Source organism: Paraburkholderia bengalensis (assembly GCF_037126505.1).
Classification (GTDB): Bacteria; Pseudomonadota; Gammaproteobacteria; order Burkholderiales; family Burkholderiaceae; genus Paraburkholderia; species Paraburkholderia bengalensis.
Genome location: NZ_JACFYJ010000059.1, coordinates 1 through 53,112 on the forward strand (window position 1 = coordinate 1; position 53,112 = coordinate 53,112).

A 53,112-nucleotide genomic window follows, 5' to 3' on the forward strand; every position below is an offset into this window, starting at 1 on the left:
GACAAACGACCCGGCCGCGCATGCGACCGGGTCGTCAAATCCCGCCCTTCACGTTACACCGTTCGGTACCTCAGAAAAGACCTTAACTGAACGGCATTAGCCCATCGGGGCGGTTTTTTTTTATGCCGTTGCACGTGCAACGACGTGCGGGTGTGAGTCGGTCAACGCGCTCACTCGCCGACAGCCGCCATCCCGCCGACCACCGAACTGAAGCCGCTGTCCACGTGCATGATCTCGGCTGTTACGCCCGCTGCGAGGTCCGACATCAGGAACGCGGCCGCATTGCCGACCTGGTCGATCGTCACGTTGCGCTTGAGCGGCGCGTTGTCTTCGACGAAATCGAGAATCTTGCTGAAACCCTTAATGCCGCTCGCCGCGAGCGTCTTGATCGGACCCGCCGAAATGCCGTTGACGCGAATCCCCTTGCCGCCAAGCGATACCGCCAGATAGCGCACGCTCGCTTCGAGCGATGCTTTTGCGAGGCCCATCGTGTTGTAGTTCGGGATTGCTTTTTCGGCGCCGAGATACGACAGCGTCAACAGCGCCGCGTTGTCCGACAGCATCGGCAGTGCGGCTTTCGCGAGCGCGGGGAAGCTGTATGCCGAAATGTCGTGCGCAATGCGGAAGTTTTCGCGCGTCATGCCGTCGAGAAAGTCGCCCGCGATTGCTTCGCGCGGCGCGAAGCCGATCGAATGCACGAGACCGTCAAGGCCGTCCCAATGTTCTTTCAGCGAAGCGAACAACGCATCGATCTGCGCGTCGTCGGCGACGTCGCACGGGAACACCAGGTTGCTGCCGAATTCGGTGGCGAATTCGGTGATGCGGTCCTTGAAGCGATCGCCCACATAGGTGAACGCCAGTTCTGCGCCTTCGCGCTTGCAGGCCTGCGCGATACCGTACGCAATCGAACGGTTCGACAGGAGACCTGTCAACAAGATTCGTTTACCAGCGAGGAAGCCCATGAATTCTCCTAATGAGGTCTGCGCGCCGCGAGATCGAGGTGCGGGAACGCGCGGGATTTTGGGTAGAATTCTCTCACATTGCAACCGCCCAACGACCACACCGAACCAATAAGGCACCCATGACAACAAGCACGCGACGGGTTCAAGCGCCGCGCTCGACATGGCGCATTCCGATTCGTGTGCTCTCGCGTGTGCGTTGCACAGCGTCGGCGTTGTGCGTGGGGGCGCTGATCGGCGTGTCGCCCGTCACGATTCAACAGGCGAGCGCCGCGTACGCCATCGCGCAATACGGCGAGCCCAAGTATCCGGCCGGTTTCGCGCACTTCGATTACGTCAATCCCGACGCGCCGCGCGGCGGCACACTTGTCCTTGCGAATCCCGACCGCTCGACGAGCTTCGACAAGTTCAATCCGTTCACGCTGCGCGGCAACGCGGCGCCCGGTATCGGTTTGCTGTTCGAGAGCCTGACGACAGGCAGCGCCGACGAAGTCGCGTCCGCCTACGGCCTGCTCGCCGACGACATCGACGTGGCGCCAGACGGCCTGTCGACCACGTTCCACATCAATCCGCACGCGCGCTTTTCGAACGGCGACGCCGTCACGGCGGAGGACGTGAAGTTCTCGTTCGACACCTTGAAGAGCCCGCAGGCCGCGCCGCAATACGCCGCCTATTTCGCGGAGATCGCGCGCTGTGTGATCGTCGATCCCGCGACGGTGCGTTTCGAATTCAAGCAGCACGATCGCGAATTGCCGTTGCTCGCGGGCGGCATGCCCGTGTTCTCGCGCAAGTGGGGCGTGAAGCCGGACGGCAGTCGCACGCCGTTCGATCAACTCGCGTTCGAGAAACCGATCGGCAGCGGTCCGTATCTGATCGAGCGCTACGACAACGGCCGCACGATCACCTACAAACGCGATCCGCACTATTGGGGCGACAAGCTCCCCGTGCGCGTCGGCATGTACAACTTCGAGCGCATCAATTACAAGCTGTATTCGGATTCGACCGCGCGGCTCGAAGCGTTCAAGGCGGGCGAGTACGACGCACTCGTCGAGTACGTCGCGCGCAACTGGGTGCGGCGCGACGTCGGCAAGAAGTTCGACAGCGGCGAGCTGATCAAGCGCGAATTTCCGCAGCACAACGGCACGGGGATGCAGGGCTTCATTCTGAACCAGCGCCGGCCGCTGTTCGCCGACGTGCGCGTGCGCAAGGCGCTCGATCTCGCGCTCGATTTTCAATGGCTCAACCGGCAGCTGTTCTATAGCCAGTACAAACGGATCGACAGCTACTTCGTCAACACCGATTTGCAGGCGAAGGGTTCGCCGTCGGCGGGCGAACTGAAGCTGCTCGAACCGTGGCGCGCACAGATCGAACCGGGCGTGTTCGGCGTGCCGCCCAAGCAGCCCGACACGGATCCGCCGCGTTCGCTGCGCGCCAATCTGCTCGAAGCGCGCGCGCTGCTCGCGCAAGCCGGCTGGACGTATCGCGACGGCGCGCTGCGCAACGCGAAGGGTGAGCCATTCGTGTTCGAGATTCTCGACGACTCCGGCTCGTCGGCGACATTCGATCCCGTCTATGCGCCGTATATCCGCAATCTGCAGAAGCTCGGCATCGAGGCGCGCACGCGCACGGCGGACTTCGCGGTGTACCAGAAGCGGCTCGACGCGTTCGACTTCGACGTCACGACGATCCGTTTCCCCGACGTGCAGGTGCCGGGCGCGGACATGATCGATCGCTTCGGCAGCAAGGCCGCCGGTGAGCCGGGCTCGGGCAATCTGATCGGCCTCAAGTCGCCTGCTGTCGATGCGATCCTGAGCGCGCTCACGGGCGCGCAGACGCGCGAGCAGCTCGTCGACGCCGTTCATGCGCTCGATCGCGTGCTGATCAATGGCTACTACATGGTGCCGCACTGGTATAGCGCGACGCATCGCGTGGCGTTCAAGCGCGGCTTCGCCTGGCCGAAGACGCTGCCGCTGTACTATACGGCGGAAGGGTGGATCACCTCGATGTGGTGGTTCGCGAACGCCGAATCAGCCCAATCAGCGCAATGAGCGCAATGAGCGCAATAAACGCAACGAGCGCACTGACCGCGTGACCTTCATGCACTTTTGATTCCGGACGGCCGCCATGTGGAGCTATATCCTCAAACGTCTGCTGTTGATGATCCCGACGTTGATCGGCGTGCTGACGCTGACCTTCGCCGTGATCCAGTTCGTGCCGGGCGGACCCGTCGAGCAGGCGGTGCACGAACTGCGCCGCAACACGGCCGAAGGTGGCGCGCCATTCGGACTGCGCGCGCATAGCGGCGTCGATGCGCAGCAGGTCGCGCAACTGAAGGCGCTGTACGGCTTCGACAAGCCGCCGCTCGAACGCTACTGGCTGATGCTCAAGCGCTTCTCGCACTTCGATCTCGGCCAGAGCTATTTTCGCCACCAAAGCGTGTGGTCGCTGATCGTGTCGAAGCTGCCTGTGTCGATCAGCATCGGGCTGTGGACGTTCTTTCTCACCTATCTGATTTCCGTGCCGCTCGGCATCGCGAAGGCGGTGCGCAACGGCTCGCGCTTCGATGTCGCGACGAGCCTGATCGTGCTGATCGGCTACGCGATTCCTGGCTTCGTGCTCGGCGTGCTACTGCTCGTGCTGTTCGGCGGCGGCACATTTCTGCAGCTGTTTCCGCTACGCAATCTCACCTCCGACAACTGGGCGCAGTTGAGCCTGTCCGGCAAGATTCTCGATTATCTGTGGCACATCACGCTGCCCATCGTGGCCTCCGTGGTCGGCAGCTTTGCCGTCGTCACGATGCTGACTAAAAACGCGTTCCTCGATGAAATCCGCAAGCAATACGTGCTGACGGCGCGCGCGAAGGGGCTGTCCGAGCGGCGCGTGCTGTGGAAGCACGTGTTTCGCAATGCGCTATTGCCGTTGATCGTCGGCTTTCCGGCGGCGTTCATCGGCGCGTTCTTCACGGGCAGTCTGCTGATCGAGACGCTCTTCTCGCTCGATGGGCTCGGGCTGCTGTCGTACGAGTCGGTGGTTCGGCGCGACTATCCCGTCGTGCTCGGCACGCTGTATCTCTTCACGCTGATCGGGCTCGCGACCAAGCTCATCTCCGATCTCTGCTACGTGTGGGTCGATCCACGCATTCAATTCGAACAACTGGAGCGCTGATTTGAGCCGCGTTCGTACAGATGCCGAAGTGTCGTCGCGCGCGCAGCCGGTGCGCGCGTTCGTGTCGCCTTCGCCGGCGCGCCGCGTGTGGCTGCGCTTCCGGCAGCAGCGGCTCGGCTACTGGAGTCTGATCGTGTTCGTCGTCGCATTCGCGGCGAGTGTGGCCGCGCCGCTGTGGTCGAACGACAAGCCGCTCGTGGTGCGCTATGACGGCCACTTCTATTTTCCGCTGGTGAAGTCTTACCCCGAGACCACGTTCGGCGGCGACTTCCCGACGCCGGCCGACTATCTCGATCCGTACATCAAGCATCGCTTCGACGCGCCTGGCAACTTCGCAATCTACCCGTTGAACCGCTATTACTACGACACGCTGAATTACTTCTCGAAGGTGCCGAACCCCGCGCCGCCTTCGCGCGACAACTGGCTCGGCACGGACGACCGCGGCCGCGACCTGTTCGCGCGGCTCGTGTATGGCTTTGCGGTGTCGGTGGAGTTTGCGCTCGTGCTGACGCTGATCGGCACCGTGCTCGGCGTGTTGGCGGGCGCCGTGCAGGGCTTTTTCGGCGGCAAGACGGACATCATCGGGCAGCGGCTGATCGAAATCTGGAGCGCGTTGCCGGAGCTGTATTTGCTGATCATCTTCGCGTCGATCTTCGAGCCGGGCTTCATCCTGTTGATCGTGCTGCTGTCGCTGTTCGGCTGGATCGGGCTTTCCGACTACGTGCGCGCCGAGTTCCTGCGCAACCGTCAACAAGACTACGTGCGCGCCGCGCGCGCGATGGGCCTGTCGAACTGGCAGATCATCTGGCGTCACGTGCTGCCCAACAGCCTCACGCCCGTCATCACGTTCCTGCCGTTCCGCATGAGCGGCGCGATTCTCGCACTGACCAGCCTCGACTTTCTCGGCCTTGGCGTGCCGCCGCCGACACCGAGCCTCGGCGAGCTGCTCGCGCAAGGCAAGGCGAATCTCGACGCGTGGTGGATTTCGATGTCGACGTTCGGCGTGCTCGTCGTGACGCTGCTGCTGCTGACTTTCATGGGCGACGCGCTGCGCAACGCGCTCGACACGCGCATCTCCGATGCAATGAAGGCGGGAGGCAACCAGTGAGCGCGCAACCCGCCATGTACGACGGGCCGTTGCTCGATATCGACCGCTTGCGCGTGACGTTCGGTGACACGGTCGCCGTCGATGGCGTATCGCTGTCAATCGGTCGCGGCGAGCGCGTGGCGCTGGTCGGCGAGTCGGGCTCCGGCAAGAGCGTGACGGCGCTATCCATTCTACGGCTCTTGAGCGACGCGCAGACGAGCGGCTCGATCCGCTTCAACGGCGAAGACCTGCTCGCCAAAAGCGAGCGCGAGATGCGCGGGCTGCGCGGCTCCGACATCGCGATGATCTTTCAGGAGCCGATGACGGCGCTCAACCCGCTGTACACGGTCGGCGAACAGATCGCCGAAACCATCGTGCTGCACGACGGCGTCGGCGCAAGCGAGGCGCGCAAGCGCGCCGTCGCGCTGCTCGATCGCACGGGCATCGCGGAGCCGGGCAAGCGCGTGAACAGCTATCCGCATCAGTTGTCGGGCGGCCAGCGGCAGCGCGCCATGATCGCGATGGCGCTCGCGTGCCGCCCGCGGCTGCTCCTCGCCGACGAGCCGACCACCGCGCTCGACGTGACGATCCGGGCGCAGATCGTCGAACTGCTGCTCGAACTGCAGCGCGACGAAGCCGAAAAGCGCGGCATGGCCGTGCTGCTGATCACGCACGATCTGAATCTCGTGCGGCACTTCGCGCAGCGCGTGGCCGTGATGGAGAAGGGCGTGCTCGTCGAGAGCGGTCCCGTCGAGACGCTGTTCGCGTCGCCGCAGCATCCGTACACGCAACGGCTGCTGCAAAGCCGGCCTGAGCGCACCGTGGTGCCCGTGCTGCCCATTTCGCCTGTGCTGCTGGACGCGCGTGATGTGAGCGTCGATTTTCGGACGAAGCTGCCGGGTTTCGCCGGCTGGTTTCGCTCGGGCCGTTTTCGCGCGGTGGCGGACGCGACGGTGTCGGTGCGTCAGGGCGAGACGCTTGGCATCGTCGGCGAATCGGGTTCCGGCAAATCGACGCTGGCGATGGCGCTGCTCGGCCTTCAGCGCGTCTCGCACGGCGAGATCGAATTTCAGGGCCGGGCGCTTGGCAGCTATCGGGGGCGCGATCAGACGGCGTTGCGCTCCAGCATGCAGGTCGTCTTCCAGGATCCTTTTAGTTCACTTTCGCCGCGGCAAACCATCGAGCGGATTGTCGGCGAGGGACTTGCGCTTCATCGGCCGCAACTCGGGAGCGACGCACGTCGCGACAAGGTCGTTTCCGTGCTGCGGGAAGTGGGGATCGACCGCACGGCGCTGCACCGTTATCCGCACGAGTTCTCCGGCGGGCAGCGGCAGCGCATTGCGATTGCGCGCGCGCTCGTCCTCGAGCCGCGCATCCTGATACTCGACGAGCCGACCAGTGCGCTCGACGTCTCGATCCAGCAACAGGTCTTGAAACTGTTAACGGGGTTGCAGCAGAAATACAACCTCGGGTTTGTGTTCATCAGCCACGATCTCGCCGTGATTGGCGCGATGGCGCACCGGGTGGCGGTGATGCAAAACGGTGCAATCGTGGAGACCGGGGAGGTCGGGAACGTGTTCGCCGAACCCGCGCATCCTTACACTCGAAAGCTATTGAAAGCCGCCTTCGCGACTTGACATTCACCAATTGGGTGCGGCGCGCCATTGAATTTTTCTATTTGTTTTGACAATGGAATACTTACTGGCTAGTATCGACCAAACTTTTCGTAGCCTGTTGATTTACAGGCAAAAACTACCGCAGCTACTGCGATAACCAAGACCAACCACCAGACCAATGCAGCACCGAAATCTCACCCAGGCTTGCACGCGCGTCGTCGCCGGGATGTTCATTGGCGTACTGATGGCCGCAGCTCCCGGCGCTTTCGCCGATGAAGTAAGCAGCTTTAACCAGAATGCCTCATTTTCGACCTCCTCGGGGTCGAACTCTGTCTCCTCCACCACACAAGCCAGCACAAGCGCTGCGTCGAATTCCGAGAGCGGCGCCCGTTCGTTTTTGTCGGGCATGGCCGGCAAGGCGGGCGACGTCGTCGTCGGCGCGCTGAACATGATCGGCGTGCGGTACCGTTGGGGCGGTGATACGCCGGATTCCGGCCTCGATTGCAGCGGTTTCGTCCGCTACGTGTTCCAGGACACGCTCGGTATGGCGCTGCCGCGCCGCGCGGAAGAAATGAGCCGTGTCGGCGAGAAGGTTCGCGTTTCGGATCTGAAGCCGGGCGATCTCGTCTTCTTCAATACCATGCGCCGCACGTTCTCGCACGTTGGCATCTATATCGGCGACAACAAGTTCGTGCATTCGCCGTCAACGGGCAGCACGATCCGTGTCGACGACATGGACGACGGTTATTGGGAAAAGCGGTTCACGGGCGCGCGCCGTATCGAGTCGACGGTGCCGCAGCAACAGGAGCTGCGTCAGCGCGTCAGCGCGACGATCGGTGGCAGCAACTAGGACGATCGACAGTCGAACGGTTTGAAATCAAAGGCCCGCTTCTGCCGAAGCGGGCCTTTTGCTTTGTCACATCACGTTGCCGCGCTTGATTTTCGCGCGTACGACAGTTTTGCTGCGAGAGCGAACATCAACAATCAGACGGTGGCGCGCGCGGCGGCGAGCTTGCGCAGCAGTTCCGGCGCGATGCGCGCTGCCGCTTCTTCGCCCGCCAGGATCGCCGCGTTGCGCTGTCCGAAGTCGGTACCGCTCATTGCATTCAGATTCGGACGAATCACAACGTCAGCGTATTTGTCGAGTTCATACGCCTTGATCGTCTGACCCATGATCGTGAAAGTTTGCATCAGCACGTCGAATGAGCTTTCGGTCACGGCGGTCTCGGGGCGTGCGGAAATATCGACGGCGATCACGAAGTCCGCGCCCATCTTGCGCGCGAACGAGGCGGGCACCGGGCTGACGAGGCCGCCGTCGACATACTCGTGTCCGCCGATCTTCACCGGTTCGAACACGGAAGGCACGCTCGACGACGCGCGCACTGCGATGCCCGTGTTGCCGCGCTGGAACAGAATCGGCTGGCCTGTTTTCAGATCCGTTGCGACGACGCCGAGCGGCCTTGTCATCTTTTCGATCGGCCGATTGTCGAGCGTCTTGTTCAGAAAATTCTGCAATGCGACGCCTTGCAGAAGGCCGCGCGTGCGAAACGGCATGGCCCAGTCGCTGATCGATGCTTCGTCCATCGTCAGCGCGAGCTTGTTGAGCGCGAATCCGTTCAATCCCGACGCATACAGCGCGCCGACCACTGAGCCGGCGCTCGTGCCGCATACCAGGTCCACCTGGATGTTGCGTGCCTCGAGCGCCTTGATCACGCCGATATGGGCAAAGCCGCGCGCGGCGCCGCCGCCCAGCGCAAGCCCGACGCGCAGCGGGCGCTGCGGCTTGATGGCGAGCGGTGCGGGCGGGATCGACGCGGTGCTGGGTGTCGGCGCGACGTTCTCGGGCTTGCCGCCCGTCGACGCGCAAGCGGAAAGGACGGCGGAAGCCGCCGCGATCGAAAATGTACGGCGGGACAGGTGTGGCGATGACGGTTTCAACGAACTCTCCAGCGACGGCGCCGACGTTCATCCGGAAGCGTCGCGCCGCGTGTCTTGCAAAGGCGATCGCCGGCGGCGATCGACGCGCGCTGCACAGAGCCGGTTGGCAGCGCGCGCACATCTTAATGCAAACGGGGCCCACGGCGACGCGGGTCGAGGAAATCCTCCACGGGCGCCATCGAAGGCGCTGGACCGGACAGGCGCGCCTCGCCGCGGCCGCGGCGTGACGACGCCGCGATCCCATGCGCCCGGGCTTCGACGGGTATAATTCGTGTCTCTTTTTCATCGCGTTCGCGCCGTTGCATGCTGTTGTCGTCGGCGTGGTACGCGAACCGTTTTCGTAGCCGCGCCCGCATTCGATGTTCGGCGGCGCAGGCGTCCGCCTTCGAGTTATCGCACATGACCACTCCCGTTCGCACCCGCTTCGCTCCGAGCCCAACTGGCTTCATCCACCTCGGCAACATCCGCTCTGCGCTGTATCCGTGGGCGTTCGCGCGCAAATCGAAGGGCGTGTTCGTGCTGCGTATCGAGGACACGGATGTCGAGCGCTCGACCGAGCAATCCGTCGATGCGATTCTCGAGGGCATGCAGTGGCTCGGGCTCGACTACGACGAAGGTCCGTTCTATCAGATGCAGCGCATGGACCGTTATCGCGAAGTGCTCGCGCAGATGCAGGAACAGGGGCTCGTCTACCCGTGCTACATGTCGACGGAAGAGCTCGACGCGTTGCGCGAGCGTCAGCGCGCCGCAGGCGAGAAGCCTCGCTACGACGGCACGTGGCGCCCGGAGCCCGGCAAAGTGCTGCCGACGCCGCCCGAAGGCGTGAAGCCGGTGCTGCGCTTTCGCAATCCGCTGACGGGCGTCGTCGCGTGGGACGATGCCGTGAAGGGCCGCGTCGAAATCTCGAACGAAGAACTCGACGACCTGGTGATCGCGCGTCCGGACGGCACGCCGACCTATAACTTCTGCGTCGTGGTCGACGATCTCGACATGAAGATCACGCACGTGATTCGCGGCGACGACCACGTGAACAACACGCCGCGCCAGATCAACATTCTGCGTGCGCTCGGCGCCGAGCCGCCCGTGTACGCGCACTTGCCGACCGTGCTGAACGAGCAGGGCGAAAAGATGAGCAAGCGTCACGGCGCCATGAGCGTGATGGGCTACCGCGACGCCGGCTACCTGCCGGAAGCCGTGCTGAACTATCTGGCGCGTTTGGGCTGGTCGCACGGCGACGCCGAAATTTTCTCGCGCGAACAGCTGATCGAATGGTTCGATCTCGAGCACCTGGGCAAGTCGCCGGCGCAGTACGACCACAACAAACTCAACTGGCTGAACAACCACTACATCAAGGAAGCGGATAACGCGCGTCTCGCCGATCTGAGCAAGCCGTTTTTCGCGGCGCTCGGCATCGACGACGCAGCGATCGCGAGGGGCCCGGATCTGGCGGGCGCGATCGGTCTGATGAAGGATCGCGCGTCGACGGTGAAGGAAATCGTCGATAACGCCGCGATGTTCTATCGCGAGCCCACTCCCGATGCCGATGCGCTTGCGCAGCATGTGACGGATGCGGTGCGTCCGGCGCTTGCCGATCTTGCCGCGGCACTAAAGAACTGCGAATGGACCAAGGAGGGCATCGCCGCGGCGCTGAAAGCGACGCTCGGCGCGCACAAGCTCAAGATGCCGCAACTCGCGATGCCTGTGCGTCTTTTGGTGGCGGGCACCACGCACACTCCTTCGATCGACAGCGTGCTGATGTTGTTCGGTCGCGATGTGGTCGTGAGCCGGATCGAAAAGGCGTTGGGCTGAGCTTCGACGGGGTGCATCTGGCCCGCGCCACGAGGCTGCGAAACGAACGGCGCGACGCAAACGCAGCCTCGCAAAAAAATTGCACGAAGCGACTCAAAAGGTATTTACAAAGCAAAAATTGCTATCTACAATCTCGCTTCTGTTCTGCAAGGGGGTATAGCTCAGCTGGGAGAGCGCTTGCATGGCATGCAAGAGGTCAGCGGTTCGATCCCGCTTACCTCCACCATCAGAACAAAGTGAAGTCGCTCCGGTTAGCCGGAAGTTGTAGCAAAAAAGACTTCACAAGCGGTTGTAAAGCAGTTAAAATGGCGGTCTTCGCTGCTGATGAATGAAGTTAGCGGCAAGAACGAGACAGATCTGCAAAGATTATGTCCCCTTCGTCTAGAGGCCTAGGACATCACCCTTTCACGGTGAGTACAGGGGTTCGAATCCCCTAGGGGACGCCAGATTACTGGCGTTGCTTGAAGTTGAAGCAATGCGCTTGCGAGACCTAACCGACGCTCGCAAGTCAGGTAGCAAGACTGGAGTGGTAGTTCAGTCGGTTAGAATACCGGCCTGTCACGCCGGGGGTCGCGGGTTCGAGTCCCGTCCACTCCGCCAGATTAAGCCCGTTCGGTGAGCGGGCTTTTTCATTAAAGGTGTAAGCAGTAAAGTGTGAAGTACGTTGTCCCCTTCGTCTAGAGGCCTAGGACATCACCCTTTCACGGTGAGTACAGGGGTTCGAATCCCCTAGGGGACGCCAGAATACTGGCGTTGCTTGAAGTTGAAGCAATGCGCTTGCGAGATCTAACCGACGCTCGCAAGTCAGGTAGCAAGACTGGAGCGGTAGTTCAGTCGGTTAGAATACCGGCCTGTCACGCCGGGGGTCGCGGGTTCGAGTCCCGTCCGCTCCGCCAAGACAAGAAGCCCGCTGAATTGTCAGCGGGCTTTTTTGTTTTTTCGCCCCGAATCTGCGCATCGCTGAGATTCGCCGACACCGCCGGCAACGGCACAAGAAACGCCGGCAAATATCGTTGTGGGGCAAACAGCCATTGCCACCGCGATCGACGTGACTTAACGTTGAGCGGATCGACTCTTCCGTCCCCGTGCGATGCTCGACCCGACCGACGCTCCATCTCCCTTCCATTTGCGCAAGGCCAGCATGGACGACTTCCAGTTCGCCGAGGCGCTGACGCGCAACAACATGGGCGGATACTATCGCCGGCATCACCTCGTGTGGCGCAGCGATCTGTTTCTTGCGAGCTGGCGCGAGTCTGAAAATTTCATCCTCGAGGTGGATCGCGAACGGATCGGCGTGCTGCGCATCACGGAAGAGGGCGACTCGCTGCATATCCGCGACGTGCAGATTGCGGAGGGGCATCGGCGGCGCGGCGCGGGCACGTATCTACTGAATATTTCTCACCGCTGGGCGCGGGCGCGCGGGCTGGCGGAATTGCAGTTGCGCGTATTCGTCGATAATCCCGCCGCACGGCTCTATCAACGGATGGGTTATCGGCTCGCAGGCCCGCGGCTCGCGCAGCTGGGTTCGATCCGCCATATGGCGCGGCGCGTTTGAGCACGTTGCGGGCGACCGCACCGATCTTCGGCGCGGTTCATGTGGAGAGCCGCTGCAGCCGCGCTCCCGTCACATCGAACTGTCCTCTTCCTCATCGCGCTCCCGCTCGCCACGCCGGTGCTCCGCGCCACGCACCATGAATGCCCGCGGACTTTCTCCGAACGCGCGCCGGAACATCGCCGAAAATGCGCTCTGGCTCTTGTAGCCCAACTCACGCGCCACGTGCGATAGCGGCCGCCCCTGGCTAAGCAGCGGGATTGCCCGAGCGAGCAGCGCTTGCTGACGCCATTGCGAGAAGCTGACACCGAGTTCTTGCCGGAAGAGTCGCGCGATGGTGCGCGTGCTGGCGCCGATCGTCGAGGCCGATTGCTCCAGTGAGTCGGCGTTGGCGGGATCGGCCAGCACGGCTTCGCACAACGCGCGCAGGCGCTTTTCCGTCGGCATCGGCACGGATAGCGGCAGGGGCTGCGAGCGCGTGATTTCGTCGAGCGCCAGCGCGCCCAAGAGCCGCTCGCGCTCGGTTGGCAGATCTGACGTGTCGAGGGCTGCAATGACTTCTCGCAACAGCCCCGACACCTCGACGACCCTGCACGCGTCCAGTCCTGCCGGCACGGCCGCCTCATTGATGTAGAGCGTGCGCAGGAAAGCTTCTTCGACGATCACGACTTCGTGCAGCACATACGGCGGCACCCATATCGCGCGCGACGGCGGCACCATCCACGTGGTGCCGAACGTGCCGACGCGCAGCACGCCACGCGACGCGTACGCCACCTGCGCCCACGCGTGCGTGTGCCGCGCGATTCGAACGCCAGCGGGCATGGGCCGGGAGCGCACGCGGATGGGGTGCGTCGGCGTGGGCGCGAACTCCGGTGGAATGTCGGCGAAATCGACGCGCGTGGACAATTCGGCCGGCGCTGGTGGCGCGAGCGGCGTGGAGCGGGCAGCTTCGGTCATGTCGGAACGAAAGTAAGCAGCCGACAATCGGCCGCGTGACGTTTGTCATTGTAGGGTTGTGCACTTCGTCCGCCCATTGGCCGATCGGACGATGCGACATCGCGAAAATGGCGCGGCATAATGCACCGGATTCGTTTCACCGGGAGACGTCGATGAATTTTGCAACCGCAGACCTGTGCGACGCCCACGAAGACCAGTTGGCAGCGGGCACGTTGCGCGTGCTCGAGCCCGTGTTCAGCCGCTTTGGCCGCGCTTCGTGCTTTGGCGGCGAAGCCGTCACGCTCAAGGTGTTCGAAGACAACACGCTAGTGCGCGCCACGCTCGAAGAAAAAGGCGCGGGCCGCGTGCTGGTGATCGACGGCGGCGGCAGTCTGCGCTGCGCGCTGGTCGGCGGCAATCTCGGCAAGCTCGGTGAAAAGAACGGCTGGGCTGGGATCGTCGTGTTCGGCTGCGTGCGCGACACGCTGGAATTGAACGAGTGCAATCTCGGCATCGCCGCGCTTGCGACGCATCCGCAGCGCAGCCAGAAGCGCGGCGGCGGAGAGCGCGACGTCCCGGTGCATTTGCCCGGTACGATCGTGCGTCCGGGCGAATGGCTGTATGCGGATGTCGACGGAATCCTGGTGGCGAGCGCGTCGCTTCTGTGAAGCCTCGCGCGGCGATTGAGATGTGTGCGAACGGAGGGTAGTGGACTGATGCAGAACGTGTTTGTGTACGGCACTTTGCGTGCGGGCGAAATCAACGACATCGGCGCCGCGGCGGCGCGCAACGACATCGCGGCACCGACGCTGATCGGCGCAGCCACCTTGCGCGGCCGGCTGTTCGATTTCGGCGCCTATCCGGGCTTCGTGCCAGACGAAGCGGGCGTTCACGTGCGAGGCGACGTCTACGAAATCGACGACGAACTCGTTGCTGTACTCGACGAGATCGAACAGGTCTATCCGGGCGTCGAAGGATTGTTCATGCCGCGCGAAGTGATCGTCGAAGTCGAAGGTACGCCCGTGACGTGCCGTTATTATCCCGTGCAGTCCGACGCCGTCACCGGCTTGCCGGAGATTCGCGGCGGCGATTGGGTCGCGCATCGGCGCACGAACGGACGCTGACGGCTCGCTTGAGACACGACATGCGGCGCTATATTCAGCGCCACATTCCTCCGTCGGCACCTGTAAAGAACGCGCGCAGCAAGGAAAAAGAATGGCCCAGCGGGCATGACGCCCGCCAGGCCACCCCGGTCGGTCAACCATTACGCTACCGCGACAGATCGAGCGCGAATCCCGCAGATCCAGCCACGCCGCACGCGGTCGCGTCGCGGCTTAGGCATCCAGGCTGGCGCGCCTGTCCTCGCACTGTCCAGCGTCAAAGTTCTTCGTAAAGCGGCAGCGTCAGGAATTCGGTGAAATTCTGCGCCGTCGACATGTCGCTGAAGATCTGCGCGGCGCGATCGTATGGCTTCGTGTCGCCCGTGATCGCGGCCTTCACCTTGTCGAGCTCCTGCGCCGACAGTTCGCGCACGAGTTCGGCCGTCACCTTGCGGCCGTCGTCGAGCTTGCCCTTCGGCGAGCGAATCCACTGCCAGACTTGCGAGCGTGAAATTTCCGCCGTCGCCGCGTCTTCCATCAGATTGTGGATCGGCACACAGCCATTTCCCGCCAGCCACGAGCCAAGGTAGTGAATGCCGACGTTGATGTTGTTGCGCAAGCCCGCTTCCGTAATGGGCGCTTCCGGCCGGAAGTCGAGCAGATCCTTGCTCGTCACCTGCACGTCGTCGCGTTGCTTGCCGATCTGGTTCGGTTTGTCCCCGAGCACCTTGACGAATTCTTCCATTGCGATGGGCACGAGGCCCGGATGCGCGACCCAGCCGCCGTCGTAGCCGTCCGTCGCGTCGCGCGCCTTGTCCGAGCGCACGCCCGCCATCGCCTTGTCGTTTGCGGCCACATCGTTCTTGATCGGGATCAGCGCGCTCATGCCGCCGATGGCAGGCGCGTGGCGCCGGTGGCACGTCTTCAGCAGTTGCAGCGCGTACGCGCGCATGAACGGCACCGTCATCGTGATCTGCGAGCGATCCGCGAGGCAGAAGTCCTTGTCGTTCTTGAACTTCTTGATGGCGGAGAAGATGTAGTCCCAACGTCCGGCGTTCAGTCCTGAGCTGTGCTCACGAAGTTCGTACAGAATCTCATCCATTTCGAACGCGGCCAGGATCGTTTCGATCAGCACCGTCGCGCGAATCGTACCGCGTGGCACGCCGACTGCTTCCTGCGCCGCGATGAAGATGTCGTTCCACAGCCGCGCTTCCAGATGGCTTTCCATCTTTGGCAGATAGAAGTACGGCCCCGTGTTGCGCGACAGCTGTTCCTTCGCGTTGTGATGCAGGAACAGCGCAAAGTCGAAGATGCCGCCCGACACGCGTTGTCCGTCCACCGTCACGTGCTTCTCGTCCAGATGCCAACCGCGCGGACGCACGATCAGCGTCGCGATCTTGTCGTTGAGCCGGTACGACTTGCCGTTCTGCTCCAGCGAGATCGTGCGGCGCACGGCTTCCTTCAGATTGACGTGGCCGGTGATCTGGTTCGCCCAACTCGGCGCATTCGAATCCTCGAAGTCCGTCATGTACGCGTCCGCGCCCGAGTTCAGCGCGTTGATGACCATCTTGCGCTCGACGGGGCCCGTGATTTCGACGCGTCGGCATTGAAGATCTAGCGGCAGCGGCGCGATCGTCCAGTCGCCTTCCCGGATGCTCTTCGTTTCTTCGAGAAAATCGGGGCGCTCGCCGGCATCCAGACGCCTGGCGCGCTCGGCGCGCGCCTTGAGCAGTGCCTGGCGACGCGGCTCGAACGTGCGATGCAGGCTCGCGACGAGTTCCAGCGCCTGCGGCGTCAGAATGGCCTCGAAGCCGGGCCGGCTCTCGCCGGTGATGGTCATGCCCTGTGGAAGCGACAACGTATTCGCCATGATTTCTCCTTGGTCGGTCAGTTTCAAAGTTGCGTGTTGATGCAGTTGCAAGGCGCCGTCCTGATCCATTGCGCATCGGGCGCCAGGTCCGCACGCACCAGGGCTGTGGCGCTGCGGGGTTAATCGGTATCGCGTGCGCTATCGGTGTTCGTGTTTGCCCGCTTTCCTTGCGGTCTTTGCGGGCGAAGTGTGGTTGTCGATGTGGTTGGCGATAAAGGCGATCAGGTCGCTCATGCTGCGACCTGTGCCGTGCGCCGTAACGCCCAGCTCCTCGGCGGGTACGCCTTGACGGTTGAGCCAGAACACGGTGTAGCCGAACCAGTTCGCACCGCACGCGTCCCAGCCGTTGGACGACACGAAAACGATCTCGCGGGGCGCCGCGCCGAACGCCCCGGTGCCGAGCGCGTAGCTGGCGGGCGCGGGCTTGAACGCGCGCACGGCATCGACGGACAGCACGTGATCGAACATCCCCGACATCCCTGCGCTCTTGACAGCAATGTCGAGCATTTGCGGATTGCCGTTCGAGAGAATCGCGAGACCGATGCGCGCATCGCCTGACGTACCGCCCGATCCACCGCGAATAGTGCGCAACTGGCGCAATGCAGGCAGCACATCGGGGAATGCGGACAGGCACGCGTATTCGTCCATCAGGCGCTTTTCGCCGGCCGCGTTCAGCGGGAGGCCGAGCTTGCGTGCGGCGAAGCGCAGCGCGTCGAGCGTGATGTTCCAGAACGGCTGATAGCGCGCGCCGGCGGGATCGGAGGCCGTGCGCAACTGCGCGTATTCGATCTGTTTTTGCCGCCACAACTGCGAAAGGGCATCGCCGTGGCCGGGGAACATCTGCTCCGCGGCAGCGACGACGGAATGGACGTCGAACAACGTGCCATACGCGTCGAAGATCACTGCTTTGGGGGAGAGTGTCGTTGTGGCCGACATTGCCTTGCGCTCCTTCAGAGGTCGGGATGGATTCTATTCGTGACGGTTGGTGCTAAAAAAGAGTCTAACGATCACTTGATCTTTTACTTTCATCACCCTAATCTGACGCGAATCGTCTAATTCGTGCGCGATCATTGCGCGCCACCCTTCGCAGATGGACCGCTTCAAGCAGATCGAGACTTTCGTGACTGTCGCCGCGCGCGGCAGCCTGTCGGCGGCAGCCCAGGCCGAGGGCGTCGCGCCCGCAATCATCGGACGCCGCATCGACGCGCTCGAGGAGCGCCTTGGCGTCAAGCTGCTGGTGCGCACCACGCGCCGCATCACGCTGACCTACGAAGGCTCGGCGTTTCTCGAGGACTGTCAGCGCATCATTCACGACATGCAGAACGCCGAGGCCAGCGTCTCCGCGGGCGGCGTGAAGGCGAGCGGCCACCTGCGCGTGTCCGCGCCCGCCGGCTTTGGACGCAGGCACGTCGCGCCGCTCGTGCCCGTGTTCGCGCTCGCACATCCGGACGTGTCGATCTCGCTCGATCTGTCCGATCGCATGGTGGATCTCGTCAATGAAGGATTCGACTGCGCCGTTCGGCTTGGAGAATTGCCTGATTCGTCGCTTGTCTCGCTGAAACTGGGTGAGAACAAACGCGTGTGCGTGGCATCGCCGGCTTACCTTGCGCGTCGCGCGGCGCCGCAGACGCTCGCCGATCTCGCGCACCACAATTGCCTCGCGCTCGGCGGGAGCGCGAACCAGCAGCGCGGCTGGGTGTTCCAGCAGGGCGACAAGGTCGTCACGATCAAGGTGTCGGGCACGATGGAGTGCTCGGACGGCGCGGTGCTGCACGAGTGGTGCCTCGAAGGGCACGGGCTCGCGTGGCGTTCGTGGTGGGAAGTCGGCACGGACATCGCGGCGGGGCGCCTCGTGAGCGTGCTGGATGCGTACGCCGCGCCCCCCATCGGAATTCACGCGGTGTTTCCGCAGCGGCGTCATTTGCCGTTGCGCGTGCGTCTGTTCCTCGACTTTCTGAAGCATACATATGGCAATCCGGCCTACTGGGTCTGACGGCAGCGGCTGCCTGGCCGCACGCTGCGTGTTGGACTGCGCGCGGGTTTCCGATATGCGGACATGCCCGCACGCGCCGCTTGCACGACATTTCGGCGCACTACAATCGTTCTGACAGCCCGCCGCGCGGCTTCTCGACCGCTGCGGCGCAGGCGGTTGCGCGCGCAGAGGCTCAGGCGTCGTCCCGCCTGGAAAGGCATGGGGCACAGGACGGCAGGCACGCGCATTCCACACCTGCAGTCGACGACGGAGGGCATCATGTTCAAGCACATCCTCGTTCCGACCGATGGTTCGGACCTGTCGAAGAAGGCCATCGACGGCGCGATCGACCTTGCTCAGGCCGTCGGCGCGCGCGTCACCGCGTATGCGTGCCTGCCGCAGTATCCGTACTCGCCTTTTTCGGAAGTCGTGATCGAGCCGCCCGTCGACTTTCAGGACCGCAGCGAGCGCGAGGCGCGCCAGCATCTGCAGGAAGTGGAGGAGGCAGCGCGCGGCGCGGGTGTCCAGTGCACGAGTCAGACGAGCGTGCATCCGTCGCCGTATCTCGGCATTATCGAAGCCGCCGAGCAGGGCGGCTGCGACGTGATCTTCATGGCGTCGCATGGGCGGCGCGGACTCGGCAGTCTGCTGATCGGCAGCGAGACGCAGCGCGTGCTCACACATACCAAGATTCCGGTGATCGTCTATCGATAAGGGCGTTGCGTCCGCCGGACGTTGACGCTACGCCGGTTCCGAACGCAAGCGACGCGTGTCCACGCGTGCAGATAAAAGCGCACGCCAGCGTCTGGCCGGCACGCGGATTCGCAGCGGCAGATACGCGACGTAGCTGACTGTCTCGATCCGGTTCGGAGACTTCGCGCGCAATCGCCCTAAGCACGCCGGGCGGCATGGGGCTGCCGCCCGGACTTCGTCCGTGGAAGATGTGAAGAACGGCCCTCTACGGGGCCGTTTTTCACGCTGCTGCGTGCAGGAAGCAATGCGAGAAGCTATGCGAAGACGCGGTGAGAAGCGGCGCGCATCTTCCAGCCGTTGAATCCGCCGATGACGTCAGACGGTTCAGGCGACCTTCTTGTTATCGAAGAACTGCTCGTCTTCCGTGGAGCCGTGCAGTGCCGTCGTCGACGCTTCGCGCTCGACCGTCTGCGTGACGGCGTCGAAGTAGCCCGTGCCGACTTCGCGCTGATGCTTCACGGCCGTGAAACCCCGCTCGGCGGCGGCGAATTCGGCCTGCTGCAGTTCGACGAACGCGCTCATCTGCTGGCGCGCGTAGCCGTGCGCGAGGTTGAACATCGAGTAGTTCAGCGCGTGGAAGCCCGCGAGCGTGATGAACTGGAATTTGTAGCCCATCGCGCCGAGTTCCTTCTGGAATTTCGCGATCGTCGCGTCGTCGAGGTTCTTTTTCCAGTTGAACGACGGCGAGCAGTTGTACGACAGCATCTTGCCCGGGAATTCCTTGTGAATCGCCTCGGCGAATTTCTTCGCGTACTCGAGGTCCGGCTTGCCCGTCTCGCACCAGATCAGATCGGCATACGGCGCGTACGCGAGACCGCGCGACACAGCCTGTTCGAGGCCCGGCTTCGTGCGGAAGAAGCCTTCGACCGTACGCTCGCCCGTCAGGAACGGCTTGTCGTTGTCATCGACATCCGACGTGATCAGGTCGGCGGCTTCTGCGTCGGTACGCGCGATCAGCACAGTCGGCACGCCGCAGACGTCGGCGGCGAGACGCGCGGCCGTCAGCTTCGCGACGTTTTCGCGCGTCGGCACGAGCACCTTGCCGCCCATGTGGCCGCACTTCTTCACGGAAGCCAGCTGGTCCTCGAAGTGCACGCCTGCCGCGCCCGCTTCGATCATCGCCTTCATCAGTTCGAACGCGTTCAGCACGCCGCCGAAACCGGCTTCCGCGTCGGCCACGATCGGCGCGAAGTAGTCGATGTAGCCTTCGTCGCCCGGATTCTTGCCTTCCGACCACTGGATCTGGTCGGCGCGCGTCAGCGTGTTGTTGATGCGCTTGACGACGAGCGGCACCGAGTTGGCGGGATACAGCGACTGGTCCGGATACATTTCGCCCGCCACGTTGGCGTCGCCCGCGACCTGCCAGCCTGATAGATAAATAGCCTTCAGGCCGGCCTTGACCTGCTGCATCGCCTGGTTGCCCGTCAGCGCGCCAAGCGCGTTGACGAACGGCTCGTCGTGCATGGCTTGCCACAGCCTTTCAGCGCCGCGGCGGGCGAGCGTGTGCTCGGGCTGGATCGAGCCGCGCAGACGCACGACGTCTTCCGCCGTGAAGCCGCGCTTGATGCCCTTCCAGCGGCTGTCCGTTTCCCATTGTTGTTGAAGCTGCTTTGCCTGTTCGTTGCGCGACATGGTGTGCTCCTTTTGCCTTAAGAGGGTTCGTAGGTCCGGTGACTTCGCGAAGCGGGTTGCCGGAGGCGTTTCGTTTCGCGAACTCTTATATAAGAGTCTAGGCAAAAGGCCGGAGGCGGAACAGCCGCGCCCACGTCTTTTCGTGAGATTTTTATTCTTTAAGATTCAATACGTTGTGATGTTTGTTTCACAATAAGAAATGAGATTTTCCATCTCGCAACCGGTCGTGTTGTGCCACGCAGCACGGTTTTTTACGACGCAAAAAAATTTTTCGCATTGTGGAATATTCGCGGACGCGAAAAAAAAACCGGCGCCGAAGCGCCGGTTCTGCGTTGCAGACGGCCGGGGGCCGTGCATGAGCAGGTTCCGCGAGTGCGACGCAGGCGATTTAGTCGCCGCGGCGCGTGTTGCGCGGACCGTCGTTGCGACGTGCCGCGTAACCGCCTTCGCGCGAGAAGCCGCCTTCGCGGTTGCCGCGATAGCCTTCGCCGCGATAGCCGCCTCCGTCGCGCGAACCGCCGAAGCCGCCTTCACGGTTGCCGCCGGCGGGCTTGTCGCCCCAGCTACGGCCGCCGCCATTGCCGCCTTCGCGCGCGCCATAGCCGCCGCGATTGCCGTCACGCGCGCCGTAGCCGCCGCCGTTGCCGTAACCCGGCTTGCCGCCGCCGCTGCCGAAGCGTCGGCCGCCATTGCCACCGCCCGGACGGCCACGGCCGCCGAAGCTGCCGCGACCGTTCGCGGGCGGCGCCTTGCGCGGCTCGAAGCCGGCGACGACGTTGACGGGCAGCGGCGAACGCACGAAGCGCTCGATGCGCTTGAGCGCGCCCTGTTCGGCGTGGTGCACGAGGCTCACCGCGACACCCGAGCGCCCGCGCGGCCCGTGCGGCCAATGCGGTGCACGTAGTCTTCGGCGAACTTCGGCAGGTCGTAGTTGAACACGTGCGTGATGCCGGGGATGTCGATGCCGCGTGCTGCGACGTCGGTGGCCACCAGCACGCGCACGCGGCGCTCGCGCAGCGCGCGGATCGTGCGATTGCGCGCGCCTTGCGGCAGGTCGCCGTGCAGCGCGGCCGATTCGAAGCCGGCGTCGGCGAGACGGCCGGCAAGCATGTCGGCGTCGCTCTTGGTCGCCGTGAACACGATGGCCTGGTCGAGGCTCGTGTCGCGCAGCAGATGGTCGAGCAGACGATCCTTGTGATCGCGGTCATCCACGTAGTGCACGCTCTGCGCGATGTTGGCGCCCGACTCGATCTTTTGCGTGATCTCGATACGCTCGGGGTCTTTCAGCAGACGGCCCGTCAGCGAGCCGATCTTGCCGTCGAGCGTCGCCGAGAACAGCATCGTCTGGCGCGTCGCGGGCGTGGCCGCGACGATGGTTTCGATGTCGTCGATGAAGCCCATGTCGAGCATGCGGTCGGCCTCGTCGAGCACGAGCATCTGCAGTTGCGACAGGTCGATACGGCCGCGCTCCAGGTGATCGAGCAGACGGCCCGGCGTGGCGACGAGAATTTCAGGGTTTTTCGCGAGCAGCATCAACTGCTGGCCGTACGCGACGCCGCCGAGGATGCTGACCGTGCGCAGACGCTTCAGGTGTTTGCCGTATGTCGAGGCGGCCGTCGTGACCTGCATCGCGAGTTCGCGGGTCGGCGTGAGGACCAGCAGGCCCGGACGCGCGACGGGCATCGGACGGCGGCTGCGGCCACCGGCGTTGTCGGTGCGCGGCTCGCGCGGCTGGTTGGCCTGCGCCTTTTGCAACTGGGCGAAACGCTCGATGGCGGGAAGCATGAACGCTGCCGTCTTGCCCGAACCCGTCGGGCTCGACACCAGCAGGTCGCGGCCCGCGATGCCAGCCGGGATCGCGCGCTGCTGCACGGGTGTCGGCGCCTTGTAGCCGGCGGCCGTCAATGCCGAGACGATCTCCGCCGACAGACCCAGCGACGCGAACGTCGGGCCTTCGGCTTCGGGAGCTTGCACAGCCGTTTCCGGCGTGTCGAGACCGAGAGCTTGATCGGCGATGGCGTTCAACGGGCTGGAGGTATTGCTCGAAGTCATGAGAATCCTTGAATCATGGGAAAAAACACGTCGGCGCCAATCGGCATACCCAAGTCGTCGGATTCAGCGAGCAAAGAAGCAGCGAGCAAATCAAAAAACGGGGGCAACTCGCGGCAATGAAGGCGAGTTTCTCGTTAGAAGCTGTATCGGATGCGACAGGCCGGGATTGGCTTGCCGCCAGCCTGGACTTGCGGCCCGTGGGGCCATGCAGGAGGGGACAGGTTCTAAACTGGATTGGAGCAAAACGCTACGGGCGCTTTTTCTGCCAGAGCGCCGGAAGCCGGCGAAAGCGGTGAAGCGCAGCGAGCATTATATCGATTTTTGCTGCACCGCGCCACCGTTAAGAACTTTCCGAATGAACGGCTGCTTTCGGTGTGAAGAATGAATGCAGCCGAGCGGCGGCCGATCTCACGCGGCCGTGCCGTTTTTCAACGACTCGACCAGCTCCACGTACTGCTGCATGGCCGTCTGCGGCGCGGTGCCTTGCAGCGCGGCCCATGCGTCGTACTTGTACTTGCCGACGATATCGGTGAAGCCCGGCTTGTCGCCATGCACGTCGCCGTCGGTGGCCTGCTTGAAGAGTGCGTACAGGCGCAGCAGCGTGAGGTTGCCCGGACGCTCCGGCAGTTGCTTGACGTCTTCCTGGGCCTTCGCGAAGAGAGCGTCCACGTCGCTCATCAGATCCTCCATGCTTGTTTTGAGATAGGGCGTCGATCATAGCAACGGGACGTGTCGCGAAGCTGGAGCGATCCTTCCAAATGCGGGCGGGCACCTCGCCTCGTGTCGCGCGCGTTGGCATCCGGCGACGGCAGGTGGCGCATTACAATAGCGGTCATGACCCAAACCGTGCTGCTTGCCCTCGATACGTCGACCGAATTCTGCTCGGTCGCCTTGCTGTCCGCCGATTCCGCCGATCAAGCCTCATCGGCCGACGCGCGCGCGTCGGCTCCCGCGCCGCGCGTCTGGACCCGCCACGAAGCGACGGGCGCGGTCTCCAGCACGCGGCTTTTGCCGGCCATTCGCGAACTGTTCGACGAAGCAGGCCTTGCGCTCGCCGACTGCGACGCGATCGCGTTCGGTTCGGGGCCGGGTTCCTTCACCGGCTTGCGCACCGCGACGGGCGTGGCGCAGGGCCTCGCGTTCGGGCTGGATTGCCCCGTCGTGCCCATCGGCACGCTGCTCGCCTGCGCGGAGAGTGCGCGGCTGCGCGACCCGTCGGCCGCGCGCGTGCTCGCGGCGCTCGATGCGCGCATGGACGAAGTCTATTGGGCCGACTTTGCGTGGGACGAGCGCACGGGCGAGTGGCGCACGGTGCACGCTGCGTCGCTCGGTTCGCCCGATGCGCTCGCGTTGCCCGATCAGCCCTTCACGCTGGCGGGCAATGCCGCGGCGGCGTTCGGCGAACGTCTGAAGGCGGCCGCGTCCGCGCAGGCCGTCGATCACGAAGCCGTGCCGCACGCGTTGCCCGTCGCGTTTGCCGCGCTGCGCGCATTCCGCGCGGGCCGCACGCTGCCCGCCGATCAGGCCGCGCCCGAGTACATCCGCGACAAGGTTGCGCAGACCACGGAAGAGCGCATGGCGGCGAAGGCGGCGCAGCAGGCGTCGGCGGGACGCGTGGATGGAAGCGCGGATGGAAGCGCAGATGGAAGCGGCGAGGCGGCGCATGCCGCTCGCAACGAGGGCACACGATGAGCGGCGTGCTGCTGGCGGACCGCTACATGTCCCCCATGACAGAGGGCGATCTCGACGAGGTCGCCGCCGTCGAAAAGCTCGCCTACGAATTTCCCTGGAGCCGCGGCAATTTCGAGGACTCGCTGCGCAACGGTTACTTCGGCGTGTGTCTGCGGCACGTGACGGGCACGCTGATCGGCTATTGCGTGCTGATGCCCGTCGTCGACGAGATGCATCTGCTGAACCTGTGCGTCGCGCCCGTCGCGCAGCATGCGGGCGCGGGCCTTGCGCTGCTGCGCGAAGCCGTGCGCATTACGCGCAGCGAAAGGCTCGCGGGGATGCTGCTCGAAGTGCGGCCGTCGAACCATCGCGCGATCAAGCTGTACGAGCGCTTTGGCTTTGCTTCGATTGGCCGGCGCAAGAACTACTATCCGGCGCGTCATCGCAGCCGGGAGGATGCCATCGTGATGCGTTTCAGTTTTGCAAAGGAGGGCGCTGATGGCGCTGCATGAATTCGCGCTGGAAGAACTGGGCCTCGCGCCGATGTGGGTGCGTCGCGGGACGGCTCACGGCGACGATGATTCGCGAGGCTCGCTGTCGCTGGAAAGCGTCGCCGATGCCGATGAGGCTGCGCCTCGCGCAATAGCGGCCGAGGCGCCCTTTAACGTTGACCTTGACGCCGACGCTGACGCGCAACGCAATCCGGCTGTCGCACAGGCGCGAGCCACGTCGGCTGCGGAAAGGGACGAAGTGGCCGCACAGCGCGCGTCGCGAGCCGCAACATCCGCTGCGCCGAACGCGGCGTCATTTGTCGACGACAGCCTGCGCGGCGGCGACCAACCCGTCGTCAGCCGCGCCGACGCCCCGCACGAAGCACGCCAAGAGCCTCTCGAACGAGCGCCACGGCCCGCCGACGCGGACGCCTCAGCGTCATTCGCCGACGACGACTTCGCGTGGTTCGACGATCTTCCCGCCGATCCGCCATCGCCAGCCGAAGCGCGAACGGATGACCCGGCGCAGCCGGGCATCGACATGCTCGACTGGCCCGCGCTCGAAGCGCGCGTCTCCGGCTGCGAGCGCTGCCGTTTGTGCGAGAAGCGCACCAACACGGTGTTCGGCGTCGGCGATCGCGAGGCGGACTGGATGTTGATCGGCGAAGCGCCCGGCGAGAACGAGGACAGGCAGGGCGAGCCGTTCGTCGGCCAGGCGGGCAAGCTGCTCGACAACATGCTGCGCTCGCTCGATCTCGCGCGCGGCACGAATGTGTACATCGCCAACGTCATCAAGTGCCGGCCGCCTGGCAACCGCAATCCGGAGCCGGACGAAGTGGCGCGCTGCGAGCCGTTCCTGCAGCGCCAGGTCGCACTCGTGAAGCCGAAGCTGATCGTCGCGCTTGGCCGCTTCGCCGCGCAGAGCCTGCTGAAAACGGAAGCGAGCATTTCGTCGCTGCGCGGGCGCGTGCATGAATACCAAGGCGTGCCCGTGATCGTCACCTACCATCCCGCGTATCTGCTGCGCAGCCTCGGCGACAAGGCGAAGTCGTGGCAGGACCTGTGCCTTGCCCGCGACACCTGGCGCCGCGCGGACGCGCAAGGGGACACGGCGAAATGATCGACGACGCCGGGTCGACAGCTTCATTCGAGGCGCCATCGACGGCCCGGCTCGACGCGCTCAGCGATGCCGCCGTGCGCGACATCGCGTGGCTGCTGTTCAGTCCCGATCTGTTGCGCGCGCAACCGCCACTCGGCGTGCTCGCGCAGCCGTTCGAATCGCCCGACGAAGCCGCCGCGGCGCTGGACTGGCTCGAAGCACAGGACGCCGATCCTGCTCCTTTGCAACGTTATGTCGCGGCGGCGCGCGTGACACGGCTTGGCCGCTATGCCGAATGCCTGCTCGCGTGGTTTCTGAAGCAGGGGCCCGCCGCCCGGCTCATCGCTGCCAACGTCGCGCTGCGGCGCGCGGGCGTGACGCTCGGCGAGTGCGACTTTCTCGTCGAAACACTCACGGGCCGGCGGCTGCATTGGGAGCTGGCCGTCAAATGCTATCTGCACGCAGGTAACGGCCGCGATGAACGCGCGGATGCAGCGGGCAATGCAGCGGGCAATGCAGTCGGAAATGGCTTGGCGAGTTACGTCGGTCCGAATCTGCAGGACCGCTTCGATCTGAAACTCGCGCATCTGCTCGATCATCAGTTGCGGCTGAGCGCGCGCGAAGAGTTCGCGACACTTGGCCATGCCGGGCCGTGGGACGCGCAGATGTTCGTCAAAGGATGGCTTTTCTATCGCAACGGCGCGAACGAGCGTGATCCCGTCGAAATCGATCCGGCCCATGCGCGCGGCTGGTGGACGACGCGCGCCGACTGGCCGTCGTTTGCGGGCGATCATGCCGATGCGTGGATCGTGCTGCCGAGGCTCGAATGGCTCGCGCCGCGTCTGCGCGATGCGCATCACGCGGCGAGTTTCGTGTCGGCGGATGCGCTCGCGCAGCAGCTCGCGCGTCAAACGGGGCCGACGATGGTCGCGGCCTTCGCCGAGCATCGCGCGGGACAGTGGGCCGAGCGCTCGCGCGGCTTCATCGTGCCCGACGACTGGCCCGAGCGCGCGCAGGCATTCGCGCGTCAGACGACGCACCGGACGTCGCGTCAGCCTTAGGATCGGCGCAGGTCTGCGTGGTCCGTCACCACCATTGATAAAAGTGATGCACGGGGCCGACGCCATGACCGACGTCGAGCCGGCCGCTTTGTTCGAGGGCGCCCGTCAGCCACGCCTTGGCATCGGCCACGGCGCTCGCCAGGCTGTCGCGTTGCGGAATCAGCGCCGCGATCGCCGACGACAGGGAACAGCCCGTCCCATGCGTGTTCTTCACGGGCACGCGCGGCGCGGCGAGGCGCAGCGAGCCGCTGTCCTCGATCAGCCAGTCGGGGCTGTCGGCGGCGGCGAGATGGCCGCCTTTCATCAGCACCGCGCGCGCGCCCAGCTTGCGCAGCGCTTCGCCCTGATCGACCATCTGCGCTTCATCGGCGGCGCTCGACGTGCCCAGCAGCGCGGCCGCTTCGGGCAGGTTGGGCGTTAGCAGATCGGCGAGCGGCAAGAGTTCGCTGCGCAGGGCATCGACGGCTTCGGGCGCAAGCAGCGCATGGTTGCTCTTCGAGATCATCACGGTATCGAGCACGACATGCTTCGGCCGATGTCGGCGCAGCGCATCGGCGACGGCGCGCACGATATCCGCGTTCGCCAGCATGCCGATTTTCACGGCGTCGATGCGGATGTCGTCGAACACGGCGTCGAGTTGCGCCGTGACGAAGCCGGGATCGGGCGTGTGGATCGCCGTGACGCCGCGCGTGTTCTGCGCGGTGAGCGCGGTGATCACGCTCGCGCCGTACGCGCCGAGCGCCGAGAAAGCCTTCAGGTCGGCCTGGATGCCGGCGCCGCCGCCGGAGTCGGAGCCGGCGATCGTCAGGACGTTGGGAATCGGTCGGGTCATGGGAGAGCCTGCAGAGCCTGAAAAGCAAAGGGCGCTTCGCGCGCCCATTGATGAAGACGAAACGGCGCGCGTCAGTGGCGCGCTTCGCCGATCAGCGAAACGGAATCGAATGCGCGCTGGTTCGCCTGATGGCGTCGCATCACGAGCCACATCATCACGCACACGAAGGTGCCGAACAGCACGATCACGATCGCGACGGGCACGTCGAGCCACACCAGCACTGCGTACAGGCACAGCATCACGAGCACGGAGAGGTTTTCGTTGAAGTTCTGCACGGCGATCGAGTGACCCGCCGACAGCAGCACGTGCCCGCGATGCTGCAGCAGCGCATTCATCGGCACGACGAAGAAACCGGACAGCGCGCCGACTATCATCAAGAAGATATAGGCAAAGATCAGATAACCGGGGATATGCAACCTGCCGATATAGATGCCCCAGTGCGACGGAAACAGATGTTTCGTATAGAAGGCCATCAACATCACGGCGATACCCATGATGATGCCGACGGGCAGCACCGACAGCGACTTCTTCAGCGGCACGCGGGCAGCCGCGATCATCGCGCCCGCCGCGACACCCACGGCGACCACGGCCTGCAGGATCGCGCCTTCCGACAGCGACATGCCGAGCGACACCTCCGCCCATTTCAGCACGATGAACTGCAGCGTCGCGCCCGCGCCCCAGAACAGCGTGGTGACAGCGAGTGAAATTTGTCCGAGCTTGTCGCGCCACAGTACGACGAAGCAGTCGGCGAAGTCGGTAATGAGCCTGATCGGGCCGTGTTCCTGGCGCGGATAGCGCGCGCCCGTGTCGGGAATGCGCAAGTTGAAGAGTGCGGCGATCGCGTAGATCAGGATGATGATCAGCATGGCCGCCTCGGCAGGCGTGTGGATCGCCGGGGGCGTGTGCTTGATGATGTGCGACGCGATATGCGGGCTGATCAGCGCGCCGCCGAGCACGGTGCCGAGAATGATCGAGCCGACGGTGGTGCCTTCGATCCACCCGTTCGCGGCGACGAGCCGGTCAGGCGGCAACAGTTCCGTCAGAATGCCGTACTTGGCGGGCGAATAGGCCGCCGCGCCGAAACCGACGATGCCGTACGCAATCAGGGGATGGGCGCCAAACAGCATCGCGAGGCAACCAACCACCTTGATCGTATTGGTCACGAACATCACGCGGCCCTTCGGACGGGAGTCCGCGAAGGCGCCGACAAACGCCGCGAGCACGACGTACGACAGCACAAAAAACAGCTTGAGCAGCGGCGTCATCCAGTTCGGGGCGTGAAGATCTTTCAGCAGTGCAATAGCAGCGATCAGAAGCGCATTGTCGGCCAGCGAGGAAAAAAACTGCGCGGCCATGATGGTGTAAAAACCTTTTTTCATCTGATGCGATGCTTTCCTCGCTGCGGTCTGTCCGCCCCGGCCGTAAGGTGTGCGTCCGGGCTTATTCCGTTCGAAATGGGTTGTGCGCACGGCTTTATATCACGAAAATAGTCGAATCCCGACTAGCAGAATCCTTGATCGCATTGTCACAGCAGCGTCCGGTGTCTTGCAAACGCACTGTAAGCTACTGATTCGACAATGTCTTTACGAAAATATCCCATGCCGCGCCCAGTCTCAGCCACGATCCATACCGCCGCCCTCGCCAATAACCTCGCAGTTGCCCGCCGTTATGCGCCGAAGTCCAAGATCTGGGCCGTCGTCAAGGCCAATGCCTACGGCCACGGGCTTGCGCGGGCGTTTCCGGGCCTGCGCGCGACCGACGGTTTCGGTTTGCTCGACCTCGAAGAAGCGGTGAAGTTGCGGGAATTGGGCTGGGCCGGACCGATTTTGTTGCTCGAAGGCTTTTTCCGGCCGACGGATATCGACGTGATCGACCGCTATAGTCTGACCACGGCGCTCCATTCGGACGAGCAATTGCGCATGCTGGAAATGGCGCGGCTGTCCAAACCCGTCAATATCCAGCTGAAAATGAACAGCGGCATGAACCGGCTCGGTTACGCGCCGGACAAGTTCCGCGCCGCGTGGGAGCGCGCGCGGGCGTGTCAGGGCGTCGGCCAGATCACGTTGATGACCCATTTCTCCGACGCAGACAGCGAGCGCGGCATCACTCATCAGATGGAAGCGTTCGAGCGCGGCGCACAAGGCATCGCGGGCGCGCGCAGCCTCGCCAATTCGGCGGCCACGCTCTGGTATCCGGAATCGCACTTCGACTGGGTGCGCCCCGGCGTCATGCTGTACGGCGCGTCGCCGTCCGGCGCGAGCGCCGCGATCAAGGACACGGGCCTGCAGCCGGCCATGACGCTCTCGTCGGAACTGATCGCCGTGCAGACGCTCTCGGAAGGCGCCACGATCGGCTACGGCTCGATTTACACGGCGCGTGCCGGAATGCGCATCGGCGTTGTCGCGTGCGGCTACGCGGACGGCTATCCGCGCGTGGCGCCGGAAGGCACGCCCGTGATCGTCGACGGCATTCGCACGCGGATCGTCGGGCGCGTGTCGATGGACATGATCACCGTCGATCTCTCGCCGTGTCCGCAGGCCAATGTCGGCACGCGCGTCGAGCTGTGGGGCACGCAACTGCCCGTCGACGACGTCGCGCAGGCCTGCGGCACGATCGGCTACGAGCTGATGTGCGCCGTCGCGCCGCGCGTGCCCGTGCGCGCCGAGTGAGCCGGGTGAGCCGCGGCGACAAGGCTTTGCGACATCTCAAGAACAACGACGCGTGACAAAACAAGTTGGCTAAACAGAAAACGTTGTACACCTGCACGGAATGCGGCGGGCAGGCGCCGAAGTGGCAGGGCCAGTGCCCGTCCTGTCATGCGTGGAACACGCTCGTCGAATCGGTCGCCGAATCGCCTTCCGCGCATCGCTTCCAGGCGCTCGCGAAAAGCCAGCCGGTGCAGCGCCTCGCCGATATTGAAGCGTCGGATGTGCCGCGTTTTTCGACGGGCGTCGGCGAATTCGACCGCGTGCTGGGCGGCGGGCTGGTGGCGGGCGGCGTGGTGCTGATCGGCGGTGATCCGGGCATCGGCAAATCGACGCTGCTGTTGCAGTCGCTCGCAGAAATTGCCAGTGAGCGGCGCGCGCTCTATGTCAGCGGCGAGGAATCGGCCGCGCAGATTGCGTTGCGTGCGCAACGGCTGTCGCTGCTAGAACCGGGCTCGCAGGCAAGCGACCTGCAACTGCTGGCCGAAATCCAGCTGGAGAAAATCCAGGCCACGATCGCCGACGAAAAGCCGGACGTCGCCGTGATCGACTCGATCCAGACCATCTATTCCGAAGCGTTGACGTCGGCGCCCGGCTCGGTCGCGCAGGTCCGCGAATGCGCGGCGCAATTGACGCGCGTCGCCAAGCAGTCGGGCACGGCCATCATCATGGTCGGCCACGTGACGAAAGAGGGCAATCTGGCTGGCCCGCGCGTGCTCGAGCACATCGTCGACACCGTGCTGTACTTCGAAGGCGACACGCACTCGTCGTTCCGACTCGTGCGCGCGTTCAAGAATCGCTTTGGCGCCGTCAACGAACTTGGCGTGTTCGCGATGACGGAGCGCGGTTTGCGCGGCGTCGCCAATCCGTCGGCGCTGTTCCTGTCGCAGCATGAGCAGATCGTGCCCGGCTCGTGCGTGCTGGTCACGCAGGAAGGCACACGGCCGCTGCTGGTCGAAGTGCAGGCGCTCGTCGACACGGCCAATGTGCCCAATCCGCGGCGCCTCGCCGTCGGCCTCGAACAGAACCGGCTCGCGATGCTGCTCGCCGTGCTGCACCGGCACGCAGGCATCGCATGTTTCGATCAGGACGTGTTCCTGAACGCGGTAGGCGGCGTGAAGATCACCGAGCCTGCCGCCGATCTGGCCGTGCTGCTCGCCATTCACTCGTCAATGCGCAACAAGGCGCTGCCAAAGGGCCTGATCGTGTTCGGCGAGGTGGGGCTGGCGGGAGAGATCCGTCCGTCGCCGCGCGGCCAGGAGCGTCTGAAGGAAGCGGCGAAACTGGGCTTCTCGATTGCGTTGATTCCTAAGGCAAACGCACCAAAGCAGCCCATCGACGGTTTGCAGGTGATCGCCGTCGAGCGCATCGAGCAGGCCATCGACCGCATTCGCACGCTCGAATAGTGCCTTTGAGAACGCAGCGGAGTGTGCTGGGATGCAAGGCTTTCTGGCGTAATCCGCTGTAAAGATCTCAACCGAGGCTGTAACCTAACGGACTTTCCTTTTCCTTATCCTCGTGAGATGCAAAGTCACGAGTGGAAAAGGAAGACGTCTTGAAACAGTCTCATGAATCCTCGGGCGAGCTTCTGTCGAATCTGCGCGGCTGCCGGGTGTCCCCGCCAATTGAACGGCCGTGGGGCGGTGGCTGCCGGATCATCGAGTGGATCGATACGACGGGGCAGATTTCCCGGCGCGTGGTCGCGGAGAACGTGACGGCCGACGAGGTACGGGCAACGATCCGCCATCACGTCGAGGGGCGCAAGCATCGCCTGATCGACGACGAACGGGAGCCCCGGCAAACCTTGCCGCGGCGTTAAAGCGCGTGAAGCAGCTTTCCGGGCTGACTGAAAGCTGCGGCGGGGAGTCCGGAACGCGGATCAGGCCGGCTCGCGGCCTTCGGCTTGCTGCGCGAGCAGCGCCTCACGTGCGGCCTCGTTGAAGAGGGGGTGCTGCGCGGCTTCCGCCGCTGTCAGCACGGGCGACACGCAGCAATCGAGCGGCACGAGCAGCGCGCCCCACTCGTCGAGCGTGCGCGTCGCGATCAGATTCGCCATGTCCTTGATCAGTTGCACCGCGTCCGGCCCGGCGATCGCCTGGCCCAGACTCCAGTGGCGCGTCGCCCATTCAGGGCGTTCGAGCGCCATGCACAGCGTTTCCCAGAATTTGAGTTCGAGCGCGCCGACGGCGAGCCATCGTCCGTCGAGCGTGCGGTACAGGTTGTAGCAGGGCACGCCGCCGTTCAGCAGGCTACTGCCGGCGACGGGCGACGTGCCGTCGTTCGCCAGCGCGACTTGCGCGACGACGTTGTGCGCATACGTGCAATGCGCCATCGATACATCGACGAAACGCCCATCGCCGCCTCGCGCGACGGCCCACAAGGCGGCAAGAATCTGGTTCACGGCCGACAGCGCGCCGCCTAGCAGATCGGCAATCTGGAAATTGGGCAGGATGGGCGCGCCGTCGTGCGAGGCGAGCTGGTCGAGCACGCCGGCGTAACCGATGTAGTTCAGATCGTGTCCGGCCATTTGCGCATAAGGGCCATCCGAGCCGTACCCCGAGATCGCGCAATACACGAGTTTCGGATTGATCACGCGCAGCACGTCATAGCCTACACCGAGCCGCTCCATCACGCCCGGACGGAAACTTTCGACGAGCACGTCAGCTTCGCGCGCGAGCGCCATCAGCACCGTGCGCCCGCCTTCCGACTTCAGATCGAGCCGCGTCTCGCGCTTGCCGCGATTGACGAGCCGGTAGAACGCGCCAGGACGGCCCGCCACGCGGTCGGCGCTGCTTTGCATCATCGTGCGCGTCGCGTCGCCCGCGCCGGGCGCTTCGATCTTCAGCACGTCGGCACCCATTTCCGCGAGCCGGAGCGTCGCGACGGGACCGGGTAAGAGGCGCGTCAGATCGAGCACGCGCAGGCCTTTCAGTGCGGCAGTAGACGACAATGCGCAGCCCTCCATCGATTGCTGGCGCGGCCTCGTTTCCCGTGTTCGTGCCTTCGCGAGAAGCGAAGGGCCGTTAGCCGATTTGTTCGAGTTCCTCGTGCGCGTCGAGCCATTCGGCTTCGAGCGTTTCGAGGCGTGCGTTGACATCTGCCTGACGGCGGATCGCTTCCGTCAGCTTTGTTTTCTGCTCGGCCGCATAGCTGGCTGGATCGGCGACGAACGTATCGAGCGTTGCCTTTTCCGCATTCAGCGCGTCCATCTCTTTTTCGATCTTTGCGATCCGGTTCTGCAACGGCTTCTTCAGATGCGCGAGCTTCTGGCGCGTTTCTGCTTCCTGTCGGCGCTGTTCCTTGCGATTGACCGACGCATCGGCGCCCGCGCCGGACGACGGCGCATCGGCTGCTTTCAGCGCGGCGCGCTGTTCAGCCGCGTGCTGCAACAGCCAGTCGCGATAATCGTCGAGATCGCCATCGAACGGCTGCAGCCTGTGCTTCGCGACGAGCATAAACTGGTCCGTGGTCGCACGCAGCAGATGCCGGTCGTGCGACACGAGAATCACCGTGCCTTCGAACTGCGCAAGCGCCATCGTCAATGCGTGGCGCGTTTCGAGGTCGAGGTGGTTGGTCGGCTCGTCGAGCAGCAGCAGATTCGGCTTTTGCCAGATGATCAGTGCGAGCGCGAGACGCGCCTTTTCGCCTCCGGAGAAGGGCGCGATGGCAGCCGTCGCCATGTCCCCCGAGAAGTTGAAGCTGCCGAGGAAGTCGCGCAGTTCCTGTTCGCGCGTGTCGGGCGCGAGGCGCGACAGATGCTGCAGAGGGGAATCATCCGGCCGCAGCGTTTCGAGCTGATGCTGGGCAAAGTAGCCGATCTGCAGCCCCTTGCCCTGGCGCACATGGCCGCCGAGGGCTTCCAGTGTGCCCGCCAGCGTTTTGATGAGCGTCGACTTGCCCTGGCCGTTGGCGCCCAGCAGACCGATGCGCTGACCGTTCTGGATGGACAACGCGACACGCTCGACGATAGGAATCTCGCCGCCGTCTTCCGCGCGATAACCGCAGCGCACGTCCTCCATCACCATCATCGGATTCGGCGCCGAGTCGGGCGCGCGGAACTCGAACGTGAACGGCGACGCGATATGCGCGGGCGCGATCAGTTCCATCTTTTCGAGCGCCTTCATGCGGCTCTGTGCCTGGCGCGCCTTGGTCGCTTTTGCCTTGAAGCGGTCGACGAAGCTCTGCAGATGCTCGATGGTCTTGCGCTGCTTTTCGTATGCGCTCTGCTGCAACGCCAACTGCTGCGCGCGCAGCACCTCGAATTGCGAGTAATTGCCGCCGTACCGCTTGATCTGCTGGTTCTCGAGATGCAGCGTAACATTGCACACCGAATCGAGAAATTCGCGGTCGTGCGAGATCACGACCAGCGTGCCGGGATAACGATGCAGCCAGTCTTCGAGCCAGACAATTGCGTCGAGGTCCAGGTGATTGGTCGGTTCGTCGAGCAGCAGTAGATCTGAGCGGCACATCAGCGCTTGTGCGAGATTCAGGCGCATGCGCCAGCCGCCTGAAAAACTGCCGACGCTCGCGCGCGTCTGGTCGAGCGTGAAGCCGAGGCCGAGCAGCAGCGCTTCGGCGCGCGCGGGCGCCGTGTAGCCGTCGGCGTCGGCGAAGGCGGCGTGCGCTTCGGCTTCCGCGGCGCCGTCGTGCGCGGCCGAAGCCGTCGCGATGCGCGCTTCGATCTCGCGCAAGGCGGCGTCGCCGTCCAGCGTGTAGTCGAGCGCCGTCTTGTCGACGGCGGGTGTCTCCTGCGCGACGTGCGCGACCTGCCACGACGGCGGCATCGAGAAGTCGCCGCCGTCGGCGTGCAGTTCGCCGAGCAGCACGGAGAACAAGGTCGATTTGCCCGCGCCGTTCGCGCCCACGAGGCCGGCTTTCTCGCCGGGATTGAGCGCGAACGTGGTCTGTTCGAAAAGCGGCTTTGTGCCGCGCGCGAGACTGAACTGGTTGAAGCGGATCACAGCAGGGCCGGCTCGAGGAAAATCGCTATTTTAGACTGTGCGGCGCACGCCCAGCATCGGCCGATCGGCCAGGTGGCGCGCGCGGTCGGCGTCAGTAGACTAACAACATTCATGGAGGGCAGCAGATGGCAACGGACAAGTCTTCGATTTACTCCTTTTCGGCGCGCGCACTGGGCGGCGAACCCGTCAGTCTGGACCGCTACAACGGCAAGGTGCTGCTCATCGTCAACACGGCGAGCGAATGCGGCTTCACGCCGCAATACGCAGGCTTGCAGAAGCTGCACGAGCAATACGCGGCGCGCGGGCTGCAGGTGCTGGGCTTTCCGTGCAACCAGTTCGGCAAGCAGGAACCGGGCGATGCGGCGCAGATCGGCGCGTTTTGCGAGAAGAACTACGGCGTGACGTTCCAGATGTTCGACAAGATCGACGTGAACGGTTCGGACGCGCATCCCCTCTTCAAGTTTCTGAAAGACGAGGCGCCTGGCGTGCTCGGACTCGAAGCGATCAAATGGAACTTCACGAAGTTTCTCGTCGATCGCAACGGCAAGGTGGTCAAGCGCTACGCGCCGACCACGAAGCCCGAAACGATCACGGGAGACATCGAGGCGCTGCTTTAAGCCTGTGCGGTGCCGCGGGTGCCACGGAAATGGCGCGAACAACTGCGCGTTAAAGGGTTGGCGCGAACGGCCGCGCACCAGATGATCGGCGCAAACAGCCGCGCGTTAAGGGATCGGCGCAAACAGCCGCGCGTTAAGGGATCGGCGCAAACAGCCGCGCATTAAAGGATCGGCGCAAACAGCCGCGCATTAAAGGATCGGCGCAAACAGCCGCGCCACGTGCATCACGACGCGCCGCAGCGCCGGCGCGGTGCGATATTCGCTGCGGTCGATCTCGAACGATTGAGCGAAGTCGCGTAGCAGCATCTGCTCGACCTCGCCGGCGAAGCCTTGATCGACTGTCAGCACCATGATCTCGAAGTTCAGGCGAAACGACCGGTTGTCGAGATTCGCGCTGCCCACAGCGGCGGCGACGTCGTCGATCAGCACCACTTTCTGATGCAAAAACCCCGGCCGGTAGCGGAAGATTCGCACGCCCGCACGGATCGAGTCGTACGCATACAGCTTCGACGCCTCGAACACCACGCGATGATCGCGCCGACTCGGAATCAGAATGCGGACGTCGACGCCGCGCAGCGCCGCCAGCCGCAGCGCCGCGAATACCGCCTCGTCGGGCACGAGGTACGGCGTTGTGATCCAGATGCGCTCGCGCGCCGCGTTGATCGCCTCGACGAAAAAGAGCGAGCAGGTTTCCTGCTTGTCCGCAGGGCCTGTCGGTACGACAAGGCAGTGCATGTCGTCGCCCGTCGTGACAGGCGGCGACTCGAACTGCGGCAGTTCCTGCGTCGCCCAGTACCAGTCTTCCGTGAACACGAACTGAATGCTGGCGACAGCCGGCCCGCGCACCTCGATGTGCGTGTCGCGCCACGGCGAAAGGGGCGGCTTGCCACCCAGATACTCGACGCCGACGTTGTGACCGCCGACAAACGCCCGCTCGCCGTCCACAACGACGATCTTGCGGTGATTGCGGAAGTTGAGCTGGAAACGGTTGACGAACTTGCGGTTGGTCGCGAACGGATGCATCTGCACGCCGCCCGCGAGCAGCGACGCGACATAGCGGTGCGGCAGGTCGAAGCTGCCGATGCTGTCGTACAGCACATAGACGCGCACGCCCAGCGCCGCCTTCGCGAGCAGTGCGTCCTTCAGCATTTCGCCGAGCGCGTCGGCGCGCACGATGAAGAACTGCACGATCACATAGCTGCGGGCGTTTTCGATCGCGTCGAGTATTGCCGCGAAGGTTGCTTCGCCGTCGACGAGCGTGCGCACGCTGTTGCCCGGCAGGAACGGCATGCCTCCGAGGCGCGTCAATGAGCGCACGAAGTTGTGCCCGAGCTCTTCCGTCGGACGGCCTTGCGATGACGCCTCGGTGTCCCATTCCGGCGGATGGGCGCGGGTGCGCAGCGTCTCGTTTTCCAGGCGGCGCGCATCCGCGTAGCCCGCGAACTTGCTGCGGCCGAGAAACAGATACGGAACCAGCGTCAGATAAGGCATCGCGACGAGCGACACCGCCCACGCGATCGCCCCTTGCGACGTGCGGGTATGCAGGATGGCATGACATGCGGCGATCACGCCCAGCGCATGGGCGAGAAACACGAGCGTGCCGACGTGGAGCAGATCGAATTGCATAAGCTTGCGAGCGATGTACGCCGCGTTGCGCGTGATTGACTTCGTGGCTGCACTCGTCGAGTGCGGGATTCGATTGCCAGGTTAAGGCGGCTCGACTGCCAGGTTAAGGCGGCGCGGTCGCGCTCATCTTACCGAATGCGTTTGCGTTGCGGTCGGCGGGCCGCCAGCTCGCGTCCGGCATGTTGCGCGATTCGATGCTGCCGCAAGCAGATTGCACGGCCCAGAAGCACACAACGCACGCGGCCCGGACGGGCGGCGTGCGTTGTGCGATGCGGCGGCGGGCGCATTGACGCACTGACGCGCTGGCGTCAGCGTCAATTGCTGGGCAGGTCGCTTGCCTGAATCAGGAAGACGTTGTCGTCGCCGGCGCTGGTCGACATCCAGACGAGGTCGAGGCCGCCGAAGGCCGCTTCGACATGCGCGCGCTCGTTGCCGATCTCCACGACGAGCACGCCGTCGTCCGTCAGCCACTTGCGCGCGTCGGCGATGATGCGGCGCACGATATCCATGCCGTCCGCTCCGCCCGCGAGCGCCATTTCGGGCTCGTGCTTGTACTCGGCGGGCAGCGATTTCATCGATTCCGCGTTGACGTACGGCGGATTCGTGATGATCACGTCGTAGCGGCGCTCGGGCAGCGGCGCGTAGAGATCGCCCTCGAACAGCGCAATGCGCTCGTCGAGCCCGTATTCGTGAACGTTCTGTGCGGCCACTTCGAGCGCGGCGGACGACAGGTCGACAGCATCGACGTCGGCGTTCGGGAACGCGTGCGCGGCGAGAATCGCGAGGCAGCCGGAGCCCGTGCACAGTTCGAGCACCGCGCCGACCTGTTCGGGGTCTTCGACATACGGCTGCAAGCCGTCCTGCAGCAATTCGCCGATGAACGAACGCGGCACGATCACGCGCTCGTCCACGTGAAAGCGGTAGCCGTGCATCCACGCTTCCTGCGTGATGTACGCGGCGGGCACGCGGTCCGCCGCGCGCCGCTCGACCACCTTCAGCACCGAATCGATTTCTTCGGACGTGAGACGCGCATCGAGGAACGGTTCGAGCAGGTCGATGGGCAGATGCAGCGTATGCAGCACGAGATAGGCGGCTTCGTCATAGGCGTTCGACGAGCCGTGGCCGAATGCCAGCCGGGCCTGGTTGAAACGCGACACGGCATAGCGCAGCACATCGCGAACCGTGGAAAACGGATGAGTCATGGTCGAGGCCCTCCGTCAGGCGATCAGTTGTTCGAGCACGCGTCGGTAGACGTTTTTGAGCGGCTCGATGTGTGCGACTTCGATATGTTCGTCGATCTTGTGGATGCTCGCATTCAACGGGCCGAATTCGATCACCTGCTTGCAGATGCGCGCGATGAAGCGGCCGTCGGACGTGCCGCCCGTTGTCGACAGCTCCGTGGTGATGCCCGTTTCGTCGAAAATCGCTGTTTCGAGCGCATTCGACAGCTCGCCGCGCGGCGTGAGAAAGGGCAGGCCGCTGACGGTCCATGTCAGATCGTAGTCGAGGCCGTGCTTGTCGAGGATCTGGTGCACGCGGCTTTGAAGCCCTTCGACCGTGCTCGCCGTCGAGAAGCGGAAGTTGAACATCACTTCGGCATGGCCCGGAATGATGTTGGTCGCGCCCGTGCCACTGTGCAGATTCGACACCTGCCACGTGGTGGGCGGGAAATATTCGTTGCCTTCGTCCCAATGCTCGGCGACCAGTTCCGCGAGCGCGGGCGCCAGCAGATGCACGGGGTTTTTCGCGAGATGCGGGTAGGCGATATGGCCTTGCAGCCCCTTGACCGTCAGCTTGCCGGACATCGAACCGCGCCGTCCGTTCTTCACCATGTCGCCGAAACGCGCGCTCGACGTCGGTTCGCCCACCACGCAATAGTCCAGACGCTCGCCGCGCGCCTGCAACGCATCGACGACCTTCACGGTGCCGTCCGTGGCCGGACCTTCCTCGTCGCTCGTAATGAGCAGCGCGAGCGAGCCGCGATGCTGCGGGTGCGCGGCGACGAATTCCTCGCTCGCCACCACGAAGCCTGCGATCGACGCCTTCATGTCGGCGGCGCCCCGGCCGTACAGCTTGCCGTCGCGATGAGTCGGCTCGAACGGCGCGGACGACCATTGCTCGAGCGGGCCCGTCGGCACGACGTCGGTGTGGCCCGCGAACGCGAGCAGCCTGCCGTCCTTGCCCGCCGAGCCGCGCTTGACGGCCCACAGGTTCGTCACGCCGTTCGATTCGATCGTTTCGCATTCGAAGCCGATCGCGGACAGGCGCTCGATCAGCAGGCGCTGGCAGTTCTGGTCGTCGGGCGTGACGGACGCGCGCGCGATCAGGGCTTCGGTAAGGGCAAGGGTGCCGGACATCGATTCAGTTCCAAACTCAGGTGAAAAAATGCCGGCCCAGGAAGGCCGGCAACAACATCACTACGTGGTGCAGATATGCCGCGTTCGTTCAGCCGAACAGCGTCGCGTATTGCTCGGCGGAAAAGCCCAGCGTCTTCACGCGGCCATTCACGACCACGACGGGCCGCTTGATGATCGACGGCTTGTGGATCATCAGCGCGATTGCGCCCGCCGTCGTATCCGCTTCGGCCTTGTGCACGTCGGACAGCCCGCGCCAGGTCGTGCCGCGCTTGTTGATGAGCTGCTCGAGCGACACGTCCTTCAGCCAGTCCTGAACCAGCGCATTCGACACGCCCGCCTTCTTGAAGTCATGGAACTCGAACTCGACGCCGTGCTCTTCGAGCCATACGCGCGCCTTCTTCACGGTGTCGCAGTTCGGAATGCCGTAGACGACAGTCTTCGCGGACTTCGCCATCAGTCGCCTCGCAGCAGTTCGTTCAGGCCGACCTTCGCGCGCGTCTTCGCGTCCACCTTCTTCACGATCACTGCGCAGTAGAGGCTGTGCGAGCCGTCCTTCGACGGCAGGTTGCCCGCGACCACCACCGAGCCCGCCGGAATGCGGCCGTACGTGACTTCGCCCGTTTCGCGGTCGTAGATTTTCGTGCTCTGGCCGAGGTACACGCCCATCGAAATGACCGAGTTCTCTTCGACGATCACGCCTTCGACCACTTCCGAGCGTGCGCCGATGAAGCAGTTGTCTTCGATGATGACGGGGTTCGCCTGCAGCGGCTCCAGTACGCCGCCGATGCCCACGCCGCCCGACAGGTGCACGTTCTTGCCGATCTGCGCGCACGAGCCGACGGTTGCCCACGTGTCGACCATCGTGCCTTCGTCGACGTACGCGCCGATGTTGGTGTACGACGGCATCAGCACGACGTTCTTCGCGATGTACGAGCCGCGACGCGCGATAGCGGGCGGCACGACGCGAAAGCCGCCTGCGGCGAAGTCCTCAGCCGTGTAGTTGGCGAACTTCGACGGCACCTTGTCGAAGAACTGGGAGTAACCGCCCGCCGGCATCGGCGCGTTGTCTTCCAGACGGAACGACAGCAGCACGGCCTTCTTCAGCCACTGGTTGACGACCCAGTCGCCATCTTTCTTTTCCGCGACGCGCAGCGCGCCCTTGTCCAGTTGCTCGATTGCATGCGCGACGGCTTCGCGCACTTCGGCGGGCGCGGCCTTCGGCGACAGGTCGGCGCGGTTGTCCCAGGCGTTATCGATGATCTGCTGAAGTTGTTGCGACATGGTGGTGGTGTCTGAAGAGAAAAGTTTGAAATCGGAAAGCGGTGAGGGCGAAGCGCCGCGGCGGCGCTTCGCCGCTTCTCGCGAAAGCCGTATGTCTTTTTGCGCTCAGCGTTCGAGCGAACGGCAAAAATCGACGATGCGCTGCGCGCCCTGCGTGCACTCGTCGACGCCGGCAACCAGTGCGAGGCGGACGAAATCGCGGCCTGGGTTCGTGTCGTGCGCGGTGCGCGCGAGATACGAGCCGGGCAGAACCGTCACATTATAGTCGGCGTACAGGCGGCGGGCGAACTCGGTATCCGACAGCCCGGTGCGTGCAACGTTCGCCCACAGGTAGAACGCGGCGTCGGGCAGCTTGACATCGAGCACCTCGGCGATCATGGGCGTGACAGTGGTGAACTTCTGCACGTACATCGCGCGGTTTTCGCGCACGTGCTTTTCGTCGCTCCACGCCACGATGCTCGCAGCCTGAAAGACGGTCGACAAGGCCGCGCCATGATATGTGCGGTATAGCAGGAACTGCTTGAGGATGGAGGCATCGCCTGCCACGAAGCCCGAGCGTATGCCCGGCACGTTCGAGCGCTTCGACAGGCTCGACAGCATCACGAGGCGCTCGAAGCCGCGGCCGAGCTTGTGCGCCGCTTCCAGTGCGCCGAGCGGCGGGCGCGCTTCGTCGAAGTAGATCTCTGAATAGCATTCGTCCGACGCGATCACGAAGCCGTGACGGTCCGACAGCTCGAACAGCTCCCGCCAGTCGTCGAGTGTCAGCACGGCGCCCGTCGGGTTGCCGGGCGAGCAGACGTACAGCAGTTGCGTGCGCGCCCAGACTTCGTCGGAAATGGCCGAATAGTCGCAGGCGAAGTTGCGCCTGGGGTCGCTATTGGCGAAGTACGGCTGGGCGCCCGCCAGCAGCGCCGCGCCTTCGTAGATTTGGTAGAACGGGTTAGGACAGAGTACGATCGCAGGTTCGCCGTTCGCGGTTTTCTTCGGGTCGATCACGGTCTGCGCGAGCGCGAACAGCGCTTCGCGCGAGCCCGACACGGGCAGCACCTGGGTGGCGGGATCGACGGGCGGCAGGTGGTAACGCGTCGTGACCCATTTCGCGATTGCTTCGCGCAACGCCGGCGTGCCGAGTGTGAGCGGGTACGACGCCAGGCCGCCAAGCGCATCGACCACGGCCTGCCTGATCAGTTCGGGAGTAGGGTGTTTCGGCTCGCCGATCCCGAAGCTGATGTGCGGCAGATGAGCGGGCGGCGTGGCGTCCTTGAAGAGCAAGCGCAGCTTTTCGAAGGGGTAGGACTGAAGGGAATCGAGTAGCGGGTTCACTTGGCGGTTCGGACGTGTTCGGTGACGGACTGACACAGGGGAGGGCGGCGAAGACAGCGGCCGTCACGCGCCGAACCTGTGTTGCGAAAGGCCAGGATCGGGCCGCATGCCTGTTAGCCGCGCGGCACCGACGACGATCGGCCGATTATAGCGTGTCGGCGAGCCGTGGCACGGCGCATCGTCCGATTGGACAAGGCGCGGCGGCACGCTTGCTGCAACGGAAACACGCCGAAAGCACGGCGGAAAAACGCCCGAAACAAGCCGGGACGGCGCCCGAAAAAGCGCTGCAAAGGCGCCCGAAACTCGCGGCGCATGCGACGCACGCAACGGCGAAAGCGCCCGGACTGGGCAGGAGACGCCATGCAGGCAGTATCCCGGTCGGGCGGCAAGCAATCGAACGGATCTGGCAGCACCGGCAACGGCAGGCCGCGAACACGCGCCGCTGGTGGCCGCAACATCGAAGGCACAGGGAATATGCACGACACGCTGGAAATCGCCGGGAGCGCCGCGCGATGAACGTTTCGCTTCGCAATGCATGGCCGACGCTCGCGATCATGATGGGCGCGTCGGTATGGGGCATGGTCTGGTATCCGCTGCGCATGCTCAACGCGCTCGGCGTGACGGGCACGGCGGCGAGCGCGCTGACGAGCGGCGCCGGGTGCCTCTTCGTGCTGCTGGTCCGGCGCAGCGCGATCAGGACGGTCCGCTGGCATTGGCTGTTGCCCGCGCTCGCGCTGTTCGCGGGTATCACGAATCTCGGCTTCGTGTGGGGCGCGATCCACGGCCAGGTAATGCGCGTGCTGCTGCTGTTCTATCTGACGCCCGCGTGGACCGCGCTCTTTGCGCACTTCATCCTGCACGAACGGCTGACGTGGGCGGGCGCGGGGCTGGCGGCATTGTCGCTGGCGGGCGCGATGATGATGCTGTGGTCGCCGCAGCTCGGGTTGCCCGTGCCCGGCAGCCTGGCCGAATGGGCGGGCCTCGCCGCCGGCATGTCGTTCGCGATGAGCAACGTGCTGATTCTCAAGACGAGCCGCGTATTGCCCGGCATGAAGGCCGAGATGCGCACGGCCGTCATCTTTGGCGGCGCGGCGATCTTCGGCGGATGCGCGTCGCTGTTCGAAGCGATGTCTGCGCCGCCGGCAGGCGGCCATATCGGCACGGCCGCCTTGCTCGTGCTCGGCATCGGCTTCGTGCTCGCGACCAACAACATGCTCGTGCAGTACGGCCTCGCGCGCGTGCCGGCCAACCGCGCATCGATCATCATGCTGTTCGAGATCGTCGTGACGGCGCTCACGGCGTGGCTGTTCGCGAGCGAAGTGCCCGGCCCGCGCGAATGGGCGGGCGGCGCGTGCATCGTGCTGGCCTCGGCGCTGTCGAGCTGGGTGCATCGGTCGAAGCCCGAACAGAAGACGGACGCCGGCAAGGATGGAAACGCTGATGGGGACGGTAAGAATCGCCCACGCGCGATGGTATGATTGCCCCTCATTGGCCGGCGGCGCAGCGTAGGGCGTGCCGCGGCGCCGGAATCGCAGCGGGCTCGCGCGCCGTTGTGCCGTTTGCGGGGCATGCGCCCTGGAACGGATCACACAATCGACCCCGCGCGTTCCGTTTCCATAAATTATTTTCCAAACAGCGATATCGCCGTGCGTCTGACCTCGATCAAACTCGCTGGCTTCAAGTCATTCGTCGATCCCACGCATTTCCAGGTTCCGGGCCAGCTCGTCGGCGTGGTCGGTCCCAATGGTTGCGGCAAGTCCAACATCATCGATGCCGTGCGCTGGGTGCTCGGCGAATCGCGTGCGTCGGAGCTGCGCGGCGAGTCGATGCAGGACGTGATCTTCAACGGCTCGACGGCGCGCAAGCCGGGCAGCCGCGCCAGCGTCGAACTCGTGTTCGACAACGCCGACGGCCGCGCCGCGGGCCAGTGGGGCCAGTATGCGGAGATCGCCGTCAAGCGCGTGCTGACGCGCGACGGCACGTCGAGCTACTACATCAACAATCTCCCCGCGCGCCGCCGCGACATCCAGGACATCTTCCTCGGCACGGGTCTCGGCCCGCGCGCGTACGCGATCATCGGGCAAGGCATGATCGCGCGGATCATCGAGGCGAAGCCCGAAGAACTGCGCGTATTCCTGGAAGAAGCCGCGGGTGTGTCGAAATACAAGGAACGCCGCCGCGAAACTGAGAATCGTCTGCATGACACGCGCGAAAACCTGACGCGCGTCGAGGATATCGTTCGCGAACTGACGGCGAATCTGGAAAAGCTCGAGGCGCAGGCCGTCGTCGCGACGAAGTTCAAGGAACTGCAGGCCGAAGGCGAGGAGAAGCAGCGTCTGCTGTGGCTGTTGCGCAAGAACGAAGCGGGCACCGAGCAGGACAAGCAGAAGCGCGCCATCGAACAGGCGCAGATCGACCTGGAAGCGCACACCGCGAAGCTGCGCGAAGTCGAGGCACAGCTGGAAACGCTGCGCGTTGCGCACTATTCGGCCAGCGACGCGATGCAGGGCGCGCAAGGCGCGCTGTACGAAGCGAACGCGGAAGTGAGCCGCCTCGAGGCCGAGATCAAGTTCATCGTCGAATCGCGCAACCGCGTGCAGGCGCAGATCGCCGCGCTGACGGCGCAGCGCGAGCAGTGGCTCGCGCAGGCGCAAAAAGCGCAGGACGATCTGGAAGACGCCCAGGCGCAGCTCGAGGAAGGCGAGGAAAAAGCCGCTATCGCGGAAGAAACGGCCGCCGCGAAGCACGACGCGCTGCCCGCACTCGAAGCGCGCTGGCGCGATGCGCAATCGCAGTTGAACGAGGAGCGCGCGGGTATCGCGCAGACCGAGCAGGCGATCAAGCTCGAGGCGGCGCATCAGCGCAACGCCGATCAACAGTTGCAGCAGCTGCAGCAGCGTCATGAGCGTCTGAAGACGGAAGCGGGCGGACTCGACGCACCCGACGAGGCGCAGCTCGAAGAACTGCGCATGCAGCTCGCCGAGCATGAAGAGATCTTGCGCGACGCTCAGGAGCGTCTCGCCGACGCGCAGGACACGCTGCCGCTCGTCGATGCCGAGCGACGCGCCGCGCAGGAGCGGGTACAGGCCGAAAGCGCGCAGATCCATCAGCTCGAAGCGCGTCTGGCCGCACTGCGCCAGCTGCAGGAGAACGTGCAGACGGAAGGCAAGATCCAGCCGTGGCTCGACAAGCATGAGCTTGGCGCGTTGCCGCGTCTGTGGAAGAAGCTGCATGTCGAAGCCGGTTGGGAAACTGCGCTCGAATCGCTGCTGCGCGAGCGTCTCGCCGCGCTCGAAGTGTCAAACCTCGACTGGGTCAAGCACTTCGTCAGCGACGCGCCGCCCGCCAAGCTCGCGTTCTATGCGCCGCCCGCAGCGGGTGCGCCCGTCGCGGCGCCGGCGTCGCTGCGTCCGCTGCTGTCGCTCGTGCGTATCGACGACGCGGGCATTCGCGCCGTGCTGAACGACTGGCTCGGCAACGTATTCGTGGCCGACGATCTCGCCCAGGCGCTGTCGATGCGCGCGCAATTGCCCGAGGGCGGCGCGTTCGTCGTGAAGGCAGGCCATGTCGTGACGCGCGTCGGCGTGCAGCTGTATGCGGCCGACTCGGAGCAGGCCGGCATGCTCGCGCGTCAGCAGGAAATCGAGAACCTGACCCGTCAGGTCCGCGCGCAGGCGCTGCTCGCCGAAGAAGCGAAGGCGGCGGCGATCCGCGCGGAAGCGGCGCACACGCAGGCGTCGAGCGTGTTGACGGACGTGCGTCAGCAGGCCGAGCGCGCCACCCAGCGCGTGCATGCGCTGCAAATGGACGTGCTCAAGCTCACGCAGGCGCACGAGCGCTACACGCAGCGCAGCACGCAGATCAGCGAGGAGCTTGAGGAAATCGCCGCGCAGATCGACGAGCAGCGCGGACTGCGCGCGGAATCGGAAGCGAACTTCGAGCGTCATGACGCCGAGCTCGCCGAACTGCAGGCGCGCTTCGAAGACAACCAGCTCGCGTTCGAAGCGCTCGACGAAGAGCTGAGCAGCGCGCGCAACGCGTCGCGCGATCTCGATCGTGCCGCCACCGACGCACGCTTCGCCGCGCGCAACATGGCGAACCGCATCGATGAACTGAAGCGCAGCATCCAGGTGGCGCACGAGCAGAGCGAGCGCGTCGCCGGCTCGCTCGAAGATGCGCGCGCGGAACTCGAAACGATCAACGAGCAGACGGCGCATACGGGCTTGCAGGACGCGCTCGACATTCGTCGCGCGAAGGAAGAACTGCTGCACGCCGCGCGTCTCGAACTCGACGATCTGACGGCGAAGCTGCGCCAATCGGACGAGTTGCGTCTGACGACGGAACGCGCGCTGCAGCCGCTGCGCGACCGCATCACCGAATTGCAGTTGAAGGAACAGGCGGCGCGCCTGAACGCCGAGCAGTTCATCGAGCAGCTGACGGCCGCGGGCGTCGACGAAGCGGAGTTGCAGGCGAAGCTCACGCCGGATATGAAGCCGTCGTACCTGCAGGGCGAAGTGACGCGCATCAACAACGCGATCACGGCGCTCGGACCCGTCAACATGGCCGCGCTCGACGAACTGAAGGCGGCGACCGAACGCAAGACTTTCCTCGACGCGCAGTCTGCCGACCTGACGCACGCGATCGAAACGCTCGAAGATGCGATCCGCAAGATCGACCAGGAAACACGGACGCTGCTGCAAGGCACGTTCGACGAAGTGAACCGTCATTTCGGCGAGCTGTTTCCGCGTCTGTTCGGCGGCGGTCAGGCGAAGCTGATCATGACGGGCGACGAAATTCTCGATGCCGGCGTGCAGGTGATGGCGCAGCCGCCGGGCAAGAAGAATTCGACGATTCACCTGCTGTCGGGCGGGGAAAAGGCGCTCACGGCAACCGCGCTCGTGTTCGCCATGTTCCAGCTGAACCCGGCGCCGTTCTGTCTACTCGACGAAGTGGACGCGCCGCTCGACGACGCGAACACCGAGCGCTTTGCGAACCTCGTGCGCGCGATGTCGGACAAGACGCAATTCCTGTTCATTTCCCACAACAAGATCGCGATGGAAATGGCGCAGCAGCTGATCGGCGTGACGATGCAAGAGCAGGGCGTGTCGCGGATCGTCGCCGTCGACATGGAAACGGCTGCGGGATTTGTCCAGAATATCGTTTAAACGACCCTCCGCGCGCGGCGCTGTCGTTGTGCGCGGATATTGCTGAAACAGGATTGATTTCGCGGTAACCGTCCACCCGCGTGCAGCCGTTCGGGCTTTGCGCGGGTGTTACTGAATGGAATTGTTCGCTGCGCGCTGTCGTCCGCAGCGGCGGTGCGTGTGAGCCTTCCCGGCACGCGTACAGGCCGCGCGATCCAGACACGGCGTGCCGGCGGTGAGAAGAATTGCAGATGGAGCGTGCATGGACGAGTTGACACTCGGTTTGATCGGCGCGGGCGCCGTGGTGGTCGGGGGCGTGGTGGTCTACAACGCGTGGCAGGGCGCCAAAGTGCGCCGCCGGATGCCGCGTCCGATGCCTGCCGATCCGGCAGAGTCGCTGGCGCGCGACGACCAGCACGAACAGAGCCCGTTCATCGAGCCGGCGCGCCCGACGACGCGGCGTGAATCCGCAACGGGCGAGCAGGCTGAGGCCGCGCGCGTCGAGCCGACGTTCGGCGCAGCCGCCCCGCTCGACACGCCCGCTGACATTCAGGCGGAAAACACGTCGCCGAACGGCTTTCCCGAAGACGAGTCCGAGGCGCAGCCGGCCGCCGCGCATCACGCTGATCAGACAGATAGCGTGGATGATGAGCGCCACGAGCCGATCCTGCCTGCCGCCACGACCATTTCGTCGGCGCCGCCCGCAATCGTCGATCGACGCATCGATTGCATCGTGCCCATCAGGCTGACCGCCCCCGTCGCGGGCGACAAGGTGCTGCCGCTCGCGCAGCGTCTGCGGCGCGCGGGGAGCAAGCCCGTGCATATCGAAGGCAAGCCGGAAGGCGGCGGCGCATGGGAGCTGCTGCAAAACGGCGTGCGCTACGAAGACCTGCGCGCGGCCGCGCAGTTGGCCAATCGCAGCGGTCCGCTCAACGAACTGGAGTTTTCCGAGTTCGTCACGGGCGTCCAGCAGTTCGCCGACGCGCTCGACGCATCGCCCGAGTTTCCCGACATGATGGAAACGGTGTCGATGGCGCGCGAACTGGACGGCTTTGCCGCACAGTGCGATGCGCAGCTGTCGATCAACGTGCTTTCGGACGGCGCGCCGTGGTCGGCGAACTACGTGCAGGCCGTCGCGTCGCAGGATGGCCTGCTGCTATCGCGCGACGGCACGCGCTTCGTCAAGCTCGACGAGAAGCAGAGCCCCGTGTTCATGCTGCAGTTCGGCGATACCAACTTCCTGCGCGACGACCTGACGTACAAGGGCGGCCAGATGATCACGCTGGTGCTCGACGTCCCTGTTGCCGACGAAGACATTCTGCCGTTCCGGTTGATGTGCGATTACGCGAAGTCATTGGCGGAGCGTATCGGCGGGCGCGTTGTCGACGATGGGCGCCGCCCGTTGCCGGAAAGCGCGCTGCTTGCGATCGAAAAGCAACTGATGACGCTTTACGCGAAGCTCGAGCAGGCGGGCATCCCGGCCGGCTCGCCCGCGACGCGGCGGCTGTTTAGCCAGTAGCATCTGCTGCATTAGCCGCCGAGCGCCGCCGCTTGCGGAGAAGCCGCCGATCGTACCAACCGAACCAACGGAACCTCCAGAGCCGCCTGACGCACACCGATGCTTCAGGCGGTTTTCTTTTGCACGCCAGGATTCGCGGACCTCGCAGCGTGATACATGCGTTGGCCGCGCCATCTCATCCGACGTCATCCTGCCACGGCTGTCCACTGATCCATGCCTTGATCGCCGTCACGACGGCTTCGTCCCTGCCATAGAACCCATGGTGCGACAGTGCCTCGCACGGCTTGCTGCGGACGTCGCCGCCGTGCACGGTGATCAGCGGGTACTGGCCGCTTTCGGCGATGCGTTTTAGTGCTTCGTACGAGCAGAGGAAGCAGCCGTCATCGGCGTGATGCACGTATAGCTGGCGCGCGCGGATCGCGCCATAGTGGAAGCCGACAAGTGGCGTGGCCTGACCGCGTGCGGGACTACTCAGCGTGGACGTATGTACCACGGCGTCCCAGACTTGAGGCAACGCGCGCCCGACGAAAGCCGTGGAGATCGTGCCGCGGCTCGTGCCGACCAGCACGAGCTTCGCTTGAGGAAAGCGGGTGTGCAGGTCTGCCGCGACCCGGGCGAGATCCTGCGCCGAGCGGGGCGACGCGCGGAACGCGTCGGAGTAGCCGCCGGGCTGATCCGACGGTGCATCGACGATCGCAGTCGCGAACTGCGCATCCACGAAAAGCGCTCGCGCGCGAATCAGGAAGTTGTTTTTCTCGCGCACGTGGATCGAGCCGTCGGGCTGTGTCGACAGTTCGAGATCGCCCTCGCTGCCCGGAAACATGACGAGCACCCACTTCGGCTGGCTGACGTCCTGTTGCGTGAGCAGATAGGCGATCGATGCGCCCCGTTCCAGCGGCACGTTCACAACCTGTTCGCTTGCGCGCGCGAAGCTCGCGTGAGACGCCGCGATCGTCAAGGTCAAGATGAGCAGGGCGTGCACGAAGCGGCTGATGAATGAAGGCATGTAAGGTTCTCTCGGTCGATGCGCACAGTAGGCACGCGATGAACGGCAGGCGACAAGGTCGCATCGCATGCTGGACGCTGTCAACGCGTTGCGCCCGAATTAGCCGATCGGCCAGGACTTGTAGGAACAGGAGTGGGTTTGCGGGCGCACGAAACTGGCCATTCGGCCGATGCGACGGGAAGCGCTTCCTGAGATAATCTGACATCCCGTTACCTCCGCCGAAACGCCGACAGCATGGCCCGAACCACAGTCCCTGATCCTGCAACCAGCGCACCCGCCGAGCGGGCGTTGTGGCTGCGCGCCGAACTCGAGCGCGCGAACCACGCGTACTACGTGCTCGACCAGCCGGACTTGCCCGACGCCGAGTACGACAAGCTTTTCAAGGAACTGCAACTGATCGAAAGCGAGCATCCCGATCTGATCACACCGGATTCGCCCACTCAGCGTGTCGGCGGCGAGGTGGCGAGCGGCTTTCGGCCCGTCGTGCATGACATGCCGATGCTGTCGTTGAACAATGGTTTCTCGGACGAAGACGTCGCCGCCTTCGACAAGCGCGTGTCCGACACGCTGCATCAAAGTCCCGTCGACTATGCCTGCGAACTGAAATTCGACGGCCTTGCAATCTCGCTGCGGTACGTCGATGGCAAGTTCACGCAAGCGGCCACGCGCGGCGACGGCGCAACGGGAGAGGACGTGACGGAGAACGTGCGCACCATCCGTTCGATTCCGCTCACGCTCAAGGGCAAGCGCGTACCAAAAGTGGTCGACGTGCGCGGCGAAGTGCTGATGTTCAAGCGCGATTTCGACAAGCTGAACCAGCGTCAGCGCGACGCAGACCAGCGCGAGTTCGCGAATCCGCGCAACGCAGCGGCGGGCAGCTTGAGGCAGCTCGATCCGAAGATCACCGCGCAGCGTCCGCTGTCGTTCTTCGCATATGGCATCGGTGTGCTGGACGGGGTCGAGATGCCCGCCACGCACAGCGAACTGCTCGACTGGTATCACGAGATGGGGTTGCCCGTGAACACGGAGCGAGCCGTGGTTGAGGGCGCCGAAGGGCTGCTTGGTTTTTTCCGCAAGGTAGGCGAGAAGCGCGACAGGCTACCGTACGACATCGATGGTGTCGTCTACAAGGTCAACCGGCGCGATCAGCAGGACGCGCTCGGCTTTGTGTCGCGTGCGCCGCGCTTTGCGCTTGCGCATAAGTTTCCGGCCCAGGAAGCGCTCACCAAACTTGTCGCGATCGATGTGCAGGTTGGCCGCACGGGCGCGATCACGCCAGTGGCCCGGCTCGAGCCGGTGTTCGTCGGCGGCGCGACGGTGACCAACGCGACGCTCCATAACGAGGACGAAGTACGCCGCAAGGACATCCGCATCGGCGATACCGTGATCGTGAGGCGCGCGGGCGACGTGATTCCCGAGGTAGTGGGCGCGCTGCTCGATCGCCGGCCGGCAGATGCACATGAGTTCGTCATGCCGACGCAATGCCCCGTATGCGGCTCGGCAATCGAGCGTCTGCCCGAAGAAGCGATTGCGCGCTGCACGGGCGGCCTGTTCTGTCCTGCGCAGCGCAAGCAGGCGTTGTGGCATTTCGCGCAGCGTCGCGCGCTCGATATCGACGGTTTGGGCGAGAAGATCATCGACCAGCTTGTCGAACTGAATCTGGTGCGCACCCCTGCCGATCTGTTCAATCTGGGTTTCGCAACGCTCGCTGAACTCGACCGCTTTGCGGAAAAGTCGGCGCAGAACCTGCTCGACTCGCTCGAAAAAGCCAAGCACACCACGCTTGCCCGCTTCATTTATGCGCTCGGTATCCGGCACGTGGGCGAGTCGACGGCAAAGGATCTGGCGAAGCACTTCGGCTCGCTCAATCCCATCATGGACGCGAGCGTCGACGAACTGCTCGAAGTAAACGATGTAGGGCCCGTGGTCGCCGAGGCGATCCACCAGTTCTTCGCCGAAGAGCACAACCGCACGGTCATCGAGCAGTTGCGGGCGCCCGGCAAGGTGACGTGGCCGGAAGGTCCGCCCGCGCCGAAGGCGCCGCAGGGCGTGCTGGCGGGCAAGACGGTGGTGCTGACGGGCACGCTGCCCAACATGGGCCGTGACGAGGCGAAGGAGTTGCTGGAAGCGGCCGGCGCGAAGGTGGCGGGCTCGGTATCGAAGAAGACCGACTACGTGGTGGCGGGCGCGGAAGCGGGCAGCAAGCTCGCGAAAGCCGAGGAACTTGGCATCCCCGTTCTCGACGAAGATGGTATGCGTAAGCTCCTGGAGGGGCACACAACATGATCCACGAAATCCTCAAGATGGGTGATCCGCGCCTGTTGCGCATCGCCAAGCCTGTTGATCACTTCGACACGCCCGAACTGCACGAGCTCGTCCGGGACATGTTCGAAACGATGCACGACGCCAACGGCGCGGGTCTTGCCGCCCCGCAGATCGGCGTCGACCTTCAAGTGGTGATCTTCGGTTTTGGCCATAACGAGCGCTATCCCGACGCGCCTTCCGTGCCCGAAACGGTGCTGATCAATCCGACCATCACGCCCGTCTCGCTGGATACGGAAGAAGGCTGGGAGGGCTGTCTGTCGGTGCCGGGCCTGCGCGGCGCGGTGAGCCGGCTGTCGATGATCCGCTATCACGGCTTCGACCAGTTCGGCAAGCCCATCGATCGTGTCGCCGAGGGGTTTCACGCGCGTGTCGTCCAGCACGAGTGTGATCACCTGATCGGCAAGCTGTACCCGATGCGGATCACGGATTTCTCCAAGTTCGGCTTCACCGAGGTGCTATTTCCGGATCTCGATCCGAAAGCGGACGATTGAACCGGCGCGTCGTTCAGGGCGGCCGAGCCGAACGGGAGAAGGAAAAAGAAAAGCCCGCAACTGCGGTAATGCCGTTCAGTTAAGGTCTTTTCTGAGGTACCGAACGGTGTAACGTGAAGGGCGGGATTTGACGACCCGGTCGCATGCGCGGCCGGGTCGTTT

Annotated in this window: 42 protein-coding genes, 5 tRNA genes and 1 pseudogene; 29 read left to right on the plus strand and 19 right to left on the minus strand. The window is 64.3% G+C overall.

Annotated features, from left to right (window positions below):
* Window positions 1-170 precede the first annotated feature (170 nt).
* The gene (gene fabI, locus H3V53_RS27900) at window positions 171-962 is read right to left on the minus strand and encodes an enoyl-ACP reductase FabI (RefSeq protein WP_054926650.1); all 792 of its coding nucleotides are present in this window, start codon (window positions 960-962) and stop codon (window positions 171-173) included.
* A 119-nt stretch (window positions 963-1,081) separates the two neighbouring features.
* On the opposite strand from fabI, the gene H3V53_RS27905 reads away from it, so the two are divergent.
* The 5 genes from H3V53_RS27905 (at window position 1,082) to H3V53_RS27925 (ending at window position 7,677) form a co-directional block, all read left to right on the plus strand.
* Window positions 1,082-3,007 carry an extracellular solute-binding protein gene (locus H3V53_RS27905; protein WP_336600685.1) on the plus strand — a complete coding sequence of 642 codons (1,926 nt, stop codon included), beginning with the start codon at window positions 1,082-1,084 and terminating at the stop codon, window positions 3,005-3,007.
* A 76-nt stretch (window positions 3,008-3,083) separates the two neighbouring features.
* Window positions 3,084-4,124 (plus strand): ABC transporter permease subunit, encoded by a 1,041-nt coding sequence (locus H3V53_RS27910; protein WP_054926648.1) that lies wholly within the window; start codon window positions 3,084-3,086, stop codon window positions 4,122-4,124.
* A gap of 1 nt (window position 4,125) precedes the next feature.
* Entirely contained in the window at window positions 4,126-5,232 is a 1,107-nt protein-coding gene (locus H3V53_RS27915) for an ABC transporter permease subunit (protein WP_054926647.1), read from the plus strand.
* A 14-nt stretch (window positions 5,233-5,246) separates the two neighbouring features.
* Window positions 5,247-6,848, plus strand: a complete 1,602-nt coding sequence (locus H3V53_RS27920; RefSeq protein WP_336600712.1) for an ABC transporter ATP-binding protein — start codon at window positions 5,247-5,249, stop codon at window positions 6,846-6,848.
* Window positions 6,849-7,005: 157 nt separating this feature from the next.
* On the plus strand, window positions 7,006-7,677 hold the full coding sequence (locus H3V53_RS27925; RefSeq protein ID WP_054926645.1) for an NlpC/P60 family protein: 672 nt from the start codon (window positions 7,006-7,008) through the stop codon (window positions 7,675-7,677).
* Window positions 7,678-7,811: 134 nt separating this feature from the next.
* Here H3V53_RS27925 and H3V53_RS27930 read toward each other — a convergent pair whose 3' ends face one another.
* A complete protein-coding gene (locus tag H3V53_RS27930) occupies window positions 7,812-8,765 on the minus strand; it encodes a patatin-like phospholipase family protein (RefSeq protein WP_336600686.1) in 954 nt (317 codons plus the stop codon).
* Window positions 8,766-9,164: 399 nt separating this feature from the next.
* Between H3V53_RS27930 and gltX the strand changes: the two genes are divergently transcribed.
* The 7 genes from gltX to H3V53_RS27965 all read left to right on the plus strand — a co-directional run bounded on the left by gltX (window position 9,165) and on the right by H3V53_RS27965 (window position 12,129).
* Window positions 9,165-10,574: a glutamate--tRNA ligase gene (gene gltX, locus H3V53_RS27935; protein WP_054927224.1), complete on the plus strand. Its 1,410-nt coding sequence runs from the start codon at window positions 9,165-9,167 to the stop codon at window positions 10,572-10,574.
* A gap of 150 nt (window positions 10,575-10,724) precedes the next feature.
* Window positions 10,725-10,800, plus strand: a tRNA-Ala gene (locus H3V53_RS27940).
* A 144-nt stretch (window positions 10,801-10,944) separates the two neighbouring features.
* Window positions 10,945-11,020: transfer RNA gene (locus tag H3V53_RS27945), tRNA-Glu, on the plus strand.
* A gap of 77 nt (window positions 11,021-11,097) precedes the next feature.
* A tRNA-Asp gene (locus H3V53_RS27950) sits at window positions 11,098-11,174 on the plus strand.
* Window positions 11,175-11,240: 66 nt separating this feature from the next.
* A tRNA-Glu gene (locus tag H3V53_RS27955) sits at window positions 11,241-11,316 on the plus strand.
* Between the two features lie 77 nt (window positions 11,317-11,393).
* Window positions 11,394-11,470: transfer RNA gene (locus tag H3V53_RS27960), tRNA-Asp, on the plus strand.
* A gap of 194 nt (window positions 11,471-11,664) precedes the next feature.
* Complete coding sequence (locus H3V53_RS27965; RefSeq protein ID WP_336600687.1) at window positions 11,665-12,129, plus strand: GNAT family N-acetyltransferase; 465 nt, start codon at window positions 11,665-11,667, stop codon at window positions 12,127-12,129.
* 69 nt (window positions 12,130-12,198) lie between these two features.
* Here H3V53_RS27965 and H3V53_RS27970 read toward each other — a convergent pair whose 3' ends face one another.
* Window positions 12,199-13,083 carry an AraC family transcriptional regulator gene (locus H3V53_RS27970; RefSeq protein ID WP_336600688.1) on the minus strand — a complete coding sequence of 295 codons (885 nt, stop codon included), beginning with the start codon at window positions 13,081-13,083 and terminating at the stop codon, window positions 12,199-12,201.
* A 152-nt stretch (window positions 13,084-13,235) separates the two neighbouring features.
* Here H3V53_RS27970 and rraA point away from each other — a divergent pair, with 152 nt between their 5' ends.
* Together rraA and H3V53_RS27980 are read left to right on the plus strand one after the other, a co-directional pair.
* Window positions 13,236-13,730 (plus strand): ribonuclease E activity regulator RraA, encoded by a 495-nt coding sequence (gene rraA / locus H3V53_RS27975; RefSeq protein WP_336600689.1) that lies wholly within the window; start codon window positions 13,236-13,238, stop codon window positions 13,728-13,730.
* Window positions 13,731-13,778: 48 nt separating this feature from the next.
* Entirely contained in the window at window positions 13,779-14,186 is a 408-nt protein-coding gene (locus tag H3V53_RS27980) for a gamma-glutamylcyclotransferase family protein (protein WP_336600690.1), read from the plus strand.
* A gap of 253 nt (window positions 14,187-14,439) precedes the next feature.
* Here the strand turns inward: H3V53_RS27980 and aceB are convergent, their stop codons facing one another.
* Window positions 14,440-16,032: a malate synthase A gene (gene aceB / locus H3V53_RS27985; RefSeq protein WP_336600691.1), complete on the minus strand. Its 1,593-nt coding sequence runs from the start codon at window positions 16,030-16,032 to the stop codon at window positions 14,440-14,442.
* A 138-nt stretch (window positions 16,033-16,170) separates the two neighbouring features.
* Window positions 16,171-16,968 (minus strand): haloacid dehalogenase type II, encoded by a 798-nt coding sequence (locus tag H3V53_RS27990; protein ID WP_336600692.1) that lies wholly within the window; start codon window positions 16,966-16,968, stop codon window positions 16,171-16,173.
* A gap of 154 nt (window positions 16,969-17,122) precedes the next feature.
* On the opposite strand from H3V53_RS27990, the gene H3V53_RS27995 reads away from it, so the two are divergent.
* Both H3V53_RS27995 and H3V53_RS28000 read left to right on the plus strand, forming a co-directional pair.
* Window positions 17,123-18,025: a LysR substrate-binding domain-containing protein gene (locus H3V53_RS27995; RefSeq protein WP_054926636.1), complete on the plus strand. Its 903-nt coding sequence runs from the start codon at window positions 17,123-17,125 to the stop codon at window positions 18,023-18,025.
* A gap of 258 nt (window positions 18,026-18,283) precedes the next feature.
* Window positions 18,284-18,718 (plus strand): universal stress protein, encoded by a 435-nt coding sequence (locus tag H3V53_RS28000; RefSeq protein ID WP_054926640.1) that lies wholly within the window; start codon window positions 18,284-18,286, stop codon window positions 18,716-18,718.
* Between the two features lie 363 nt (window positions 18,719-19,081).
* Here H3V53_RS28000 and aceA read toward each other — a convergent pair whose 3' ends face one another.
* The 3 genes and pseudogenes from aceA to H3V53_RS28015 form a co-directional block, all read right to left on the minus strand.
* On the minus strand, window positions 19,082-20,389 hold the full coding sequence (aceA, locus tag H3V53_RS28005) for an isocitrate lyase (protein ID WP_054926635.1): 1,308 nt from the start codon (window positions 20,387-20,389) through the stop codon (window positions 19,082-19,084).
* Between the two features lie 388 nt (window positions 20,390-20,777).
* Window positions 20,778-22,441, minus strand: a pseudogene (locus H3V53_RS28010) (DEAD/DEAH box helicase).
* Between the two features lie 408 nt (window positions 22,442-22,849).
* Window positions 22,850-23,119, minus strand: a complete 270-nt coding sequence (locus tag H3V53_RS28015) for an acyl-CoA-binding protein (protein ID WP_336600693.1) — start codon at window positions 23,117-23,119, stop codon at window positions 22,850-22,852.
* A gap of 156 nt (window positions 23,120-23,275) precedes the next feature.
* On the opposite strand from H3V53_RS28015, the gene tsaB reads away from it, so the two are divergent.
* The 4 genes from tsaB to H3V53_RS28035 are packed head-to-tail and all read left to right on the plus strand — an operon-like array spanning window position 23,276 to window position 26,763.
* Window positions 23,276-24,133, plus strand: coding sequence for a tRNA (adenosine(37)-N6)-threonylcarbamoyltransferase complex dimerization subunit type 1 TsaB (gene tsaB / locus H3V53_RS28020; RefSeq protein ID WP_336600694.1), 858 nt, complete (start codon window positions 23,276-23,278; stop codon window positions 24,131-24,133).
* A complete protein-coding gene (gene rimI, locus H3V53_RS28025; protein ID WP_054926629.1) occupies window positions 24,130-24,624 on the plus strand; it encodes a ribosomal protein S18-alanine N-acetyltransferase in 495 nt (164 codons plus the stop codon). The genes tsaB and rimI overlap by 4 nt, the downstream gene beginning before the upstream one ends.
* Window positions 24,611-25,723 (plus strand): uracil-DNA glycosylase, encoded by a 1,113-nt coding sequence (locus H3V53_RS28030; protein WP_336600695.1) that lies wholly within the window; start codon window positions 24,611-24,613, stop codon window positions 25,721-25,723. The genes rimI and H3V53_RS28030 overlap by 14 nt, the downstream gene beginning before the upstream one ends.
* Window positions 25,720-26,763 carry a DUF1853 family protein gene (locus H3V53_RS28035; protein WP_336600696.1) on the plus strand — a complete coding sequence of 348 codons (1,044 nt, stop codon included), beginning with the start codon at window positions 25,720-25,722 and terminating at the stop codon, window positions 26,761-26,763. The genes H3V53_RS28030 and H3V53_RS28035 overlap by 4 nt, the downstream gene beginning before the upstream one ends.
* Before the next feature lie 25 nt (window positions 26,764-26,788).
* Here H3V53_RS28035 and thiD read toward each other — a convergent pair whose 3' ends face one another.
* Together thiD and lplT are read right to left on the minus strand one after the other, a co-directional pair.
* Entirely contained in the window at window positions 26,789-27,595 is an 807-nt protein-coding gene (gene thiD / locus H3V53_RS28040) for a bifunctional hydroxymethylpyrimidine kinase/phosphomethylpyrimidine kinase (RefSeq protein ID WP_054926627.1), read from the minus strand.
* A 71-nt stretch (window positions 27,596-27,666) separates the two neighbouring features.
* Complete coding sequence (lplT, locus tag H3V53_RS28045) at window positions 27,667-28,974, minus strand: lysophospholipid transporter LplT (RefSeq protein WP_336600697.1); 1,308 nt, start codon at window positions 28,972-28,974, stop codon at window positions 27,667-27,669.
* A 219-nt stretch (window positions 28,975-29,193) separates the two neighbouring features.
* Here lplT and alr point away from each other — a divergent pair, with 219 nt between their 5' ends.
* The 3 genes from alr (at window position 29,194) to H3V53_RS28060 (ending at window position 32,119) form a co-directional block, all read left to right on the plus strand.
* Complete coding sequence (gene alr, locus H3V53_RS28050; RefSeq protein ID WP_054926625.1) at window positions 29,194-30,264, plus strand: alanine racemase; 1,071 nt, start codon at window positions 29,194-29,196, stop codon at window positions 30,262-30,264.
* Window positions 30,265-30,329: 65 nt separating this feature from the next.
* A complete protein-coding gene (gene radA / locus H3V53_RS28055; RefSeq protein ID WP_054926624.1) occupies window positions 30,330-31,706 on the plus strand; it encodes a DNA repair protein RadA in 1,377 nt (458 codons plus the stop codon).
* 149 nt (window positions 31,707-31,855) lie between these two features.
* Window positions 31,856-32,119: a DUF2866 domain-containing protein gene (locus H3V53_RS28060; RefSeq protein ID WP_336600698.1), complete on the plus strand. Its 264-nt coding sequence runs from the start codon at window positions 31,856-31,858 to the stop codon at window positions 32,117-32,119.
* Window positions 32,120-32,179: 60 nt separating this feature from the next.
* Here the strand turns inward: H3V53_RS28060 and H3V53_RS28065 are convergent, their stop codons facing one another.
* Window positions 32,180-33,265, minus strand: coding sequence for a CaiB/BaiF CoA transferase family protein (locus H3V53_RS28065; protein ID WP_336600699.1), 1,086 nt, complete (start codon window positions 33,263-33,265; stop codon window positions 32,180-32,182).
* 58 nt (window positions 33,266-33,323) lie between these two features.
* Window positions 33,324-35,261, minus strand: coding sequence for an ATP-binding cassette domain-containing protein (locus H3V53_RS28070; protein ID WP_336600700.1), 1,938 nt, complete (start codon window positions 35,259-35,261; stop codon window positions 33,324-33,326).
* Window positions 35,262-35,386: 125 nt separating this feature from the next.
* Here H3V53_RS28070 and H3V53_RS28075 point away from each other — a divergent pair, with 125 nt between their 5' ends.
* On the plus strand, window positions 35,387-35,878 hold the full coding sequence (locus H3V53_RS28075; RefSeq protein ID WP_336600701.1) for a glutathione peroxidase: 492 nt from the start codon (window positions 35,387-35,389) through the stop codon (window positions 35,876-35,878).
* 189 nt (window positions 35,879-36,067) lie between these two features.
* Here the strand turns inward: H3V53_RS28075 and cls are convergent, their stop codons facing one another.
* From cls to dapC, 6 genes are all read right to left on the minus strand, one after another.
* Window positions 36,068-37,504 (minus strand): cardiolipin synthase, encoded by a 1,437-nt coding sequence (gene cls / locus H3V53_RS28080; RefSeq protein ID WP_336600702.1) that lies wholly within the window; start codon window positions 37,502-37,504, stop codon window positions 36,068-36,070.
* A gap of 314 nt (window positions 37,505-37,818) precedes the next feature.
* Window positions 37,819-38,706, minus strand: a complete 888-nt coding sequence (gene prmB, locus H3V53_RS28085; protein WP_336600703.1) for a 50S ribosomal protein L3 N(5)-glutamine methyltransferase — start codon at window positions 38,704-38,706, stop codon at window positions 37,819-37,821.
* 15 nt (window positions 38,707-38,721) lie between these two features.
* Entirely contained in the window at window positions 38,722-39,861 is a 1,140-nt protein-coding gene (gene dapE / locus H3V53_RS28090) for a succinyl-diaminopimelate desuccinylase (protein WP_336600704.1), read from the minus strand.
* Between the two features lie 88 nt (window positions 39,862-39,949).
* Window positions 39,950-40,315, minus strand: a complete 366-nt coding sequence (locus H3V53_RS28095; protein WP_054926618.1) for an ArsC family reductase — start codon at window positions 40,313-40,315, stop codon at window positions 39,950-39,952.
* Window positions 40,315-41,142, minus strand: coding sequence for a 2,3,4,5-tetrahydropyridine-2,6-dicarboxylate N-succinyltransferase (gene dapD, locus H3V53_RS28100; protein ID WP_336600705.1), 828 nt, complete (start codon window positions 41,140-41,142; stop codon window positions 40,315-40,317). Before dapD ends, H3V53_RS28095 begins: the two co-directional genes overlap by 1 nt.
* Before the next feature lie 105 nt (window positions 41,143-41,247).
* The gene (gene dapC, locus H3V53_RS28105) at window positions 41,248-42,465 is read right to left on the minus strand and encodes a succinyldiaminopimelate transaminase (RefSeq protein WP_336600706.1); all 1,218 of its coding nucleotides are present in this window, start codon (window positions 42,463-42,465) and stop codon (window positions 41,248-41,250) included.
* Window positions 42,466-42,977: 512 nt separating this feature from the next.
* Between dapC and H3V53_RS28110 the strand changes: the two genes are divergently transcribed.
* The 3 genes from H3V53_RS28110 (at window position 42,978) to H3V53_RS28120 (ending at window position 49,128) form a co-directional block, all read left to right on the plus strand.
* Window positions 42,978-43,943 (plus strand): DMT family transporter, encoded by a 966-nt coding sequence (locus tag H3V53_RS28110; protein ID WP_336600707.1) that lies wholly within the window; start codon window positions 42,978-42,980, stop codon window positions 43,941-43,943.
* Window positions 43,944-44,111: 168 nt separating this feature from the next.
* Window positions 44,112-47,630, plus strand: a complete 3,519-nt coding sequence (gene smc / locus H3V53_RS28115; protein WP_336600708.1) for a chromosome segregation protein SMC — start codon at window positions 44,112-44,114, stop codon at window positions 47,628-47,630.
* Window positions 47,631-47,871: 241 nt separating this feature from the next.
* Window positions 47,872-49,128, plus strand: a complete 1,257-nt coding sequence (locus H3V53_RS28120) for a cell division protein ZipA C-terminal FtsZ-binding domain-containing protein (RefSeq protein WP_336600709.1) — start codon at window positions 47,872-47,874, stop codon at window positions 49,126-49,128.
* A gap of 175 nt (window positions 49,129-49,303) precedes the next feature.
* On the opposite strand, the gene H3V53_RS28125 is transcribed toward H3V53_RS28120, so the two are convergent.
* Entirely contained in the window at window positions 49,304-50,134 is an 831-nt protein-coding gene (locus H3V53_RS28125) for an alpha/beta fold hydrolase (RefSeq protein ID WP_336600710.1), read from the minus strand.
* Window positions 50,135-50,368: 234 nt separating this feature from the next.
* Here H3V53_RS28125 and ligA point away from each other — a divergent pair, with 234 nt between their 5' ends.
* A complete protein-coding gene (ligA, locus tag H3V53_RS28130; RefSeq protein ID WP_336600711.1) occupies window positions 50,369-52,420 on the plus strand; it encodes an NAD-dependent DNA ligase LigA in 2,052 nt (683 codons plus the stop codon).
* Window positions 52,417-52,950, plus strand: coding sequence for a peptide deformylase (def, locus tag H3V53_RS28135; RefSeq protein WP_054926394.1), 534 nt, complete (start codon window positions 52,417-52,419; stop codon window positions 52,948-52,950). The genes ligA and def overlap by 4 nt, the downstream gene beginning before the upstream one ends.
* Window positions 52,951-53,112 lie beyond the last annotated feature (162 nt).

Bases quoted from the DNA above. Each gene is read 5' to 3' on its own strand.
- H3V53_RS28120 (WP_336600709.1), top strand. From the start codon at position 47,872: ATGGACGAGTTGACACTCGGTTTGATCGGCGCGGGCGCCGTGGTGGTC.
- rimI (WP_054926629.1), top strand. From the start codon at position 24,130: ATGAGCGGCGTGCTGCTGGCGGACCGCTACATGTCCCCCATGACAGAG.
- H3V53_RS28125 (WP_336600710.1), bottom strand. From the start codon at position 50,134: ATGCCTTCATTCATCAGCCGCTTCGTGCACGCCCTGCTCATCTTGACC.
- H3V53_RS27925 (WP_054926645.1), top strand. From the start codon at position 7,006: ATGCAGCACCGAAATCTCACCCAGGCTTGCACGCGCGTCGTCGCCGGG.
- thiD (WP_054926627.1), bottom strand. From the start codon at position 27,595: ATGACCCGACCGATTCCCAACGTCCTGACGATCGCCGGCTCCGACTCC.
- H3V53_RS27910 (WP_054926648.1), top strand. From the start codon at position 3,084: ATGTGGAGCTATATCCTCAAACGTCTGCTGTTGATGATCCCGACGTTG.
- H3V53_RS28015 (WP_336600693.1), bottom strand. From the start codon at position 23,119: ATGAGCGACGTGGACGCTCTCTTCGCGAAGGCCCAGGAAGACGTCAAG.
- H3V53_RS27920 (WP_336600712.1), top strand. From the start codon at position 5,247: ATGTACGACGGGCCGTTGCTCGATATCGACCGCTTGCGCGTGACGTTC.
- def (WP_054926394.1), top strand. From the start codon at position 52,417: ATGATCCACGAAATCCTCAAGATGGGTGATCCGCGCCTGTTGCGCATC.
- H3V53_RS27990 (WP_336600692.1), bottom strand. From the start codon at position 16,968: ATGTCGGCCACAACGACACTCTCCCCCAAAGCAGTGATCTTCGACGCG.
- H3V53_RS28110 (WP_336600707.1), top strand. From the start codon at position 42,978: ATGAACGTTTCGCTTCGCAATGCATGGCCGACGCTCGCGATCATGATG.
- aceB (WP_336600691.1), bottom strand. From the start codon at position 16,032: ATGGCGAATACGTTGTCGCTTCCACAGGGCATGACCATCACCGGCGAG.
- prmB (WP_336600703.1), bottom strand. From the start codon at position 38,706: ATGACTCATCCGTTTTCCACGGTTCGCGATGTGCTGCGCTATGCCGTG.
- cls (WP_336600702.1), bottom strand. From the start codon at position 37,504: ATGCAATTCGATCTGCTCCACGTCGGCACGCTCGTGTTTCTCGCCCAT.
- aceA (WP_054926635.1), bottom strand. From the start codon at position 20,389: ATGTCGCGCAACGAACAGGCAAAGCAGCTTCAACAACAATGGGAAACG.
- H3V53_RS27965 (WP_336600687.1), top strand. From the start codon at position 11,665: ATGCTCGACCCGACCGACGCTCCATCTCCCTTCCATTTGCGCAAGGCC.
- rraA (WP_336600689.1), top strand. From the start codon at position 13,236: ATGAATTTTGCAACCGCAGACCTGTGCGACGCCCACGAAGACCAGTTG.
- alr (WP_054926625.1), top strand. From the start codon at position 29,194: ATGCCGCGCCCAGTCTCAGCCACGATCCATACCGCCGCCCTCGCCAAT.
- H3V53_RS28000 (WP_054926640.1), top strand. From the start codon at position 18,284: ATGTTCAAGCACATCCTCGTTCCGACCGATGGTTCGGACCTGTCGAAG.
- ligA (WP_336600711.1), top strand. From the start codon at position 50,369: ATGGCCCGAACCACAGTCCCTGATCCTGCAACCAGCGCACCCGCCGAG.
- H3V53_RS27995 (WP_054926636.1), top strand. From the start codon at position 17,123: ATGGACCGCTTCAAGCAGATCGAGACTTTCGTGACTGTCGCCGCGCGC.
- dapE (WP_336600704.1), bottom strand. From the start codon at position 39,861: ATGTCCGGCACCCTTGCCCTTACCGAAGCCCTGATCGCGCGCGCGTCC.
- H3V53_RS27970 (WP_336600688.1), bottom strand. From the start codon at position 13,083: ATGACCGAAGCTGCCCGCTCCACGCCGCTCGCGCCACCAGCGCCGGCC.
- H3V53_RS27980 (WP_336600690.1), top strand. From the start codon at position 13,779: ATGCAGAACGTGTTTGTGTACGGCACTTTGCGTGCGGGCGAAATCAAC.
- H3V53_RS27905 (WP_336600685.1), top strand. From the start codon at position 1,082: ATGACAACAAGCACGCGACGGGTTCAAGCGCCGCGCTCGACATGGCGC.
- H3V53_RS28075 (WP_336600701.1), top strand. From the start codon at position 35,387: ATGGCAACGGACAAGTCTTCGATTTACTCCTTTTCGGCGCGCGCACTG.
- lplT (WP_336600697.1), bottom strand. From the start codon at position 28,974: ATGAAAAAAGGTTTTTACACCATCATGGCCGCGCAGTTTTTTTCCTCG.
- gltX (WP_054927224.1), top strand. From the start codon at position 9,165: ATGACCACTCCCGTTCGCACCCGCTTCGCTCCGAGCCCAACTGGCTTC.
- H3V53_RS28035 (WP_336600696.1), top strand. From the start codon at position 25,720: ATGATCGACGACGCCGGGTCGACAGCTTCATTCGAGGCGCCATCGACG.
- H3V53_RS28095 (WP_054926618.1), bottom strand. From the start codon at position 40,315: ATGGCGAAGTCCGCGAAGACTGTCGTCTACGGCATTCCGAACTGCGAC.
- H3V53_RS28030 (WP_336600695.1), top strand. From the start codon at position 24,611: ATGGCGCTGCATGAATTCGCGCTGGAAGAACTGGGCCTCGCGCCGATG.
- H3V53_RS28065 (WP_336600699.1), bottom strand. From the start codon at position 33,265: ATGGAGGGCTGCGCATTGTCGTCTACTGCCGCACTGAAAGGCCTGCGC.
- tsaB (WP_336600694.1), top strand. From the start codon at position 23,276: ATGACCCAAACCGTGCTGCTTGCCCTCGATACGTCGACCGAATTCTGC.
- dapD (WP_336600705.1), bottom strand. From the start codon at position 41,142: ATGTCGCAACAACTTCAGCAGATCATCGATAACGCCTGGGACAACCGC.
- fabI (WP_054926650.1), bottom strand. From the start codon at position 962: ATGGGCTTCCTCGCTGGTAAACGAATCTTGTTGACAGGTCTCCTGTCG.